At 29.0% G+C, this 41,801-nt stretch carries 31 protein-coding genes and 1 pseudogene (1 of these 32 cut by a window edge); 9 read left to right on the top strand and 23 right to left on the bottom strand.

Annotated elements, in window-relative coordinates; all coding sequences use genetic code 11:
• The 12 genes and pseudogenes from OW729_RS01765 to ilvN all read right to left on the bottom strand — a co-directional run.
• Positions 1-226: pseudogene (locus OW729_RS01765) on the bottom strand (electron transfer flavoprotein subunit beta); the annotation flags it as partial.
• A 32-nt stretch (positions 227-258) separates the two neighbouring features.
• Complete coding sequence (locus tag OW729_RS01760; RefSeq protein WP_268059679.1) at positions 259-1,398, bottom strand: acyl-CoA dehydrogenase; 1,140 nt, start codon at positions 1,396-1,398, stop codon at positions 259-261.
• 165 nt (positions 1,399-1,563) lie between these two features.
• Positions 1,564-2,943, bottom strand: a complete 1,380-nt coding sequence (locus OW729_RS01755; RefSeq protein ID WP_268059678.1) for a GntP family permease — start codon at positions 2,941-2,943, stop codon at positions 1,564-1,566.
• A 457-nt stretch (positions 2,944-3,400) separates the two neighbouring features.
• The gene (locus tag OW729_RS01750; protein WP_268059677.1) at positions 3,401-5,113 is read right to left on the bottom strand and encodes a sigma 54-interacting transcriptional regulator; all 1,713 of its coding nucleotides are present in this window, start codon (positions 5,111-5,113) and stop codon (positions 3,401-3,403) included.
• Between the two features lie 343 nt (positions 5,114-5,456).
• Positions 5,457-7,121, bottom strand: coding sequence for a biosynthetic-type acetolactate synthase large subunit (ilvB, locus tag OW729_RS01745; protein WP_268059676.1), 1,665 nt, complete (start codon positions 7,119-7,121; stop codon positions 5,457-5,459).
• 5 nt (positions 7,122-7,126) lie between these two features.
• Positions 7,127-8,788, bottom strand: a complete 1,662-nt coding sequence (gene ilvD, locus OW729_RS01740) for a dihydroxy-acid dehydratase (protein WP_268059675.1) — start codon at positions 8,786-8,788, stop codon at positions 7,127-7,129.
• Between the two features lie 12 nt (positions 8,789-8,800).
• The gene (gene leuB / locus OW729_RS01735) at positions 8,801-9,880 is read right to left on the bottom strand and encodes a 3-isopropylmalate dehydrogenase (RefSeq protein ID WP_268059674.1); all 1,080 of its coding nucleotides are present in this window, start codon (positions 9,878-9,880) and stop codon (positions 8,801-8,803) included.
• A gap of 136 nt (positions 9,881-10,016) precedes the next feature.
• Positions 10,017-10,508: a 3-isopropylmalate dehydratase small subunit gene (gene leuD, locus OW729_RS01730; RefSeq protein ID WP_268059673.1), complete on the bottom strand. Its 492-nt coding sequence runs from the start codon at positions 10,506-10,508 to the stop codon at positions 10,017-10,019.
• 1 nt (position 10,509) lies between these two features.
• Positions 10,510-11,790, bottom strand: a complete 1,281-nt coding sequence (gene leuC, locus OW729_RS01725) for a 3-isopropylmalate dehydratase large subunit (protein ID WP_268059672.1) — start codon at positions 11,788-11,790, stop codon at positions 10,510-10,512.
• A gap of 11 nt (positions 11,791-11,801) precedes the next feature.
• Entirely contained in the window at positions 11,802-13,313 is a 1,512-nt protein-coding gene (locus tag OW729_RS01720) for a 2-isopropylmalate synthase (protein WP_268059671.1), read from the bottom strand.
• A 138-nt stretch (positions 13,314-13,451) separates the two neighbouring features.
• Entirely contained in the window at positions 13,452-14,444 is a 993-nt protein-coding gene (gene ilvC, locus OW729_RS01715; RefSeq protein WP_268059670.1) for a ketol-acid reductoisomerase, read from the bottom strand.
• Between the two features lie 155 nt (positions 14,445-14,599).
• Positions 14,600-15,121 (bottom strand): acetolactate synthase small subunit, encoded by a 522-nt coding sequence (ilvN, locus tag OW729_RS01710; RefSeq protein WP_268059669.1) that lies wholly within the window; start codon positions 15,119-15,121, stop codon positions 14,600-14,602.
• A 541-nt stretch (positions 15,122-15,662) separates the two neighbouring features.
• Between ilvN and OW729_RS01705 the strand changes: the two genes are divergently transcribed.
• Entirely contained in the window at positions 15,663-16,577 is a 915-nt protein-coding gene (locus tag OW729_RS01705; RefSeq protein WP_268059668.1) for a branched-chain amino acid transaminase, read from the top strand.
• Positions 16,578-16,738: 161 nt separating this feature from the next.
• Here the strand turns inward: OW729_RS01705 and OW729_RS01700 are convergent, their stop codons facing one another.
• The 6 genes from OW729_RS01700 to OW729_RS01675 form a co-directional block, all read right to left on the bottom strand.
• On the bottom strand, positions 16,739-17,917 hold the full coding sequence (locus OW729_RS01700; RefSeq protein WP_268059667.1) for a GAF domain-containing sensor histidine kinase: 1,179 nt from the start codon (positions 17,915-17,917) through the stop codon (positions 16,739-16,741).
• 334 nt (positions 17,918-18,251) lie between these two features.
• The gene (locus OW729_RS01695; RefSeq protein ID WP_268059666.1) at positions 18,252-18,773 is read right to left on the bottom strand and encodes an ECF transporter S component; all 522 of its coding nucleotides are present in this window, start codon (positions 18,771-18,773) and stop codon (positions 18,252-18,254) included.
• Positions 18,774-19,070: 297 nt separating this feature from the next.
• On the bottom strand, positions 19,071-20,252 hold the full coding sequence (locus OW729_RS01690) for a pyridoxal phosphate-dependent aminotransferase (RefSeq protein ID WP_268059665.1): 1,182 nt from the start codon (positions 20,250-20,252) through the stop codon (positions 19,071-19,073).
• A gap of 58 nt (positions 20,253-20,310) precedes the next feature.
• Positions 20,311-22,122 carry a methyl-accepting chemotaxis protein gene (locus OW729_RS01685; protein ID WP_268059664.1) on the bottom strand — a complete coding sequence of 604 codons (1,812 nt, stop codon included), beginning with the start codon at positions 22,120-22,122 and terminating at the stop codon, positions 20,311-20,313.
• Positions 22,123-22,266: 144 nt separating this feature from the next.
• Positions 22,267-23,865 carry a MutS-related protein gene (locus OW729_RS01680; protein ID WP_268059663.1) on the bottom strand — a complete coding sequence of 533 codons (1,599 nt, stop codon included), beginning with the start codon at positions 23,863-23,865 and terminating at the stop codon, positions 22,267-22,269.
• Between the two features lie 76 nt (positions 23,866-23,941).
• Positions 23,942-24,592 (bottom strand): Asp/Glu/hydantoin racemase, encoded by a 651-nt coding sequence (locus tag OW729_RS01675; RefSeq protein ID WP_407647612.1) that lies wholly within the window; start codon positions 24,590-24,592, stop codon positions 23,942-23,944.
• A 430-nt stretch (positions 24,593-25,022) separates the two neighbouring features.
• On the opposite strand from OW729_RS01675, the gene OW729_RS01670 reads away from it, so the two are divergent.
• The 6 genes from OW729_RS01670 (at position 25,023) to OW729_RS01645 (ending at position 32,617) form a co-directional block, all read left to right on the top strand.
• Positions 25,023-25,349: a hypothetical protein gene (locus OW729_RS01670; RefSeq protein WP_268059661.1), complete on the top strand. Its 327-nt coding sequence runs from the start codon at positions 25,023-25,025 to the stop codon at positions 25,347-25,349.
• A gap of 277 nt (positions 25,350-25,626) precedes the next feature.
• Positions 25,627-26,574: a L,D-transpeptidase family protein gene (locus OW729_RS01665; RefSeq protein ID WP_268059660.1), complete on the top strand. Its 948-nt coding sequence runs from the start codon at positions 25,627-25,629 to the stop codon at positions 26,572-26,574.
• A 373-nt stretch (positions 26,575-26,947) separates the two neighbouring features.
• Positions 26,948-27,712 carry a response regulator transcription factor gene (locus OW729_RS01660; RefSeq protein ID WP_268059659.1) on the top strand — a complete coding sequence of 255 codons (765 nt, stop codon included), beginning with the start codon at positions 26,948-26,950 and terminating at the stop codon, positions 27,710-27,712.
• A 2-nt stretch (positions 27,713-27,714) separates the two neighbouring features.
• Positions 27,715-28,965: a HAMP domain-containing sensor histidine kinase gene (locus OW729_RS01655; protein ID WP_268059658.1), complete on the top strand. Its 1,251-nt coding sequence runs from the start codon at positions 27,715-27,717 to the stop codon at positions 28,963-28,965.
• Positions 28,966-29,261: 296 nt separating this feature from the next.
• Positions 29,262-29,945, top strand: coding sequence for an ABC transporter ATP-binding protein (locus OW729_RS01650; RefSeq protein WP_268059657.1), 684 nt, complete (start codon positions 29,262-29,264; stop codon positions 29,943-29,945).
• Positions 29,942-32,617, top strand: a complete 2,676-nt coding sequence (locus OW729_RS01645; RefSeq protein WP_268059656.1) for an ABC transporter permease — start codon at positions 29,942-29,944, stop codon at positions 32,615-32,617. The genes OW729_RS01650 and OW729_RS01645 overlap by 4 nt, the downstream gene beginning before the upstream one ends.
• 140 nt (positions 32,618-32,757) lie before the next feature.
• On the opposite strand, the gene OW729_RS01640 is transcribed toward OW729_RS01645, so the two are convergent.
• Positions 32,758-33,750 (bottom strand): LacI family DNA-binding transcriptional regulator, encoded by a 993-nt coding sequence (locus tag OW729_RS01640; protein WP_268059655.1) that lies wholly within the window; start codon positions 33,748-33,750, stop codon positions 32,758-32,760.
• A 919-nt stretch (positions 33,751-34,669) separates the two neighbouring features.
• Here OW729_RS01640 and cloSI point away from each other — a divergent pair.
• The gene (gene cloSI, locus OW729_RS01635) at positions 34,670-36,250 is read left to right on the top strand and encodes a clostripain (protein ID WP_268059654.1); all 1,581 of its coding nucleotides are present in this window, start codon (positions 34,670-34,672) and stop codon (positions 36,248-36,250) included.
• A 401-nt stretch (positions 36,251-36,651) separates the two neighbouring features.
• Complete coding sequence (locus OW729_RS01630; RefSeq protein ID WP_268059653.1) at positions 36,652-38,250, top strand: ABC-F family ATP-binding cassette domain-containing protein; 1,599 nt, start codon at positions 36,652-36,654, stop codon at positions 38,248-38,250.
• 187 nt (positions 38,251-38,437) lie between these two features.
• Here the strand turns inward: OW729_RS01630 and OW729_RS01625 are convergent, their stop codons facing one another.
• From OW729_RS01625 to OW729_RS01610, 4 genes are all read right to left on the bottom strand, one after another.
• Entirely contained in the window at positions 38,438-38,695 is a 258-nt protein-coding gene (locus OW729_RS01625; RefSeq protein WP_268059652.1) for an HPr family phosphocarrier protein, read from the bottom strand.
• Positions 38,696-38,848: 153 nt separating this feature from the next.
• Positions 38,849-40,723 carry a PTS fructose transporter subunit IIABC gene (locus tag OW729_RS01620; protein WP_268059651.1) on the bottom strand — a complete coding sequence of 625 codons (1,875 nt, stop codon included), beginning with the start codon at positions 40,721-40,723 and terminating at the stop codon, positions 38,849-38,851.
• Between the two features lie 21 nt (positions 40,724-40,744).
• The gene (gene pfkB / locus OW729_RS01615; RefSeq protein ID WP_268059650.1) at positions 40,745-41,659 is read right to left on the bottom strand and encodes a 1-phosphofructokinase; all 915 of its coding nucleotides are present in this window, start codon (positions 41,657-41,659) and stop codon (positions 40,745-40,747) included.
• A gap of 2 nt (positions 41,660-41,661) precedes the next feature.
• A protein-coding gene (locus OW729_RS01610; protein WP_268059649.1) for a DeoR/GlpR family DNA-binding transcription regulator crosses the window boundary here: on the bottom strand, positions 41,662-41,801 show its 3' portion. It continues 607 nt past the right edge of the window; the window shows 140 of its 747 coding nt (coding positions 608-747); the start codon falls outside the window, past its right edge; it ends in the stop codon at positions 41,662-41,664.

The raw sequence follows: 41,801 nt of genomic DNA, 5'->3' as shown, positions 1-41,801 counted from the left end.
TAGCTATTGCTTCTCTTAATGCAGCTTCTGCTTGTGGAGGTCCCATGCTTATTACTGTTACATGAGCTCCTTTTTCATCTTTTATTTTTAATGCTTCTTCTAAAGCATTTTTGTCATCTGGATTGATAATTGATGGAACTCCTTCTCTTATAAGTGTTCCTGTAACTGGATCTATTTTAACTTCGTTTGTATCTGGAACTTGTTTTAAGCAAACAACTATTTTCATTGTTTAATCCTCCTTATTATACCTTTATAAGACTATCTGAACATGGCTCCTGAAATAACCATCTTTTGAACTTGAGAAGTACCTTCGTAAATTTCAGTTATCTTAGCATCTCTCATCATTCTTTCTAATGGATAATCCTTAGTGAATCCGTATCCACCTAACATTTGAACACATTGAGTTGTTACAAACATAGCTGTATCTGCAGCAAATAATTTAGCTGTAGCAGCTTCTACTGAATATGGAAGTCCTTTTGCTTTATTATCAGCAGCTTTATATACTAAATATCTAGCAGCTTCTAATCTAGCTTTGCAATCTGCAGCCATCCATGCTAATCCTTGGAACTTAAATAATTGTTTTCCGAATTGTTTTCTTTCTTTCATATAATCTACTGCTTCTTCTAAAGCTCCACCAGCTATTCCTAATGCTTGAGCTGCTATACCAATTCTTCCTCCATCAAGAGTTTTCATTGCTATACCAAAACCTTTTCCTTCTTTTCCAAGCATGTTTTCTGCTGGTACTACACAGTCTTCAAATATAAGTTCAGTAGTTGATGAACCACATATTCCTAATTTATCTTCAACTTTTCCTATTGAGAATCCTGGGAAATCTTTTTCAACTATGAAACCTGTTATTCCTTTAACACCTTTGCTCTTATCTGTCATAGCAAATACTATGAAAGTTTCAGCATAAGCACCATTAGTTATAAATATTTTTTGTCCATTTAAAATATAGTTATCTCCATCTTTAACAGCTACTGTTTGTTGTCCTGCAGCATCTGTTCCTGCATTTGGTTCAGTTAACCCAAAAGCTCCTAATTTTCTACCGGAACATAAATCTGGAAGGTATTTTTTCTTTTGTTCTGGGTTACCAAATTGATCTATTACTGAAGCACAAAGTGAAACGTGTGCTGAAAGTATAACACCTGTAGTTGCACATTTTTTAGATAATTCTTCAACAGCTAATATATATGAAAGATAGTCTCCATCTGCTCCTTCATATTCTGCTGAAAAAGGTATACCAAATAATCCGTACTGAGCCATCTTTTCAACATTTTCCATTGGGAATCTGTGATTTGCATCTACTTCTGCAGCTATTGGTTTAACATCATTTTCAGCAAATTGGCTTACCATTTGCTTTACTAATTCTTGTTCTTTAGTGAATTGAAAATTCATTTTTTTACCTCCTCATATGATTGTGCTAAATTTATATAATTGATCTTTCTAAATTTTTAGGATAATTTTAACTTTAAAATCACATCTATCCCTATGTTTTTTAAAGAAAAACCAAAGATATCATAGTTTGTTAAATATCAATCATTTTTTTCTATTTATATATTACTAAACAACTCCCATACTTGCAAGTATTAATATAACTACAAGAGTACAAATTGGTATTATAACTGAACACATACCTATATCTTTATAAGATTCTTTATGTGTAGCTCCACATATTCCTAATAATGTTATAACTGCTCCATTATGTGGTAAAGAATCAAATCCTCCACATGATAAAGTTGCAATTCTATGAAGAACTTGTGGATTTATGCCATTTGCTTTAGCCATTTGCATATATTGTTCTGCAAGTGCTCCAAGGGCTATACTCATACCGCCTGATGCTGAACCTGTTACACCAGCAAGTACATTAACTGATATCGCTTCTGATATTAATGGATTACTTGATATTCCAAGAATAAATGTTTGAATGATACCGAATGCTGCAAGTGTTTGAATAACATTTCCATATCCAACTTCTGAAGATGTATTTGTAATTGCTAAAAGTGAACCAATAGCTCCTTGGTTAACTGATTTCATAGCACTCTTCAATCTACTTCTATTAGTAATTAAAGTAAATAATATTCCAATAATTAATGAAATAATTAAACTCCAAATTCCTTTTACTTTTCCTAACGCAGTTCCATAATCTTTTAAATATGATGTATCTACTGAAGTAAAATACATTTTTCCTAAAACATAATTAAGTACTAAAACTATAAGTATAGGTGTTATTGCTAACCAAAAGTTTGGAACATTACTAACATCTACATCATTTACTTCTTCATCAGGATGGTCTCCATATCCCTCTCCTGCTGCGGCTGCTTTTTTAGCTCTATATGTTAACCAAGCAACTCCTCCACCACACATAAGTATACCTGCTACAATACCTAAAACTGGTGCTGCATATGCATCTGTTCCAAAGAAAGGCATTGGTATAGCATTTTGTATTTGAGGTGTTCCTGGAAGTGCTGTCATTGTAAAAGTAAATGACCCTAAAGCTATAGATCCTGGTATTAACCTTTTTGGTATATCTGCAGCTCTAAATAATTGAGTTGCTATAGGAAATACCGCAAAAGCAACAACGAATAATGATACTCCTCCATATGTCAATACACCACATGATAATACAACTGCTAAAATAGCTTTATCTTTTCCTAATTTAGTTGCAATTGTATGCGCAATAGCTTTTGCTGCTCCTGAATCGTCCATTAACTTACCAAATATTGCTCCCAATAAGAATATAGGAAAATATGATTTACAATATCCAGCAAAGTTTTTCATAAATATTTCTGTGTAAGTTGCCATTATATGAGCACTAGCTCCTTCACTCATGATTGTAGCAAATAATGCTAAAATAGGGGCTAGTATAAGTACTGTTATACCTCTGTATGCAAGGTACATTAATAGTAAAAGTGATAAAATAACTCCAATAACTCCTAACATAATTTCTTTTTCCTCCTTCGTAATTTTTATTTTATTAGAATTACACTTTATAAATAAAATAACTGCTTTTTATGTCATTATGTACATTTATAAAATGTAATTTTTATCTTTTAAAGCTTGCTATAATAACAAAGCAATTATTATGCCATTATATGTAGTTTAGTATTTTTTTTAACAAACTTTTTGATATTTTTTTATCAAACCATTGTAAATAAGTAATTTATGTATATTTTTAAATTTATATAACTAAATTTAAAACTTTAAAAAGCTCACAGTAAAATAAAAAGCAAAGTGTATATTTTTTTTACACTTTGCCTTATCATATTTTATATTTCGATATATTATTCACTTATAGTTCCCTTACAGATGTACTTAGACCACACTTTCATAGACAAATATCTCAACTTTATACATGTATATTTTTTATACATGTATACTTTATTTACATGTATATTTTTTATACATTATTCAGATTATACTTTTCTATTTTTTTATATAATCCCGCCCTGCTTATTCCTAATATTTTCGAGGTCTCATTTTTATTTCCCTTAGTTTTTGTTAAGCATTCTGCAATAACATCTCTTTCAACTTCCTCAATTATGTCACTTAAATATTTACTTTTATCAATAGAATATTTAACTTTATTTTGTACTATTCCATCAGGTAAATGTTCTTTTTCTATAATTAGATTAGAATCTAATAGATTTATAGCACGTTCTATAACATTCTCCAACTGCCTTATATTTCCAGGCCAATGGTAATTCATTAAACACTCCATAGCTTGCTTTGAAATACCTTCTACATATATTCCTAATCTATTAGCTACTTTAATTCTTAAAGAATCCGTTAATGCAGCTATATCTTCTTTTCTTTCTCTTAATGGAGGTATAATTAACTTCATTACATTAAGTCTATAATATAAATCTTCTCTAAACTCTCCTTTTTTAACCTTTTCCTCTAAATTTTTATTCGTTGCTGCAATAATTCTAACATCTATATTCTTTAATTCACTTCCTCCAACTTTCATCAATTCTCTTTCCTGAATAACCCTTAAAAGTTTTACTTGCATATTTAATGGCATATCTCCTATTTCATCTAATAAAATCGTCCCCCCATTTGCAAGCTCAAATTTACCTTTTTTACCTCCTTTTTTAGCCCCTGTAAATGCCCCTTCCTCATAACCAAATAACTCTGATTCCAACAGTTCATTAGGAATAGCTCCACAATTAATCTTTATAAAAGGTGCTAGTCGTCTTTTGCTCCCATTATGAATTGCATTAGCATATAATTCTTTTCCTGTTCCACTTTCTCCAACTATAAGAACATTAGAGTCTGTATTAGCCGCCCTCATAGCCATTGCCTTTACACTTTTAGTCTTCTCTGAACTACTAGTAATATCATTAAATGAATACTTTGCACTTTCATCTTTTCCAAGTTCTTTTTTATAATATTCTATTTCTTTTTCTAAATTCCTAAGTTTCTTACTTAAAGAAAAAAAATCTCCTACATCTTTGAACATAGCTTTACCTATAGCTCCAATGACTTCTCCATCTTGTTTTATAGGAACACGCATTGTTATCATCTTATTACCCTTGATTTCTTGGATATCAGCTACTTCAGATTCTCCTGTTTCTAAAACTTTGTGTAATCTAGTATTTTCTATAACTTTTCTAACATCTTTTCCTTCTGGATTGTCAACTCCAACAAATTCCCTATAAGCCTTGCTCATCATAATAATTTTTGCACTTTTATCAATTATAACTGACCATTCATTAGTCATATTCATTAGAACATCCAAAATATCTACATAAATTTTATTTCCATAAAGATGCTCTTGTATATTTCTATATACCTCTAAATCCTGGCATATAGCAAATGCCCCTTGTATCTTTCCATCTATTTCTAATGGGAAAATGTTCAAATTAAACATTTTTGCGCTTTTGCTGATTCTTTGATTTAATTTTTGCTGTTTTGATAGCAGCACTTCCTTAAGTTTGTTTTTGATAATTGTATCATTAATATCTTTTCCTAAGTTTTCCTCGCCCTTTATATTAAACAATTTCTCCGCTTGCTTATTTAAAACAAATATTTTTTCATTTTTATCAATTCCTATCAATGCTTCACTAACATTTTCCCCAACGGTGTTAAATACTTGTTTCAAAATTTCCACGAAACCACCTCATCTTTTGAAAATTTTTATCTAATAATAAAATATTTATTTTTCTCATTTTTACTGTTTGTTAAATTGCTTTATGTATATTAGTCCATATAATTTCATTATATGGACTAATATACATTTTATCAATCATAAACAACTAATATAATTATAAATAATGATTCTTATCATATAAATTTAGCATTTAAATACCAATGTATTCTGTCCCAATAAAGCGTATAATATAATAATTATCTAGAAAACATTATATCACTCTTATTTTTATAAATTACATATATAAAAATAGTTTTCTTACATATATAAAAAGCAAGGCTTTCATTAACCTTGCTTTAAAGTATTAATCTAATATCATAATATCTTCTATATTAGCACCAGGTGGTACTATAGGTAACGCCATAGTATCTTTATCTACAAAACAATCTACAACAACTGGTCCATTATGTTGTATAGCTTTTTTTAAAGCCTCTTCTATTTCTTCATTAGTATTTATCCTAATTCCTAAAACTCCATAAGCTTCTCCTATTTTAGCAAAATCTATTTTTCTTTTAAATGTTGTTTGAGAAAATCTTTTCTGATAAAAAAGCTTTTGCCATTGTCTCACCATTCCTAAAACCCCATTATTTAGTACAATAATTTTAATAGGTATATTGTACTCAACTACTGTTGCTAATTCATTACAATTCATCTTAAAGCTTCCATCACCTGATATATTGAATATTGGTTTATTCTTTGCTATACTAGCACCTATTGAAGCTCCAAACCCATATCCCATAGCCCCTAACCCTCCAGAAGATATAAAGGTTTTTGGATTTTTAAATGTGTACCCTTGTGTCGCCCATATTTGATTTTGTCCAACTTCTGTAGTTATAATAGCTTCACCTTTTGTAAATTCATATAATTTCTTTATAAGATAAACCGGATTAACTGAATTTTTTGGATTTACTTTTAAAGTTTTTCTTCTTTCTTTCTTTATTAAATTAGAGATGAATTCTGTCCATTCATTTTCTTTTCTTTCCTTTAGTTCACTATCTAATTTTTTTAAAACATCACTTACATTACCTATAATCCATGAAGTAGCTTTTATATTTTTACAAACTTCCGCTTCATCTATGTCTATATGAATTACATTTGTATTTTTAGCAAAAGTATCAGCATTGCTTATCACCCTATCACTGAATCTAGCTCCAACGGCTATGATAAGGTCACTTTCGCGGATACACTTATTAGATGCTAAAGTCCCATGCATCCCAAGCATTCCTGTGAACATTGGATGATTTCCATCAAAAGAACCTAGTCCCATCATAGTAGAACAAACTGGACATTTTAATTTGTTTTGAAACTCTACAAGTTCTTTTTGAGAATTAGAAATATTACATCCACCACCAATAACAATAACTGGCTTTTTACTTTTACTTATTAACTCTAATGCACTATTTATTTCCTCTTCATTAATACTATTTTTAACCGGCTCTTTAGGCTTCTCATTACAGAAATCACCTACTTCAGATGTTATATCTTTAGGTATATCTATTAAAACAGGTCCAGGTCTTCCCTTTTTAGCTATATAAAAAGCCTTTCTTATTATAGATGCTAAATCTTCTATTTTTTTTACCATAAAATTATGTTTAGTTATGGGAATAGTAATACCTAATATATCAACTTCTTGAAAAGAATCCTTTCCAATTAAAGTTGTAGGAACTTGTCCAGTTATAAATACCATAGGTACTGAATCCATATAAGCATTGGTAATTCCAGTTATTAGATTTGTTGCCCCTGGTCCCGAAGTAGCGATACAGACTCCAACCTTCCCTGTAACTCTAGCATAACCATCAGCTGCATGAGCTGCCGCTTGTTCATGAGCTGTACGTATATGATTTATACCTTTAAATGAATGTAATTCATCATATATATTTAAAACCGCTCCACCGGGATATCCAAATATAGTGTCAACCCCCTGTTCTTTTAGACACTCCAATATAATTCTTGCCCCTGTATATCTCATACAAATCACCCCTTTACATCTTCAAACACTGCTCCTTTACAAGCTGAAGATACTAAATTCCTATAAAATTTTAAGTATCCTTTTACAGGCTTTATTTTCATTTTTGGCACTCTTTTATTTAATTCTTCTGTATCTACTAGCAAATTCAGTACTTTATTTTCTATATCTATTTCTATTAAATCCCCATCTTCCACTATTGCAATAGGACCTCCTTCTGCTGCTTCTGGAGAAACATGACCTATTGAAGCTCCTCTTGTAGCTCCTGAAAATCTTCCATCTGTTATAAGTGCTACGGTTTTATCATATCCCATTCCTGCTAAGAGAGCTGTAGGCGACAACATTTCTTTCATTCCAGGACCTCCTTTTGGTCCTTCATATCTTATTACTACTACATCACCATGATTTATTTTTCCACCTAATATTGCTTCTGCCACTTCTTCTTCACTGTCAAACACCTTAGCTTTTCCAATATGTTTCATCATTTCAGAAGCTACAGCAGATTTTTTTACAACTGCTCCTTCTGGTGCTAAACTTCCTTTTAGTACAACAAGACCACCACTGCTACTATATGGACTATCTATATCTCTTATAACTTCCTTATCTTTAACTTTAGCTTCCTGTACATTTTCATAAATAGATTCTCCTGTAACAGTTAAACAGTTCTTATTTATAAAATTTTTACTAGCTAATAAATTAATTAATGCTGGTATTCCTCCTGCCATATGCAAATCTTCTATATGATCCTTACCAGCAGGACTAAGTCTACATAAATTAGGTGTTCTAACACTTATTTCATTGACCTTATCAAAACTTATTTCTAATCCAACTTCTTTTGCTATAGCTGGTAGATGAAGTAATGAATTTGTAGAACATCCAAGTGCCATATCAGCAGTTACAGCATTCATAAAAGCATCTTCTGTTAAAATATGTGAAGGCTTAATATCCTTTCTAATAAGCTCTACAATTTTCATTCCAGTTTTTTTTGCAAGTCTCAATCTCTCTGAAAAAACCGCTGGCGTAGTACCATTATAAGGAAGTGCCATTCCTAAAACTTCTGATAAACAATTCATAGAATTAGCAGTAAACATACCTGAACAAGAACCACATCCTGGGCAAGCTGTATTTTCCATCTCTAATAATTCTTCTTCAGTCATTTTACCAGCTTTCACTGCCCCTACTGCCTCAAACACAGAGCTTAAGTCTGTTACTTTTCCATTAGTTTTTCCAGCAAGCATTGGTCCTCCACTTACAAGTATTGATGGTATATTTACTCTTGCAGCCGCCATAAGCATACCTGGAACAACTTTATCACAATTAGGTAGTAATACTAATCCATCAAAGCCATGAGCATTAGCAACTATTTCAACACTATCAGCAATTATTTGTCTTGATGGAAGAGAATAACTCATTCCTTTGTGATTCATAGCTATTCCATCACACACTGCTATAGTGTTAAATTCAACTGGAACTCCTCCTGCTAACCTTATACCATCTTTAACAGCTTGGGCAATTTTGTCTAAATTCATATGTCCTGGTACTATTTCACTATAAGAATTAGCAATGCCTATAAGTGGTCTATCCATTTCTTCATCTATAAAACCTAATGCTTTAAAAAGTGAACGGTGAGGTGCTTTTTCCAAACCTTTTCTGCAATCATCTGATTTCATGTTTCTCCCCCCTTAAATTTCCTCTAACACTAATTCTCCCATTTCTTTTGTTCCAACATTTATCATTCCCTCTATCCATATATCTACTGTTCTATACCCTTTTCTTAAAACATTTTTAACTGCATTTTCTATGTCCTTCGCAGCTTCAGTCATATTAAAAGAATAATCTAACATCATAGCAGCTGAAAGTATTTGAGCTAATGGGTTAGCTATATTTTTACCTGCTATATCTGGAGCAGAACCATGAATAGGTTCATACATGCCATAAGTACCTTTCCCAACACTCCAAGAAGCAAGCATACCTATAGATCCTGTAAGCATAGAAGCTTCATCTGATAATATATCTCCAAATATATTATTTGTAAGTATTACATCAAATTGTGAAGGATCTCTAACAAGCTGCATAGCTGCATTATCAATGTACATATGATTTAATTGAACTTTGGGATACTCTTTCGAAACTTCTGTTACAACTTTTCTCCAAAGTCTTGAAGAATCTAATACATTTGCCTTATCTATAGATGTAACTTTTTTTCTTCTTTTCATTGCTGATTCAAATGCTACATGAGCAATTCTTTCAACTTCTTCTAAAGTGTAAGACTCTGTATCATATGCCTTTTCTATTCCATCTTCAATAACTGTTCCTCTTTTCCCAAAATAAATTCCACCTATTAATTCTCTCACTACTAAAATGTCTATGCCATTCTCTAATAATGAGTCTTTAAGAGGAGACGCCGATTTCAACTCATCAAAAACTTTAGTTGGCCTTAAGTTTGCATATAAACCTAACTCTGATCTCAGAGTTAAAAGAGCTTTTTCTGGCCTTTTATCTCCTAAAAAATTATCCCATTTTGGTCCTCCTATAGCACCTAAAAATAAGGCATCACACTCTCTACACTTTTTTAGAGTTTCTTCAGTAAGTGCTTCTCCATAAGCATCTATGGAACAGCCCCCTACTTTTAAATTTACATAATTAAACTTTGTATGATATTTTTTTGATATTTTATTTAAAATTTTTAGTGCCTGTTCTGTTATCTCCATTCCAATACCATCTCCGGGAACTACTGCTATTTTAAATTCTCTTGAATTCATGTTAATCTACCTTTCGTTTTGATTTTAAATGGTCTTTTAGATAATACTACGTATAATCATTTCTAATAATGATTCTAATTTAATAATTGTGTATATTATATGTTAATAGTAATTTTACTAATTTTCTGTCATTTGATTAAAAAAGTCCATCTCTTACACAATTTATCAGCCCATTATTTCTCATTATATTTATAATAAATTCTGGAAAAGCTTCAGCTCTATATTCTTTACTTAAAGTTATGTTTTTTATCAATCCTTTTTCAAAATCAACTTGTAATTTATGTCCATCTTCTGCGTCATTTACAGCTTCTTCACATTCAAGTATAGGAAAGCCTATATTTATAGAATTTCTATAAAATATCCTTGCAAAACTTTTTGCTATTACGCACGAAACTCCAGCCGCTTTTATAGCTATAGGAGCATGTTCCCTTGAAGAACCACATCCAAAATTTTTTCCAGCAATCAATATGTCTCCTTTATTTAATTTATTTAAAAAGTCTTTATCCAAATCCTCCATACAATACTTTGCTAATTCTTCTGGAATTGATGTGTTTAGATATCTAGCTGGTATTATAACGTCTGTATCTATATTATCTCCATATTTCAAAACATTACCTGATGCCTTCATGTTATAAAACAACCTCCTCTGGCGATGCAATTCTACCTAATATAGCAGATGCTGCTGCTATTGCTGGACTAGCTAAATAAACTTCACTTTCTGGATGCCCCATTCTTCCTACAAAGTTTCTATTTGTAGTAGCTACAGCTCTTTCTCCTGCCGCTAAAATTCCCATATGTCCTCCAAGACATGGCCCACAAGTTGGTGTGCTAAAAACCGCCCCTGCTTCTATAAATACTTTTACTAATCCTTCTTCTATTGCTTGCAAATAAATATTTTGAGTTCCTGGAAATATTATTAATCTAATCCCCTTTTTAACTTTTTTATTTTTTAATATAGAAGCTGCAATCCTTAAATCGCTTATTCTTCCATTAGTACAAGAACCAATTACTACTTGATGTATTTTTATTTCTCCAACTTCATCTATTGTCTTAGTGTTTTCTGGAATATGTGGGAAAGCTACTGTAGGCTTTATTAGACTTAAATCTATTTCATACACTTCACTATATTTTGCTTTTTCATCTGCTTCAAAAACTTTAAGCTCTCTTTTGGAACGGCCTTTCATGTATTCTAAAGTCTTTTCATCTACTGGAAATATCCCATTTTTAGCACCAGCCTCTATGGCCATATTCGCCATAGTAAATCTATCATCCATAGAAAGCTCTTTTACTCCCTCTCCTGTAAATTCCATAGACTTATACAAAGCCCCATCTACACCTATGAGCCCTATTATATGAAGTATTACATCTTTCCCTGATACCCACCTAGAAAGCTTACCTTTTAAAACAAATTTTATTGCTTCAGGAACTTTAAACCAAGCCTTTCCTGTTGCCATACCTACCGCCATATCAGTACTTCCTACCCCTGTAGAAAAAACTCCTAAAGCTCCATAAGTGCAAGTATGTGAGTCTGCTCCTATTATTACGTCTCCTGGGACAGCCAATCCTTTCTCTGGTATCAAAGCATGTTCTATTCCCATTTCTCCTATTTCAAAGTAATTTGTTATTTGTTTTTCACAAGCAAATTCCCTTACAAATTTACAGTGTTCTGCTGATTTTATATCCTTATTAGGAGTAAAATGATCTGGAACTATTGCTATTTTATCTTTATCAAAAACATCACTCACATTCATATTATTAAATGCCTTAACAGCAACTGGTGTTGTCACGTCATTTCCAAGAACTAAATCTAAGTTAGCTATAATTAGTTGTCCAGGTTTTACATACTTAAGCCCTGCATGATATGCCAATATTTTCTGTGTCATAGTCATAGTTTTTTTTACATCACTCATTTTTTCACCACCTAACTCTCATCAATCATCTTATTTATAGCGTTTATATATGAATTAATACTAGCTTCCATAACGTCCTCTGAAATATCCTTTCCTACAAATATTTGTCCTTTTTCATCCATTATCTTTACAGTTACTTCTCCTAACGCATCTTTTCCATCTGTAACTGATGATATAGAATAATCCCTAAGCTTTATATTCATACCTATAGCTCTTTCTACCGCTTTAAAAGCTGCATCTATAGATCCATCACCCACAGCAACTTCAGTAAATAATTTATCACCTTTTAATATCTCTACTGCAGCTGTACAAACAATGTGATTCCCACTATTAATTTGAAAAGATTTAAGTTTATACGTTTCATTAAAATACTTTTTAAAATGTACAATTGCTTCTATATCCTTAGATGTTATAGTCTTTTTCTTATCTGTTAGTTCTTTAAATTTATTAAATGCTTTCTCTAATTCCTCTTTTTCAAGTTCTATTCCCATATCTTCTAAGTGCATATTAAAAGCGTGTTTTCCCGAATGTTTTCCAAGAACAATCCCTAAATTATTGTTTATTCCAATCAATTCTGGAACAAGTATTTCATAGGTACTTTTTTCCTTCAGAACTCCGTCTTGATGTATACCTGATTCGTGAGCAAAAGCATTAGCTCCAACAATAGATTTATTGGGTTGTATGTTTATTCCTGTAAGTGAGCTTACTAATTTACTTGTTCTGTATATTTGTTTAGTATTTAGGTTTGTATATACTCCTAAAGAATTTTTTTTAATATCAATAGCCATAGCTATCTCTTCTAATGCTGCATTTCCAGCTCTTTCGCCAATACCATTTATAGCACATTCTATTTGTGTTGCTCCTGCCATAATACCAAATAAACTATTGGCAACTGCCATTCCTAAATCATCATGACAATGTACGCTTACTTCTGCATTTTCTATTCCTTCTGTATTTTCCATTATATATTTAATAAACTTGTAGTAATCTTTTGGTAGAGCATATCCTACTGTGTCTGGTATATTAATTACATTTGCTCCAACTTTAATAACTTTTGAAAAAACATCACACAAAAACTCCGGATCGCTCCTATAAGCATCTTCTGCTGAGAATTCTACATCTTTGCATAATTTTTTTGCATAAGATACCATCTCTACTGCTTTTTCTAAAACTTCTTCTTTAGTCATTTCAAGTTTATACTTCATGTGTACATTAGAAGTTGCTATAAATGTATGTATTCTAGGATTTACAGCTTCCTTTATTGCCTCCCAAGTACAATCTATATCTTTTTTATTAGCCCTGCACAAAGCTGCTACTGTAGAACGTTTTATCTCTTTTGATATAGCTTTTACTGCTAAAAAATCTCCTTTTGAAGAAAATGGGAAGCCAGCTTCAATAACATCTACATTCAAAGCTTCTAATTGCTTTGCAATCATCACTTTTTCTTTCACATTTAAATTGACACCTGGAGTCTGTTCTCCATCTCTTAAGGTAGTATCAAATATTTTTATGTTCCTACTCATTTTGATTCTCCTCTCTATTATTGAAACTTAACTTCAAAATTTTTATCACATCTAAAATTAATTTTTGTATAAAAAATGATTCTGCAAATTATTATGTATTTTAATTTGCAGAATCAATGTGTAAAAAGTAAAGAAGCTTTATTTCTTTGTCCAACTCATCATTTCTCTAAGTTCAGTTCCGACCTTTTCAATTTGATGGTCTTTTTCCCTTCTTCTCACAGCATTAAATCCAGGTCTTCCTACTTGATTTTCAAGTAACCATTCTTTAGCAAATACACCTTCTTGAATATCTTTTAAAATTTTTTCCATAGCTTTTTTAGTTTCATCAGTTACCACTTTAGGTCCTGCTGTATAATCACCAAACTCTGCTGTATCACTTATAGAATATCTCATTAAATTTAATCCACCTTCATTGATTAAATCTACGATAAGTTTCATTTCATGCAGACATTCAAAATATGCCATCTCTGGTTGATAACCTGCTTCTACCAAAGTTTCAAATCCAGCTTTAATAAGCGCAGTTAAACCACCGCATAATACAGCTTGTTCACCAAAAAGGTCTGTTTCTGTCTCTTCTTTAAAAGAAGTTTCAATAATTCCGGCTCTAGCTCCTCCTATACCAGAAGCATAGGCTAATGCCATTTCTCTAGCATTTCCTGTAGCATCTTGATGAATAGCTATAAGAGAAGGTACTCCTTTTCCTTCTAAATACTGACTTCTTACTGTATGTCCCGGTCCCTTTGGAGCTACTAAAAATACATCTACATCATTTGGCGGAACTATTTGTCCAAAATGTATTGAAAATCCATGAGCAAATACCAATGCCTTCCCTGGAGTAATATTAGGTTCTATATCTTCTTTATAAAGTTTAGATTGTTTTTCATCATTAACAAGTATCATTATTATGTCGCTCTTTTTAACTGCTTCCTCTGTGAGCATAACTTCTAAGCCTGCTTTCTCAGCCTTACTCCAAGACCTACTTCCTTTATAAAGTCCAACTACAACATCTACGCCACTTTCTTTTAAATTTAACGCATGTGCATGACCCTGACTTCCGTATCCAATTACTGCAACCTTTTTTTCTTTTAACATCTGTAAATTACAATCTTTTTCATAATACACTTTTGCCACCGCGAAAAGCCCCCTTACTATTTTTAGTATTTGTTTTAAATCTAAAACTTATATATTTATCTTTTGATATTCCATAAATAGATTTTTTGCTTGAAACAGAACTTTAAACTTTGTCCAAACCTAAAAACTATTATCTATAGTTGTAGCGCCCCTGTCTAAACTATTGAGGATTTACAGTATACATCAGATAAAACTGGAACTCCCCTTTCAATAGCAATAAAACCACTACTTGCTATTTCTAAAATACCAAAAGGTAATAACACGTTTTTTAATCCTTCTAATTTATTTTCATCACCTGTAATTTCTATAGTTAAACTATCTTCTGCAACATCAGCTATTGAACCCCTGAAAATGTTAACTATATTTACTATTTCCTGCTTTTTTTCTTTTTCAGCTTTAACTTTTATAAACATCATTTGTTTACATATTGAATTTTTTTCTTCTAGAACTATTGCATTATATACACATTCCAGTTTTTTTATCTGCTTCACTATTTGCTGTATAACTTCTTCTCTTTCTGCTTTTACTATTAAAGTAAGCCTAGATATATTTTTTGTTTCCGTTTCACCTGCCGTAACACTTTCCAAGTTATATCCCCTTCTATTAAACAATTGACATATCCTCAGAAGTTGTCCTTCATTATTATCGACTATTACAGATACCACATAAGATTTCACTCAAATCATCTCCTTTCAAAAGAAAATATCCTTCCTAGTCAAATCTTGTCAGTAATTTTAGCATATATTTTTTTCATCGTCAATCAATTTTCAGAAAAATTTCAAACTTGCAATTTCGAATTTTATTTTGATTTTTTTAATGCATATTTCAGTATATTCCCCTCATTGTAAACGTTATTTTTGCAAGCTTTATAGGTATTTATATTTTTTAAAATTAAACTGTTTTATTTTCAAATTCATTTGAATTTCATTATGAAATTTTATTATTCAAATTTTAAAATTTTTAAGAAAAATGAATTTTCATTATATTTTTATTTCATTTTGTATTGACATTATAAAAAAAAGGTTTTAAAATTTATAATTAAACCATAACATTCGAAAAAAATTTGGGTTTTTATAACATAATTTATGTATAAACAATGTAATTTTAAATGAAATTATCCTTTAATATCGATATTTCACTTTTTCTATAAATATATACATGAATTCTGTTTTCTAAACGAGTATAAAACAATATTTTATCAAACAAGGGGGCTTTATTATGAATAATTACTATGCATTTTATCAGGGGAATTTTATAAAAGAGGATGATATTCACATAAGCATCAGATCTAAGGCCTTTAATTATGGCCTTGCATGCTTTGAGGGGATAAGAGCTTATTGGAATAAAGAAAATAGTCAACTTTATGTGTTTAAATTAAAGGAACATTACGTTAGATTCCTTCAATCTTGCAAGGCCTTAAATATCAAGTTGCCTTATACAGTAGAAGAACTCTGTAATTTAACAATAGAACTCTTAAAAAAAAATAATTGTAAAACTACAACTTATATAAGACCAATAGCTTTTAAAGGTTCTAATAGCCTAGGTCCAACTCTCAATGATGATGATGACCGTATAGTTATATACTGCCAGCCTTTAGGAAGTTATACCGGAAAAGAAGCTCTTAATGTTGCAGTAACTTCTTGGACAAGATTAAATGATAATATGCTTCCTCCAAGAGTTAAAGCCACAGCATCTTATCTTAACTCTGCATTGGCTTCATTAGAAGTTACTAGTAGAGGATATGATGAAGCTATATTCTTAACTCAACTTGGTCATGTTTGTGAAGGTCCTGGAGAAAACATATTTATGGTAAGGAAGGGCAAACTCATCACGCCTCCTCCTTGTGACAATATTTTAGAGGGTATAACCAGAGAACTTGTTATAACACTAGCCAAAGAAGAATTAGGAATAGAGGTAGTTGAAAGAAGCATTACAAGAACAGAACTCTATGCTGCTGATGAATTATTCTTTAGTGGAACTGCTATGGAAGTTACTCCTATTATAAAAGTAGATGATAGAGAAGTTAGTAATGGTACTCCAGGACAAGTATGTAAAAATATAAAGGAAATATTTTCAGACCTAACAATAGGTAAAATAAAAAAATATATTTCTTCCTGTACATCTGTTTATTAAAATAATACTAATTTTAATAAACAGATAGGTATTTCTTATATTTATTTTCTGAAAATCTAATTAGGTTGCCTCATAATTCACTTTAGCAAAAACCTTAAAAATAACTTTACACCTACTAAAATTATGTAGCAACCTAATTACTATAAATGTATTTTCATGATTTAAATATGGAATTTAATGATAAATTTAGCACCATCCCATTGACTCTCAGTTGCTCTTATTTCTCCATTATGTTTATTTGTAATAATATCATATGCTAAAGCTAATCCAAGTCCAGTTCCTTCTCCTATCTTTTTTGTTGAAAAGAAAGGTTCAAATAATCTGTATTTAACCTCATCAGAAAATCCCATTCCATTATCAGATATCTCACAAACTAAATAACAATCTTTTGTATAAGTTTCTATTTTCAGAATATTAGAGTATGTTTTTTCATTTTCTTCTAAGTCTTCTGCCTTTTTACTCATCTCATATATCGCATTTTTAAGTATGTTCATAATTACTTGACTAATCTCTACTTTGTTACATAATATAGAAGGTATGTTTTCTGAAAGGTTTAATTCTATCTTATCAAAAACTATCATGTCAAAACTTAAAATATCTATTACATAGTTTATAATTTCATTTAAATTTTCTTTATTTAACCCTATTGGTCTCAATAATTCTTTACTTTGACTAAGTTTTAACATTTCCTCATGCTGAACAATCTGTGCCTTTAAATTATTTATATATTTTTCTTTTTTACTTAACTCATCATTAACATGTCTAAGTTCTTTTTCATCTTGTAATCTTGAAAGAGCACCTGAAAATGTTTCAGCTATTAGTTTTAATATAAGTTGAATTTGATCACTCCATTTCTTGTTTTCAAAAGTATTGTCTAACCCTACATACCCCATTAAACTATCTTTATTGAAAAGTGGTAAAACAATAAGAGATTTTATGCCCTGTTCTAAAAGAATTTCTTTTTCAATATCTGCTTCTAAAGGCATTTTTTCTACATCTTCAATAGTGATAATTTCATTGTTTTTTAATTTTTTCATCCACCAAGGACATATTTCAGTTTTCATATTTTGAAGATTATCCTTTTCAGAGCTAACTCCTTTATCACACCATTCATAAACATTATCCATATACTCTAAATTATTTTTAAATAAAAAAACATACGCTCTAGAAGACTTTGTTTCCTCTCCTATTTCTTCTAAGCAAGATTCAATTAAATATTCTTTATCCAAACTAATGCTTATAAGTTTAGATGAAGTTCTTGATAGTACATGTTCAAGCTTCCTAGATTCCGCACGATAGTTTTCAGTATTTTTATCCTTTGTTTTTATGTAACCTTCCATATATACTTCCTCCTTGCAATTTTAATTATAAAAAAATTTAAGGTAATTTTTCTATAATTTACAACTATTAATCTCACTAAATATGTTATATATCGACAAATAAGAGTTATTCTTTAGGTGTATATTAACAAAAGAGTTATTTATGATTACAATATCCATAATAATCATTTTATTATTTATACTTTTTTAAAATTTTTATAATAAAATTAAGGTCTTATTTTTTATTATAATAAAAAAAGATTCTACTAAAAGCAGAATCTTTTTTACCAAAGTAAAATCATATTCTAATTTAAATCTTATTACATATTTTATACTTAATTTAAAATATTTTAAATTAAGATTCTAATTTAATTCCACTTTTATTTATTATTGGCTTAACAGCTGCTGCAATAGGTATAGTTATTGCTACTGCTATACCTGTTGTAGCTAAAGATGTTATCATTTTTAGTACGGCTGTATGAAAACCCACAAATACAAGCCAATTTACAATAAAATATCCAACTAACGAAACAACTCCGCCAACTATAAAAGCTAAAATATTTTGCACCATACTGTTCCCCTTTTTATTTCTTGCAAATGCTATTATACCAACTGCATACCCTGTTAGTCCTTTTATTATAAATGTAGGCAAAACCCAAACTTGAAACATAGGATCCATAGCATCAAACAAAGCACATCCTATCGCTGCTGCCAGCCCTGCATCCTTACCAATCAAAATAGCTGCAATAAATATAGCTGTTGTTCCTAAATGTATCATAGAATTACTTCCGCCAAAACTTATTGGAATATGAGCATAAGTTCCTATAAAACATATCGCTGCAAAAAGTCCAATTAAAATAATTCTTTTAGTTTTCATTCCCATTCCTCCTGCCAAAATTCTAATTTTGTCCATTTTCCTTCAACTTAATTACATTGTAAATCCACCATAATTCCCAGTCAAATGTATGCATACACTTTCAATTTCACTGATATTACTTATATACTTTAACTTGTATATTTTAACTAATTTAATTAAATCTTTCTCTTAATGAAATATACGTTACTAAAACAGTAAAAACTTGTAGAAAATTTTCATAAAGAAATTCAAACATTTAAAGTAGACTAGAATAAAAAAAGAAACAATTGTATTAAAAAATTACAATTGTTTCTTTTTTTATTTAAATTCTTCTGCTAACTTTTCAAAGGCTTGAATAGAATTTTCTATAGTATCCCATTTTACACAATAAGATAGTCTAAAATATCCTGGACATTCAAATCCGCTTCCAGGTACTATAAGTAAATTATATTTTAATGCTCTTTTAGCAAATTCTACGTCATCTTCTATTAACGCTTTTGGGAAAAGATAAAATGCTCCTTGAGGCTTTATACATTCGAATCCTATCCTTGTTAAATTTTCATATAAAAAATCTCTTCTTTTTTTATATTCTTCTATATCTACTTTAGAATTAAGTGAATCTCCTACAACTTTTTGGAATAATGCTGGCGCATTTACAAAACCTAAAGTTCTATTGCAAAAACTTAAAGCTTCTATAAAGACCTTTACATCTTTAATTCTACTACTTGCAACAATATATCCTATTCTTTCTCCAGCAAGCCCTAATGACTTACTAAATGAATTTACTATAATTGAATTATGGAAAATATTAAGGATACTAGGTAATTTTAATCCATCATAAATTATCTCACTATAAGGCTCATCAGAAATCACAAATATAGTTGTTCCATATAATTTTTCTTTTCTTTTAATAATATCATTAATTTTTTCTAATTTTTCTTGACTATATATAACTCCTGTTGGATTATTCGGAGTGTTTATAATTATAGCTTTTGTCCTAGGTGTTATACTTTTTTCAAACTTATTTAAATCCGGTTCAAAATTTGAAACATCCGGAGGAACAACAACTATTTTTCCTCCATGATTATCAACATAAAAATTATATTCAACAAAGTATGGTGCAAATACAATAACTTCATCACCATCATTTAAAAGTGATTTTAAAACAACATTTAACCCACCTGCTGCACCAACTGTCATTACTACATTTTCATTTGAAAGACTAATTCCACTTTCCTTTTCAAGATGCCTTGCAACTTTTTCTCTTGTGTCAACAAAGCCTGCATTATTCATATATTTATGAATACCTTTTTCATCACTTAATATGTATTTTTTAAGTGCTTCTTCAACTTCTTTAGGTGGTTCTGCATAAGGATTTCCCAAGCTGTAATCATATACTTTATCTGCCCCACACTTTTCAGCAAGCTTTACACCCTCTTCAAACATAGCCCTTATCCAAGAAGACCTTTTTAAATTATTTGTAATTTTTTTAGAAAACATAACTTCGCCCCTTTTTTTATTTTAACTAAATATATTTTTTAAATAGTTCTTTATATATTTAAATATCAAATTTTTCTATAAATGTCTTTAATCCAGAAATTTCACCTAAGTTATGCTCTGAATTCTCTTTTATTTCTGCTATTTCATTAACCACTTTTTTATTTTCGCTCTCAATACTATTCATACTATTAGCAGTTTTTATAAGGTTATTAGTTACAATATCTGTTTTATCTAATATTGCATTTGATGAAGCTGTTATTTCTTCTAGTGTAGCATTTAAATCCGTAATTACACAATTTATATTTTCTGCATCATTAGAGTATGAATCAGCTGCTTCTGTAAACTTGTTATATTGAGGAAGTACATCTTTATCTACGAAATCAATTATTTTTAAAGTACTATTAGCTAGATTATTTACTGTACCTATTATTTTTTCAGTCATATCTTGTATGTTTTTAATATTATCTTTTGTATTTTCCGCCAATTTCTTTATCTCATCTGCAACAACAGCAAATGCTTTATTTCCACCTTCAGTATTTGCCGCTTGAATAGCTGCATTTAAAGAAATAAGATTAGTCTGCTCGGCAATTTCATTAATTTGATTAGTTAATACTTTTATTTCTTTTACAGTTTCTATTTCTTTTAATGATAATTCTATACTTTCCTTAACTTCTTTATAAACCATTTCTGTATTATTTTTTGCATCCGAAGAAATTCTTCTTAAATTATTAGCTCTTTCAGTAACTTCTATAGTTACTGCTGTTGTTTCTTCTGTTTTTTGTGATATATCTGATAAAGCCTTTTGAACTTGATATAAAGTTTCTTTTATATCTTCTATAGAGCTAGCTCCTAAATTAATTTCTTCATTTACAAGAGATATTTCTCCAGAATTATTATCTACAGCCTCTTTTATATTAAAAAGCAAGTCATCATCTTTCTTAATATTATTATTTAAAACTTCAATATGATCCTGAGTCTCATATAAAAAATCTCTCACTTGACCTGTCATGTCATTTATAGCTTCAGCCAAATATCCTATTTCATCTTTTGACTGAATTTCTAATTTATTTATTCTTATATTTCCATCCTCATCTTGTCCAATATTGTTTGTTATATCTGCTATAGGATTAGATATCTTCTTACTTAAAATAATACTTATTAATACTAATCCTATTATAAACATTACCGAAAGAATTGATTTTGTCATTATATTTTTATTTAATTGATTTTTAAGTGAAATTTCTTCGTTGTTTATAGAAGCATAAATATCATCTATATAATTTCCTGTACTTATTATGTATCCCCATGGTTTAAATAACTTAGAATATGATCTTTTAGGCGTTAATTTGCCAGTTCCAACATCTTCTGGCTTTTCCCACATAAAATCTAAAAATCCACCTTTTGGCGAATCTATCGCCTTTTGAATTATTTCCGCTACCATTTTTACACCATTAGGATCTCTATCATCCATTCTATTCTTTCCCTCTTGGTGGGATATCATGGGATGTCCAATAAGTATTCCTTTTGTATCATCTATCCAAAAATATCCTGATTCATCTTTTCCATACCTTAATTTTTTAACTGCATCAATTGCATAAGTTTTAGCATCTTTTTCCGTTAATATTCCTTTCTTATACATATCATAGTAATAATTCATAGTTCCTAAAGCTATTTGAACATTATCCTCTATCATTTGATTATAATACTGAAATGACTTAGCCTTGATTAATTCAAGTTCTTTTGTATTTTGTTTTCTTACATTCATAATATCCAAAAATGATGTAACTAATATTATTATTAATCCACTTGCAATAATAGATAGCATAATTTTGTATTTTATATGTGTACTCTTTTGTTCTAAAGTTTTCATTGTTCTGTCCCCTTTTGTTATAAATTTTGTATATAATCTTTACCAAGTATCCTTATTGAAATCAATAATTAATATCCGATAATAATCTATACATATTATAGCACACATATAAAAAAAATAAATATGTTTTGTGTTTTTTCGACATTAATTATCTTCTATATAATTAATATCTCTCTTAACTTGCTCATAAGCTTTTTCTGTTATCTCCTTAGGATATCCTAAATACCTTAATAATTTTATAGCATTTGTAGTTGGTGATACTCCTTGTTTTATTTCATAGTCAAATTTCAATCCTTCATCTTCATCAACCATTTCAGAAAAATAATAACATCGATATCTATCCTTCACTATCTTCGTTAATTCATGATCATGAGTAGCAACAACAGGTAAGCAGTTACCTTTAATTAAATATTTTAATATTTCACTTGCAGCACTCACTCTTTCTATTGGATTAGTTCCCCTAAAAATTTCATCTATCATACAAAAAACAGTAATATCACTATCTACCGCTTTTATTATTCTAAGCATAGCTTCTGCTTCTCCTAAATAATAGCTTTTACCTTTTTCCACACTATCCTCAGGACTAATAGAAGTTATAATATTTAAAAATGAGCCTTTATATTCCTTAGCTAAACTAGTATATATTGTTTGAGAAAGAAGCATATTTAATCCTATCATCCTTAAAAAAGTAGATTTTCCTGACATATTTGTACCAGTTAATATTATGCCATTTTTATTTAAAGTGAGAGAATTTGCTACTGGATTTTTAATTAAAGGGTGAATACCTTCTTTAATATTTAAATAAGCCTTTTCTTCTACAAACTCAGGCTCTGTATAATATTTAGCACTTTCTCTATATGATGCAATTGAAATATAAGCATCTATTTCTCCAATTATCTTATACAATTCTTTTAGTTCATCCCTATTTTTATTAATTACTGTAGTCAATTTATAATAAGCTCTTTCCTCAATTAAGAACAAGATTGTAAAGTAATCCCCTAAAACATCTATACCTTCTATTCTTCCAATACTAGCTGAGTTCTTACTAACTTCTTTAACTTTATTTAAAATATCATTCAATTTATTTATTTGATTAGAAATCTCATCCACTTTTAAGTTAGATATATATTTAGCTGCCCTTAATATACTAGAAAAATAAGATATAGCTTCAACCTGTGAACGTATTGTAGAATTAATTTTATAATGTATAAATAAATTTATAGGATATAAGATTACAATAATAGGTATAATCGTCATTTTTAATCCATAAAAAATTGATAATACAAGAAACACTAAAGGCATATTACCTAATATTAAGAACAATACCTTAAGCAACTTATTTTCTTTTAAATCATCCCATAAAAGCGCTAATACATCACCATTTTTTTGCTTATACACTTTCAATAATTGAATTTGAATTTTTTCTCTTAACTCTGAGTCTTTTTGAAATAACTTTATTATTTCACCTCTTTCTCTAAGCTTCTCCTTATTATAAAGAGGTTTTCGTAGCATGTCGTACAACACATTTTCTCCAGGAGTAGTCAAAGCCCTATCTATTTTAGAGAAAACCTGATCCATATCTAAATCATTCCATGTTTGATTATCTACTAGATTTTCTTCACTTTGAGTTAATAATTTATTGTATTTGCTTATTTTTTTAAAATCTCTTTTTCTTTTTTCCTCTTTAGCCCATAAATTTTTAACATATGCTAAAGCCTTTCCTTTTGTAAATATTCCTAACATCGGTACACCTCTTTTATTATTTGTATATTTATTTTAATAAAATGAACTATGGAATATCCCTATATCTATATACAATTTAGCTACATATCATATTATACATATCCTCTGCTGGATCAAGAATAGGAACTAAAGCAATCTTCTTCAATTCTTCATATATATAAGGCAGGTGAGTACAACCAAGAATCAATGTATCAACCTGTATTGAATTATAAAATTCTATAATATTTTTCAATGAAAACTTTTCAACTATTTCTTTTGAAGGCACCCCATTTTCTATATCTATAACTACAGGAAGCATGCCTATACCAATAACATTGCATTTAGAATTCACATTTTGTACTATACTTTCAATACCTGCTGCACTTTTATTATTAGCTGCTAATACACCTATACTTTTGTACTTAGAAGCAATATTTTTATATACATGAAGAGGGGTTATTATTTCTATATTTTCCTCAGTAGATAACCTGTCCATATCTACTGCCGCACTTAAGGAATTACAGTACACCATTATTTTATCAATTTTTTCATATTTTATGTTTTTTATAATATCTCTTATTTTATTAGTAAGTTCTGCTGGAGATAATATTTGAAGTTCAGATTGTTCTTGTGGACATGAAGATACAGGATATGCATATGCATCAATCCCTTTTGACATTAAAAAATCTACTCCCATTTCAGTATCTATAGGAGTTCCTGCAATGACACCAACCTTAAAATTATTCACACACATCACCTCATATAAATTAATATATTTTTATTTGCTTTAAATAAATATATTCTAAATTAAATAAAACTATCGTAGTATACTCTAGCGTATTATACATATTATAACATTATAACTCTTTAATGGAACACTGTTATTAAAATCTTCTATTTTTCTTCAAAAATCAGTATATTACGTCATTTTTAATTTAATATAAATAAATTTTATCTGTAATAAAATAAATCATACAAAAAATAATAAATAATGTATTTACATTTTTCGCATTGAGTATTAAAATTAAAATTGTCTTTTTGATAGACCAACTTATATAAATAATAATTTTAACTTAATAAAACTTCCTTTTTATTAAGTACTAAGGAAAATATACTTAAGTATATGAACTATAGTATAGGTTTAAAATATTACTATATCACTAAAAGGAGTGCTATTAATGAAAACATTTCAAGATCTTATTGATGAAACTTTAGAAATTAAAGATTTAGACGAGTTAGAATCAGCTGCAGACTTATTCGAGTTTGGCCTTGAGAAAGGATATTATAGCAAAAAGCAAGTTGATGAATTCAATAATATATATTGGAGAGTAAAAAATAAATGCTTAGCTTATAATGTAGTGGAAAAAACAGGCGGAAATATATTAGATATTATAAATATCGTTTCTAAAGCTCCAGCCGATATGAAAAATGATGAGAATGAGCTAATGCACTATGTTAATGGTCGTATAAAAGCATTAAAAGGTAAAGTAACAGGACTTAAATAGAATTTTATATATTAATTTTAAAAAATCATAAACTAATCTTTTCAAAAACAACCTATCTCTATATATTAAAGATAGGTTGTTTTCAAATTTAATATTATAAAAACCTTTCTTATTATTCAATCTTTATTTGAAAAGAGTTTAATCAATACTTTCTAAAACTTTCTTACATCACATGTATTATTTAAAATAAAGTTCACTTATTAGCTTCCCTTTCATATATTAATAAATAACTGAAAAAGTTTAGCATTCATTTAGTTTATTAATTGGGGGGACTATAATGAAAATAAAAAAAGTATATTTAATTTTTTGTTTAATCATGTTATTTTCATTAACATCATGTACAAATGATTCATCAATCCAAAACAACTCTTTAGAAAAAACTGCTAACGAAAATACTGTAAAAGAAGAAAAGCTACAAGGAACTGCTGAAAAAAAAGATTATGAAAAAGAAGAAAAAAAAGATAATAAACCTCAAACTGAAATTTCAGAAAAACAATCATCTGAAACTAAAAATAGTGAACCTATTGTTTTAAAAATGGGTATAAAAGGTGAAAATGTAAAAACGCTTCAAGAAAAGCTAAATAAATTCGGATATAAATTAAAGACAGATGGAATATTTGGGCAAGGAACATATAATGCTGTTTGTGATTTTCAAAAAAGAAATAAATTATCTCTAGACGGTACTGTAGGTAAAAAAACACTTACTAAACTTAATTTACCTCCTACAAAAGAAACTATGTACGTACCTAAAGCACTCACAAACAATAAACCAGTTGCAAATAATTCTAGTAAAGCTTCTTCTAATTACGCAGAAAACTTTATAAACAGCAGAAAGTCCTCTAGTCCTACTCAATATTATATATGGGTTAATACAAAATCTCCAAAAGTTTATATCTTTGAGAAATCTAGTGATAAATGGGCCCTCATAAAAAACATGCCTTGTACTGTAGGCAAAGCTTCTACTCCAACGATAAAAGGTACTTTTAGTGTTGGAGGTAAAGGAGATAGTTTTATAGTTAGAAATAATCCTAAACTTATGTGTAAATATTATACTCAAATAAAAGGAGATTACCTATTTCATTCAGTATTGCTTCATAGAAATGGTTCAATAGCTAATGGACGTTTAGGGGCTAAAATTTCACACGGTTGTATAAGACTTTCTATGAATGATGCTAAATATATACATGATAGTATTCCAGGTGGTACTACTATTTATATAAATTAGCTTAACACTTTGTTATATTCCTAAAGTTTATTAACTCAACTACACCATTCAAAAGTAAACACAGATATAAAACATATATTGCTATAAACTACTTCACTTGGCAAAGCAATTCTAAGTCTTAAGTAAATGATTTTTACACAATATATATTTTATATCTGCTTTATACTACTTGTATTCTTCGAGAGTTGATTATATTTCTTTTGTAAATTAATTATTGGACAAGCTAAAAATATATTGCTCTAACAAGCACTCTACAGTACATCAAAATGTTATAATATTTATTATACTTAGTTTATAAAATCGCATATTTAAAAGTTTCAAATGAAGAATGCAATTTTTATAGGATTTAATATTACACATTTTAGGAGGAAATATGATTAATATTTTATTGGTAGAAGATGATTTAGCCCTATCTATGGGAATTGAATATGCTCTAAGATCTGAAGGATTTAATATAGATTCTGTAAGATCTATTTGTGATGCCGAAGCTAAATTTAAATCTAATAAGTATAATATGATTTTATTAGATGTTATGCTTCCTGATGGTAGCGGTTATGAGTTATGTAAATCTATAAGAGAAAATAACTTATTTAATAATAACTATGATAATTCTACAATCCCTATAATCTTTCTAACCGCCTGTGATGAAGAAGCTAATGTAGTATTAGGACTTGACTTAGGTGGGGATGACTATATCACTAAGCCTTTGAGAATAAAAGAATTAGTATCTAGAATAAATGCAGTATTAAGGAGAAGAAATTTTTCTTTAAATACTATTTCTTCTAAATCTAATAATTCAACCTTTAATTCTAATGAAAAACTTCTATCATCTGGTGAATTAACATTATACCCATTAAGTTGCAAAGCAATAAAATACGATAAAGAAATAAGTCTAACATCTGTAGAATACAAGCTTTTACTAACTTTTATAAATAATCCACATAAAGTATTAACTAGGTCATTTTTATTGCAAAATCTTTGGGATATAGATGGTGAATTTGTTGACGATAATACTCTATCAGTTTATATTAAAAGACTACGTGAAAAAATAGAAGAAGATTCAAAATCTCCTTCCTACATAATAACTTTAAGAGGATTAGGTTACAAATGGAATAAAGAAGTAAGAGGTGAATTATAACTATGCTAAATTTTTATAGAAACCCCGAAGTGAAATCTATTACTTTTAAATTTTTAATTTTTAATTTGGTTTTAATCATAATTTTCTCTATTTTTATAAAAATAGAAATTAACAATATGAAACAATTATATATAAATCAAAATATAGCTATTGCTGGAAAAATACTTAAAAAAAATCCTTCTTTTGAAAAAGATATTATACCTATATTCACCAAAGGTGCTTCCAAAAAATCCCTTGATTCAGGAAAATCCATTTTAGCAAAATATGGTTTTAATGAAAATATAAATTATATCTATATAAAACCTTTTAACGATTATTATAAAGATTTAACTGTAAAAGCAATAATATTTATTATATTTTCTTTTTTATTTATTTACTTAATTACAATAAAAGGTTATAAAAATATATTTACAAAAGTTCAAACCATATCGTCCTCAGCTGAAAAAATAATAGATGGAGATTTCCATGTTCATCTTGAAGAAAATCTTGAAGGCAACTTTTATATACTAAATCATCAATTTAATGAAATGGCAAAAAAATTAGCAAAAAGTATTGAGGTATTGAAAAAGGAAAAATTATTCTTAAAAAATATAATTTCTGATATATCTCATCAACTAAAAACACCTTTATCATCTTTGATACTATTTAATGAAATTCTTGCTACTGAAAAAGACATAGAACCTGATGTTAAAAATGATTTTATAGAAAAAAGTGGCGAACAATTATCTAGAATGGAATGGCTTATAATAAATTTATTAAAATTAGCAAGACTTGAAGCTGATGCAATTAATTTTAATATAATATGTGCTCCAATTAATACTACGATAGAAAAATCTATATCTCCCTTACTTATTTATGCTAAAGAAAAAAATCAAACTATAAATATTGAAAATAAAAAAAATTTATTATTAAATCATGATGTTAATTGGACTAGTGAAGCTCTTTCAAATATTATAAAAAATTCCATAGAACACACACAACCTAACGGAACTATATCAATAAAATTTGAAGAAACTCCCCTATGTATTGAAATTTTCATAAAAGACAATGGTGAGGGAATTTCCCCTAAAGATTTACCTAGGATATTTGATAGGTTTTATAAAAGTGAAAACTCAACAAATCCTACTAGCATAGGTATAGGTCTTTCTTTATCCAAAGCTATTATAGAAATCCAAGGTGGAAGCATCTCCGTAGATAGCACCCCTGGTAAAGGTACAGAATTTACTATAACATTCTTAAAATCTATAATATGATTAACTTAGAAAATTGCATAATTAGAAATCTATATAGCTACATGTAATTTTTAAACTATAGGTAATTCTTACTAAATTGTAAGATAACATTTCACTTTATAGTAAGATTGATAAGTTATTCTAGTATTAGAAACTGTTATCCAGTGTCGTGCAATTCTTTAATCTCACTTTAAAGAAAAGCAGAGAGTCCAAATCTTCGATTTGGTGCGAATCGCTTTCACAGAGTGCGATAGGAATATTAGAATTATTAGACATAGGATAAACTTAAAAATTACTTATAGTTAGGAGGTACATATATGGAAATATTAAAAACCATAGATTTATGTAAAAGCTACGGAAAAGGTGATACAAAAGTTGATGCGCTAAAAAATATCAATTTAACTATAAATCAAGGAGAATTTGTAGCAGTTGTAGGTCCTTCCGGTTCCGGTAAAAGTACTCTACTTCATTTATTAGGTGGTGTAGACAAACCTACTTCTGGAAAAGTAATTATCGATGGAGTAGATATCTACTCTTTAAAAGAAAAAAATTTATCTATTCTCAGAAGAAGAAAAATTGGTTTCGTTTTTCAATTTTATAACTTAATACCTGTTTTAACAGCAGAAGAAAATATACTCATGCCACTTCTTTTGGACAATAAAAAAGAGGATAAAAACTATATAGAAGAATTAATGGACCTTTTAGATATAAAAGTTAGACGCCACCATCTTCCTTCTCAATTATCAGGAGGGCAACAGCAAAGGGTATCTATAGGAAGAGCATTAGCATATAAACCATCTATAGTACTAGCAGATGAACCTACTGGAAACTTAGATAGTAAAAATAGTAAAGAAATTATTGAATTACTCAGATATTCAGTAAAAAAATATAACCAAACTCTTGTAGTTATAACTCATGATTTAAATATCGCTAAACAAGCTGATAGAATAATTAGCATTGAAGATGGAGTTATAGTTAAAGATGAGGTGGTGAGAAAATGAATAGCTATCTAGATGTCACCACTAAATATTTAAAAACACAAAAAAAGAGAACTATCCTAACAATAATAGGAGTAATTTTATCTGTAGCTTTAATTTCAGCCCTTGCCACTATGATATATAGCTATCAAGATTATAGAATAGACGACGTAAAAAAACATAGTGGAGATTATGAAGTCTCTTTTAAAAACTTAACCAAAGATAACATAGATATAATTAAAAATCATACTGCTTTTTCTTCTGTTGGAATTAGTAAAAATATCGGCCTTGGCAAAATATACACTACTCCAAAAGAAGAAAGAAAAAGTTCTACTCCACTTCATAGATATTTAGATGTAAAAGCATATGATGATGTAACTTTAAATAAAATATTTAAGCATATTTTATTATCTGGCAGGTATCCTAAAAGTGAAAATGAAATTATTGTTGATAAATCTTCTCTTAGATTTTTAGGGAAAGATATAAAAGAAGGAAGCAAAATAACATTTCCTTTTGGTATAAGGAAAGATAGAGCCACAGGAGAAATACTAGAAAACAACTGTTGGAGCAATGATGAAATATTTGAAGAAAAAAATAAATCAGAATATACTATAGTAGGTATTATAGATACTGATACGTTTTCCTCTGGGCGTAGCATTTTTCAAGCAATAACATTTTTAAAATCTTCTGATATATATTCATCTGACTCAAAAGAAGAAACTTTCCAAACCTTCATGAGCATATCCTCACCCAAAAACAAAAGAGATATAGCAAACCAAGTTGCTAAAAATTTGAAGTTAGTAAGTAATAATACTTCACAAAATGATGATGGTGAAAACAAATCGAAAGTTCAATTCAATAATGAGTTGCTAAGACTATATGGCCAAAGTGCAAGTATGCTAAAAAACACAAGTTTTTCTTTAACAATTTTATTCATAGTTTCTATAATTATAGTTTCTACTATTGCAGTAATATATAACGCTTTTAATATATCTGTTTTAGAGAGAATTTCTCAATTTGGAATATTGCGTTCAGTTGGTGCTACACCTAAGCAAATAAGGAAAATAGTATTTAAAGAGGCTTCTATAATAAGTTTAATTGGTATTCCTATTGGAATAATATCTGGTGTTGCAACTATAAAATTGGTACTATCCTTAGTAGGTGAAGTTTTCATGGATAAATTTGATCCTTTTAAAGTTCTTATATATCCTGAAGTCATAATTATAAGTATTGTGTTAGGAACTATAACTATATTTCTGTCAGCTCTTGGACCTGCTCTTTTAGCTGGAAAAGTTAGTGCCTTAGATGCAGTTAGAAATTCAAATAGTTACAATACAAGTAATATAACTAAAGTTTCAAAAGCTAGAATATCAAAACTATTATTTAAGATAGAAGGAAGTCTTGCTTACAAAAATCTAACTAGGAATAGGAAAAGATTTTTAATAACTGTTTTTTCTCTTATGATCAGCATAATTATGTTTATAACTTTTAACTCTTTTATGAATTTCATTAAGATTGCAGATAAAATTGATGCTCCTCTATATTTTGATGCTAATTATTCTTCGGAGAATAACATAAATGATAAAGAATATATGGATATAAAAAATCAAACTGGTATTGAAAAAGTATATAAATGCATTAAATCACAATTTTCTATGCCTATTCCTAAAGAAAAAATGAATAAAAACTATTTTGATAAAACTCAACGTGGTTCTTCAAATGATGTACCATCTATTGAAAATTACGTTTTATCGTATAATAGTAAACTATTCGCTTATGATAAATCTATTTTAGATTTAAGTAAATCCCATATAATATCTGGAAGTTCAGATGAAAAACTTTTAGATGATATGGGTGTCATTTTGGTAAATAGAAATAGAGTTATTAGTAATGATGGATCTAATAAAACAGTTGTAGAAGATTTTACAAATTATAAAGTTGGAGATATTATAGATTTACCTAAACTAGTAAAATATGATTATGAAAAAGATTTCGATAAGCTTCTAAAAAACGCCATTGAAAAAAAAGAATTTTATAAACTTAAGGTTATTGGAATAGTTGATGTTGAACCTTTGGGAAATTCAACCCCCCAAGACGGTATATATTTAATAACTTCTCCAAAGACCTACAAAAAAATCATAGGAAATTTAAATTATAGAAATATGGAAATAAAACTAAAAGAAAATGCAAATAGAGAAAAAATCACTTCTTATTTTGAAAATATAATTAAAGATAAGGGTGGTTGCTATAATGACTATATGAAAATTGCCGAAAACGGGAAAAAATCTGCATTTCAGATGAGCGTATTTGTATACGGATTTATTACAGTAATAACTATAATCGGTGCAGTAAATATAATAAATACTATAAGTACAAGTCTTCTTATAAGGAAAAGAGAGTTTGCTACTTTAAAAGCTATCGGTATGAGCCAAGGTCAAATTAAGAAAATGGTATTCCTTGAAGGAGCATTACATGGACTAATAGCTGCCTTTCTCGGAAGCATAATAGGAACTTTGTTAAGCTTTTTACTCTGCCGAACAGCTGCTGGGGCTGTGGCCGTAAGCTGGTCAATACCTTGGACCTCTATATTAATAGCTACTTTGGGAGCTTTGTCTTTCACTATATTAGCATCTATTTTACCTCTTAGAAAAGTTAATGCACAAAATATAATAGAAAATATTAGAGCTGAAGAATAGACGGTATTCATCGTTAATAATTCTTATGAGATTAATATAAAAGGCTATGATCTGTATTTGATCATAGCCTTTTATATTAATTTCTAATTATTTACAATAATTGAGCCTAATATAACCTTCACTTATTTAATAACAGTTAACTAATCGTAAACTTTTCTCGTTGTTTTTCTTATAATTAACTTTGGATTTAATATAGTATCTTTTCCTTTTGACTTGTTTATTTTATCCAATAGCGTTTTTGCAGAAATTACACCCATATCATATTTAGGTTGTGCTATAGTTGTAAGTGAAATCTCTGGCAGTTGTGAAAAAGATATATCATCAAATCCTACTATTCCTATATCTTCAGGAATATTTAGTCCACATTCCCGTACTGCTTGCATAACTCCAAGTGCAAGCATATCTGTACCTCCAAAAATGCCTGTTGGAATAATCCCCTCTTTTAGAGAGTTTTTCACTAATACATAACCACTTTCTTTTGTAAAATCACCATTTTTAATTAGTCTTTCATCCAATTGAATACCCTGCTCCATTAAAGCTTGCTTATATCCTTCAAATCGCATTCTATTAGTTTCAATGGTGTTTTGTCCTCCTATAAACATTATACTTTTGTATCCACTGTCTAGAAGATGTTTTGTTGCTAAATATCCACCTTTTTTATCATCAATTACAACAAAATTTTCTCCTTTATATCCACTTTTAGTAGCTACACTCACTATAGGAATATCTATATTTTCTAAGGATCCATTCTTTACACCACTATGAGCTAAAATTATACCCTCTACCTGCTTACTAACTAATAAATCTATATATTTTTCTTCTTTTTTTATTTCCCAGTTAGAATTACATAAAAATATATTGTATCCATATTTATTTAATTCCTCTTCTACACCTCTTGCTATTTCAGGATAAAAAGGATTAGTTATATCAGGAATAATTAAACCTATTGTATTGGTTTTATTAGTAACCAATCCTTGTGCTATTGCATTAGGCTTATAATTCATTTCTTTTGCAGCTTCCCTAACCCTCTTTTTTGTTTTGTCGCTAATATCATAACTATCATTTAAGGCCTTAGAAACTGTAGCTATAGAAATATTTAATTTTCTCGCAATATCTTTAATTGTAGTTGACATATCCTCTTCCATCCTCTTTATCTGATATCTATTTTCTCCTTACATATCCTATCATAAAAATATACTCTTTAACAATATGAATACATAGAGAAAATTTCTCAAGTAAAAACTTATGTTATATGTATGATTTCATTGCTCATTCCTTATAAAATTTATTTTTAAGAATTTGAGCATGGTTTATTAAAAATTATTCATTCTAAACAAATCTAGAATAAAAAAGGATAAAAAGTCTCACATTAATAAAACTTTTTATCCTCTGTACTTACAATTTTTATAACATAAAAATATATTAATTTTTTATTAAATAAAAAAATTATACTAATTCAACCTTGATTGTAATTACTATAATAATATATTCTCGTCTATTTTTGGGGTTCGCTCAAACGTTTAAGCAAAACAAGTCGTTTTACTAAAACGTCTAAGCATTATAGTATAAAATACGTTCGCTAAACATTATACACGATGAAATGCAATTTTCGTTTAGCTTTAAAATTAATAAAGAATCATAATTTTAAGTTGGTATACTTAATCTTAAAATTCACTTAAACTTTTAAGGGGTTTCTTAAACGTTTAAGTAACTTCTTGTACACATTATATATAATTTCAAGAACAATGTAAAGCTTTTTTTATATTTTTATAGAGATTTAACACTTAAATTCCAGTAAGATTTTTGTTTTTACTGAAATTGTTATTTTTTATATTTACTTAAAGGACTAGTAATCCCTTAAATAGTTATATTTCTCTCTACCCAACAACTAAATTATTGATTTATAGTTTTATACTAAATATAAGTTTTTATAAATAGTGGTCTGTAAATATAAATTTTATTAAATGTTATTTTTTTTTAAATAAGGAATGAATATCAAAATAAATATAGAATTATATTAAGTGTAAAAATATAAATTGGGGGGTATTTATTATGTTAAGAAACAAACTATCTATTATTTTGACTTCTACTTTGCTAATGACTTTTTTATTTAATTTTAAACCTGTGTATGCTGATACAGTAACTAATTATACCAAAAATAATTTAAACAATGTTCAACCAAAAACACGCAGGGCTAAAAACAACAATCAAAAAGTAACTATTATGTATTATTGTGATGCTGATAATAATTTAGAATCTTCCTTATTAAGTGATATTGAAGAAATAAAAGAAGGATATGTGAACAATCCTAATTTAAATTTAATTACACTTGTAGACAGATCTTCTAGGTATAGTGATGATAAAAGCGTTTTGGGTGAAAATTTTGATGACACTCGTCTATATAAAATTGAACACAATAAAACTCAAAGATTAGATGGCGGAAACGAATTCCCAGAAATAACTATTAATAGTAATTATGAAGCAAATATGGGAGATGCAGATACTCTTAAAAAATTTATTAATTATTGTAAAGTAAATTATAAGGCTGATAAATATGTTCTCATAATGGCTAACCACGGAGGTGGGACAAGACCCAAAATACAAAATGATTCAAATATAAATAGAGCGATTTGTTGGGATGATAGTCATTATGATGGAAATGAACCAGATTGTCTTTATATGGGAGAGATTTCAGAGCATTTAACAGATAAGCAATCCATTGATTTGCTCGCTTTCGATGCATGCTTGATGGGAACAGCAGAAGTAGCATATCAATATAGACCAAATAATGGAGGTTTCTCAGCTGATAGTATAGTTGCTTCAAGTCCCGTAGTTTGGGGTCCTGGATTTCAATATACTAATATTTTAAGTAGAATAAAATCGGGCGAAGAAAGTAGCAATGAAGATGATTTAACTTTAGGCGGTAAGGAAAAGACCTTTGATCCTGCAACTATTACTAATGAACAATTAGGAGCATTGTTTGTAGAAGAACAAAGAGATTCTACTCATGCTAGAGGACATTATGATCAACATTTAAGTTTTTATGATTTAACTAAAGTGGAGGATGTAAAAAAGTCCATAGATAAACTAGCTATTAATCTAAGTAATGAAAATAAAAAATTTGAAATTGAAAAATTAAGAGGAAATAAAAATAAAACAACTTTAATGCATTATTTTGATGAGTATAAACAAGAGGAGTGGATTCAATATCCATATTTCGATATATTTGATTTATGTGAAAAAATAGAAAAAAATTCGAATTTTAGTAAAGAAACTAAAAACTTAGCTTTAGTTTGTATGGATAAAATAGATGATATGATAATTTATTCCTTTGGAGGTCCTAGTAAAGAATTTAAAGAGAGCAAAAATGGATTAAGCATATTTTTACCAGACGGAGATAGAAAGTATTCAAGTTATTATCTACCAAATGGAATTTCCCATTGGAATATGCAAAGTTGGTATAACTCAATAGATACAGTTAAATATGGATTGCCTCCTTATGGAAAATTAAGCTGGTGTAAAGATGGACAAGACCCTAAAGTAAATAAAGTTGGTAACTGGTTTGAACTTCTAGATTCTTGGTTTGACAAAACTAATAATGTAGATGGAGGATTTAATCATTATCAATGGTAAAACACATTATTACTTTAATCTCAGACTTTAAATAAATAAACAACCTTTACCTGTTATGGTATACCACTTTTTAACAAAATATTATATAAGTTATTTTTATATGTTTTCATATTATTTATTGAATCTGGAAAAATAAAATACTTTAAAAGCTTTCTTAATTAGTATATAATTTAGGGTATGTCTGTTTATTTTTCTAGATATAAAAATTTAGGGTAAGGTATTCTATCAATACTTGCCCTTTTTTAAATTAATTTATCAATATAAAGTGTCTAGTGCCCTAAATAATTATACTTTATGCCTAAACAATACTATAAAATAAGCAAAGTAATAATTCAGACTTTATATTAACATCTATTTATTACTAAAGAAAACTATAATTTTAGATAAAGGAAGGTATGTAAATGATAACTGTAACAAATGTAAGCTTAAGATATGGGGAAAGAAAACTTTTCGAAGATGTAAACTTAAAGTTTACTCCTGGAAACTGCTATGGTGTAATTGGCGCTAATGGAGCTGGTAAAAGTACTTTCTTAAAAATCTTATCTGGAGAAATTGAGCCTAACACTGGTGATGTAAGTATATCTCCAGGTATGAGAATGTCTGTTTTAAAACAAGATCATTACCAATATGATGAACATAAAGTTTTAGAAACTGTAATTATGGGAAATACTCGTCTTTATGAAATTATGCAAGAAAAGGATGCTATTTATGCTAAACCTGATTTCACAGATGAAGATGGTATAAGAGCCTCAGAACTTGAATGTGAATTTGCAGAATTAGATGGTTGGGAGGCAGAAGCAGAAGCTTCTTCTTTACTTCAAGGTTTAGGAATTGGAACTGAGCTTCATGAAAAACTTATGTCAGAACTTACTGGTGGAGAAAAAGTTAAAGTTCTCCTTGCACAAGCTTTATTTGGAAAACCTGGAGTTCTTATCCTAGACGAGCCTACTAACCACCTTGACATAAACTCTATTAACTGGCTTGAAGAATTCCTTATTGAATTTGAAGGTACTGTTGTTATAGTATCCCACGACAGGCATTTCTTAAATAATGTATGTACTCACATAGCTGACGTAGACTACGGAAAAATAAAATTATTTGTTGGTAACTATGATTTTTGGTATCAATCTACTCAATTAGCTGTTAAACTTATGAAAGAACAGAACAAGAAAAAAGAAGAGAAGATTAAAGAATTACAAGAATTTATTGCTCGTTTTAGCGCTAACGCTTCTAAATCTAAGCAAGCTACTTCTCGTAAAAAACTTCTTGATAAAATTACTGTTGATGACATTCAACCTTCAAGCAGAAAATATCCTTTTGTAGGATTTACTCCTGAAAGAGAAGTTGGAAATGACATATTAAGAGTAGACGGATTAACTAAAACTATAGATGGAGAAAAAGTATTGAATAATGTAAGCTTCATATTATCAAAAGGAGACAAGATAGCCATTGTCGGTGATAATGAAATAGCAACTACTACATTATTTAAAATATTAGCTGGAGAAATGGAACCAGATAGCGGAGAGTACAAATGGGGAATTACTATTACTACATCATATTTTCCAAAAGATAACTCTGAATTTTTTAATGATGTAGAACTTAACCTTGTGGATTGGCTTCGTCAATACTCTGAAGAAAAGTCTGAAAGCTATTTAAGAGGATTCCTTGGAAGAATGCTTTTCTCTGGAGAAGAAGCATTAAAACAAGTAAATGTATTATCTGGTGGAGAAAAAGTAAGATGTATGCTTTCAAAAATGATGTTAAGTGGCGCTAATGCGTTAATGCTTGACCAACCTACTAACCACCTTGACCTTGAATCTATTACAGCTCTTAATAATGGTTTAATAGACTATAAGAGTAATATTTTATTTGCTTCCCACGACCATGAATTTATTCAAACTGTTGCAAATAGAATTATAGAAATTACTGATGACGGAATTATTGATAAGTTAATGACTTATGATGAATTCCTAGAGTTTAAAAAATCACAAGATCAATAGGATAGTTTTTCCTCATAATATTATTCTATATGCTTGTTTATAACAATAATAAGCTCTTAATGAAAATTTAAATTTTCGTTAAGGGCTTATTATTTTATTCAATCAAAATATTTTTGGACTTATATATCAAATTATATTTTACCTAGCATCCTTATCCTGCTGTCTAAAATACCTTTACATTACAACATTATTCTAAGTGGTTTTGTATCAAATCCACAAGAGCATCCACTGCTTCTGTCTCATCTTCTCCTGTAGCTATAATACTTATTTCGCTGCCTTTTCCGAGTCCCATACTCATAATCGATATTATAGACTTAGCATTAAATGTTTTGTCTTTATATCCTATTTCTATGTGTGATTTAAATTCATTTGCTTTTTTTACAATAGCACTTGCTGGTCTTGCATGTATTCCTGTTTCATTTTGTATAATCACTTTTTTTTCCATGACAAATTCCTCCTAGTTTATTATTATCTTTTGCTAAACAAAATCTGAAATCAATATATACTGATTTTTATAAATCTAAAGTTAAAAATAATCTTTATAATTAACTTTAAATTAATAAAGTTTATTACTTAGTTTAATCATTTTTGATCTTAATTATTGAATATCTACTGGTTTTTTTAAAAAATTTAATACTATTGCTGTAAAAGCTGATCCAGCTATAACAGCAAATAAATACATTAATCTATTAGTAGCTAATGGAATAACAAAAATACCACCATGTGGTGCAGGTAAAGTTGATCCAAAAATCATTGATAATGCACCTGCTAAAGCTGCTCCTAAAGCTGTTGCTGGTATAACTCTCTTTGGATCTGCAGCTGCAAAAGGAATAGCTCCTTCTGTAATAAAAGATAATCCCATTACATAATTAGTTTTTCCTGCTTCTATTTCAGCTTTTGTAAATTTATTTTTGAAGAATGTTGTTGCTAAAGCAATTCCAAGTGGTGGGACCATGCCACCAGCCATTATTGCTGCCATTATATGACCATTTCCTTCACCTATTGAAGCAACTCCAAATACATATGCTGCTTTATTTATAGGACCACCCATATCTATAGCCATCATTGCACCTAAAATTAACCCTAAAATAACTTTATTAGATCCACTTAGACTTGACAACCAGTTATTTATTCCTGTATTTATAGCTGCTACTGGAGGATTAACAACAAATGTCATGATAGTACCAACCAGTAAAATACCTAATAATGGGAATATCAAAACTGGTTTAATCCCCTCTAATGACTGAGGTAATCCACTAAATATTTTCTTCAATCCTAATACAATATATCCAGCAAGAAATCCAGCTACTAAAGCTCCTAAAAATCCTGCTCCTCCAGATGAAGCTAAAGCCCCTCCTACAAACCCAGGTGCAAGTGCTGGTCTATCACCAATAGCTGATGCTATAAATCCAGCCAATACTGGCAACATAAATCCAAAAGCTAATCCACCTAAATCTTTGCAAAACTTAGCTAAAGGAGTTACTGAACCATAATTAGGACTTCCTGCATATTTAAAATCAACCAAAAATGCAAGAGCTATTAATATCCCTCCTCCAACAACAAAAGGAAGCATATTTGAAACACCATTCATAAGATACTTATAAATTCCTGAAGCTTTTTTAGTATCTTTATCTTCTTTAACTTTTCCATCTGACTTAAATATTTTCCCCTCTTGGTTTAAAGCTTTATTTATTAATTCTTCTGGTCTTTTTATAGCTTCTGCTACAGGAACTTCAATGACAACCTTTCCATCAAAACGATTCATCTCCACTTGTTTGTCTGCTGCAACTATAATTGCTTTAGCTTCCTCAATGTCTTGTTTACTTAAAACATTTTTAACTCCAGTAGACCCATTTGTTTCTACTTTTATATTTACATTCATCTCTTTTGCTTTATTTTTAAGAGCATCTGCTGCCATATAAGTATGTGCAATACCTGTAGGACATGCTGTTACCGCTAAAATCCTTGTATTATCTTCGCTTTCAACAACAGTATCTTCCATTTGTTCTTCTGATAACTCGTTTTCCTTTTTATCTATAATTTCTAGTATTTTTTCTTGTGAATTAGCGTTTAAAATACTTTCTCTGAATTTTTTATCCATAAGGAATGTAGACAATCTTGAAAGTGTTTCTAAATGATCATTATGTGCCCCTTCACTAGCAGCAATCATAAAAAACAGATTAGCTGGTTGTCCATCAAGAGAATCATAATTCACTCCATTTAGTGATCTACCAAAAGCTATTGCCGGAACATTTACTGCACTTGTTTTAGCATGTGGAATTGCAATGCCTTCTCCAATTCCAGTTGTACTTTGCTCTTCTCTTTGTAATATAGCTTGTTTATATTCTTCTTTATTGTTTAATCTTCCAGCTGTATAAAGCTTTTCCACAAGCTCTTCAATAACTTCATTTTTATCTTTAGCCTTTAAATCCAATATAATAGTATCTTTCTTAATTAAATCCGTTATCTTCATACACATCCTCCTACTCTTTGATTATTTCACTTTATTTACTATAATTGTTTCTAATAATTCCTCTACTTTTTCTTTAGTACATAAATCCTGTGAAAAAGCTGTTGCGCTTCCTGATGCTATACCCACTCTAAAAGCTTCTATTATATTAAAATTTCTTGAATATTCAGAAATAAACCCTGCAATTAAAGAATCTCCTGCACCTACAGAATTTATGAGTTCTCCCTTAGGGGCAGAGGAAGAATATACTCCATCTTTAGATACTAACCTAGCACCCTTTTTACCCATGGAAACAATTACATTTTGGGCACCTAACTTTAATAACTCCTCAGCATACTTTATTATTTCATCTTCTGTTTTTATATCAATATTGAAAATCTCCCCTAACTCATGATTATTAGGTTTTATTAGCAAAGGCCTATTTTTTAAAGTTAATTTTAATGCTTCCCCTGTAGTATCTACAATCACTTTAACATTGTTTTTTAAGCATCTTTCCTGTATATCCGCATAAATACTTCTATCTACAGAATTTTGCACATTTCCTGCAAGAACTAAAAAATCCTCTGAAGTTAATTTATCTATTTTTTTTAACAATTCATCTAATTGTTCTTTAGTTATTTTAGGTCCTTCTCCATTTATCTCTGTTTCCTCATTACCCTTAATTTTAACGTTTATTCTTGTATCTTCATTTATTTTTATAAAATCAATATTAATTCCTTCATTATTTAAACACTGGGAAATATACTCCCCAGTAAATCCTCCAACAAATCCTAAAGCTACGCTAGATGATCCTAATTTTTTAAGAACTCTTGATACATTAATTCCTTTTCCACCAGGATATTTATAGTTACTTTTACACCTATTTACTTCTCCTAGTTTAAAATCCTCAACTTTAACATAATAATCTATTGATGGGTTAAATGTTACTGTATATATCATGCTTATTTCACAACCTTTATTTTTGTTTTTTCATTATATTTATCATAATTTTCAACCTGTACATCTGTAATTATAGTAGCCTCTTCCAAATCTCCCACTTTAACAAAAGTAATTTCTCCAAATTTACTTTCATCTGCTAATA

Origin of the sequence: Clostridium brassicae, assembly GCF_026738875.1 — a bacterium.
In the GTDB taxonomy this organism is placed as follows: Bacteria; Bacillota; Clostridia; order Clostridiales; family Clostridiaceae; genus Clostridium_H; species Clostridium_H brassicae.
Note: the sequence above shows the minus strand (reverse complement) of the source record. Positions and strands in the feature narration are given on the sequence as shown.

Excerpts from the sequence above, each read along its gene's own strand:
- OW729_RS01760 (WP_268059679.1), bottom strand. The coding sequence starts at position 1,398 with ATGAATTTTCAATTCACTAAAGAACAAGAATTAGTAAAGCAAATGGTA.
- OW729_RS01755 (WP_268059678.1), bottom strand. The coding sequence starts at position 2,943 with ATGTTAGGAGTTATTGGAGTTATTTTATCACTTTTACTATTAATGTAC.
- ilvB (WP_268059676.1), bottom strand. The coding sequence starts at position 7,121 with ATGAGATATACAGGGGCAAGAATTATATTGGAGTGTCTAAAAGAACAG.
- ilvD (WP_268059675.1), bottom strand. The coding sequence starts at position 8,788 with ATGAAATCAGATGATTGCAGAAAAGGTTTGGAAAAAGCACCTCACCGT.
- leuB (WP_268059674.1), bottom strand. The coding sequence starts at position 9,880 with ATGAATTCAAGAGAATTTAAAATAGCAGTAGTTCCCGGAGATGGTATT.
- leuD (WP_268059673.1), bottom strand. The coding sequence starts at position 10,508 with ATGAAGGCATCAGGTAATGTTTTGAAATATGGAGATAATATAGATACA.
- leuC (WP_268059672.1), bottom strand. The coding sequence starts at position 11,790 with ATGAGTGATGTAAAAAAAACTATGACTATGACACAGAAAATATTGGCA.
- OW729_RS01720 (WP_268059671.1), bottom strand. The coding sequence starts at position 13,313 with ATGAGTAGGAACATAAAAATATTTGATACTACCTTAAGAGATGGAGAA.
- OW729_RS01705 (WP_268059668.1), top strand. The coding sequence starts at position 15,663 with ATGAATAATTACTATGCATTTTATCAGGGGAATTTTATAAAAGAGGAT.
- OW729_RS01700 (WP_268059667.1), bottom strand. The coding sequence starts at position 17,917 with ATGGAAGGTTACATAAAAACAAAGGATAAAAATACTGAAAACTATCGT.
- OW729_RS01695 (WP_268059666.1), bottom strand. The coding sequence starts at position 18,773 with ATGAAAACTAAAAGAATTATTTTAATTGGACTTTTTGCAGCGATATGT.
- OW729_RS01690 (WP_268059665.1), bottom strand. The coding sequence starts at position 20,252 with ATGTTTTCTAAAAAAATTACAAATAATTTAAAAAGGTCTTCTTGGATA.
- OW729_RS01685 (WP_268059664.1), bottom strand. The coding sequence starts at position 22,122 with ATGAAAACTTTAGAACAAAAGAGTACACATATAAAATACAAAATTATG.
- OW729_RS01680 (WP_268059663.1), bottom strand. The coding sequence starts at position 23,865 with ATGTTAGGAATATTTACAAAAGGAAAGGCTTTAGCATATGTTAAAAAT.
- OW729_RS01670 (WP_268059661.1), top strand. The coding sequence starts at position 25,023 with ATGAAAACATTTCAAGATCTTATTGATGAAACTTTAGAAATTAAAGAT.
- OW729_RS01665 (WP_268059660.1), top strand. The coding sequence starts at position 25,627 with ATGAAAATAAAAAAAGTATATTTAATTTTTTGTTTAATCATGTTATTT.
- OW729_RS01660 (WP_268059659.1), top strand. The coding sequence starts at position 26,948 with ATGATTAATATTTTATTGGTAGAAGATGATTTAGCCCTATCTATGGGA.
- OW729_RS01655 (WP_268059658.1), top strand. The coding sequence starts at position 27,715 with ATGCTAAATTTTTATAGAAACCCCGAAGTGAAATCTATTACTTTTAAA.
- OW729_RS01650 (WP_268059657.1), top strand. The coding sequence starts at position 29,262 with ATGGAAATATTAAAAACCATAGATTTATGTAAAAGCTACGGAAAAGGT.
- OW729_RS01645 (WP_268059656.1), top strand. The coding sequence starts at position 29,942 with ATGAATAGCTATCTAGATGTCACCACTAAATATTTAAAAACACAAAAA.
- OW729_RS01640 (WP_268059655.1), bottom strand. The coding sequence starts at position 33,750 with ATGTCAACTACAATTAAAGATATTGCGAGAAAATTAAATATTTCTATA.
- cloSI (WP_268059654.1), top strand. The coding sequence starts at position 34,670 with ATGTTAAGAAACAAACTATCTATTATTTTGACTTCTACTTTGCTAATG.
- OW729_RS01630 (WP_268059653.1), top strand. The coding sequence starts at position 36,652 with ATGATAACTGTAACAAATGTAAGCTTAAGATATGGGGAAAGAAAACTT.
- OW729_RS01625 (WP_268059652.1), bottom strand. The coding sequence starts at position 38,695 with ATGGAAAAAAAAGTGATTATACAAAATGAAACAGGAATACATGCAAGA.
- OW729_RS01620 (WP_268059651.1), bottom strand. The coding sequence starts at position 40,723 with ATGAAGATAACGGATTTAATTAAGAAAGATACTATTATATTGGATTTA.
- pfkB (WP_268059650.1), bottom strand. The coding sequence starts at position 41,659 with ATGATATATACAGTAACATTTAACCCATCAATAGATTATTATGTTAAA.